The following is a 57671-nucleotide window of genomic DNA, read 5'->3' as shown; positions in this document are numbered from 1 at the left end:
GACCTGGCCGAGCAGCGCGCCGCCGCTGGCCAGCGCACGCTGGCCCAGTTGCAGGAACGCCGTGGCCGGCTGCGCGACGAACATGCCGAACTGGCACTGCCGGCCGCCGGCGAACTGGCCGATGCCGCCGATGCCGCCCGTCAGTCCGCCAGTGCGCTGGATACCGCGCGCCAGGCCGTCGACCACGAGGAAAACCGTCTGGCCGAGCTCGACCGCGAACGGCAGGCGGTCGATCGCGAGCGTGCAAGCCAGCGCGATGCGCTGTCGGCGCTCGACGCCGAGGCCGGCGCCCTGACCAAGCTGCTCGATGCGGCACAGGCCCGCGCCGGCATGGGCGACTGGCTCGCCCGCCAGCAACTGGCCGACGCGCCGCAACTGCTCGATGCGCTGCGCATCGACGCCGGCTGGGAAACCGCGCTGGAAGCCGCCCTCGCCCATACCGCCACGGCGCGCCTGAGCGCAACGCTGCCGAGCGACACCCCGCCGGCGCCGCTGGTGCTGGCACGCGAGGCAGCCGCACTGGCGCTGCCGCCGTCAGCGCTGACGCCGTTGCTGCGCCACATCACGCTGGACGATGCACGCTTTGCGCCACTGCTGGGCGATACGCTGGCTCTGTGTTTCGCCGCCGACTCGCTGGACGCCGCCCTTGCCCTGCGCGACAGCCTGCCGCCGGGCGGTCGCTGCTATACCGTGGACGGGCATGCCGTCAGCCGCCATGGCATCCACTATCACGCCCAGCGCGGGGAAACCTCGATCGTGGCCCGCCGCGCCGAACGTGACGCGCTGCTGGCGCAACGCGACCGGCAACAGCCGCAGCTGCTGGCGCTGGAAGCGCGGCTGACCACGCTGGACAGCGAGCGCGCCGCGACCCGCGACGCCATTGCCGCCGCCCGCGATGCGCAGGCCGCGGCCCAGCAGGCGGACACCGACGCACGCCTGACCCTGTCGGCCATCGAGCAGAAGAAACATCAGGGCGAGGCACGTGCCCAGGCCATCGCCGACGAGTTGCAGCGGCTGGACGACGATGATGCCAGCGAACGTCTGCAGATCGAGGAAGCACAGTTGAGTGCGGAGGAAGCCCAGCTGTCGCTGGACGAAGTCGCCGCCGCGCTGGAACAGGCACGCGTGGCGCGACTGGACGCCGAGACCGGTCTGGCGCTGGCGCGCGACAAGGCGCGCGAACTGGAGCGGCAGGGACAGGAAACCCGCTTTGCGCTGGCCAGCAGCCAGCAGCGGGTCAGCGAGCTGGAACGCCGCCGGGGCGAACTGAACGAACGGCTGGATATCCTGGCCGAGAAACTCGAAGCGCTGGCGATCGAACGCGAAACCTTCGACGACGACGATCTGGCCGACCGGCTGCATGAAGCGCTGTATGCCCGCGAACAGGCCCAGGACGCCGTCACCGCCGCGCGCGAGACATCGCAGGCGGCCGAGCAGCGACTGCGCGAGCTGACCCGCGCCCGGCACGATGCCGACAGCGGGCTGGCGCCGGTACGCGACGCGATCAGCCAGATGCTGCTGAAAGCGCAGGAAGCCAAGCTGGCGTTCGAGCGCTATGACGAGGAACTGCGCGAGGCCAAGGCTGACGAAGATGCGCTGGTGGCGCGGCTGAGCGAGGGCCGGAAGGCCGCGACGCTGACCGCGGATATCGGCAAGCTGGCCCAGGCGCTGAATGCGCTTGGCGCGGTCAACCTGGCCGCGCTGGACGAACTGAGCGGGGCACGCGAGCGCGAAACCTATCTGCTGGCGCAGCACGAGGATCTGGTTGCGGCCATGGCGACGCTGGAGCAGGCGATCACCCGCATCGACGGCGAAACCCGAGAACAGTTGCGCAGCACCTTCGAGGCGGTCAATGCCTCGATGATGGAACTGTTCCCGCTGCTGTTCGGTGGCGGCCAGGCGCGACTGGTCCTGACCGGCGAGGATCTGCTCGATGCCGGCATCCAGATCATCGCCCAGCCGCCGGGCAAGAAGAACAGCACCATCCACCTGCTGTCCGGCGGCGAAAAGGCGCTGACGGCGATGAGTCTGGTGTTTTCGCTGTTCCAGCTCAATCCGGCGCCGTTCTGCCTGCTGGACGAGGTCGATGCGCCCCTGGACGACGCCAATACCGGCCGTTTCTGCGAGCTGGTGAAGAAAATGGCCGACAAAACCCAGTTTCTCTATATCAGCCATAACCGGCTGACCATGGAAATGGCCGAACAGCTGGTCGGCGTGACCATGCAGGAACAGGGGGTCTCGCGCATCGTCGCGGTCGATATCGTCGAGGCGCTGCGCATGCGGGAAGCGATGTAGCAAGGACGGTCTGCAGCTAAATTGTCCGTAGCGGGTCGTCAAGTGGCGTGCCGCCGCTATAATCGTCGGAATATCGCTTTTGCAACGGAAACCGCACTCATGACCGATCTGCACTATGCCCTCATTGCACTCGCTGTCGCCGTGATCGCAGTGGTGTACGGCTACAACGTCTGGCAGGAACAGCGCTTCCGCAGAAAAACCGCTGAGTCGTTCCGCCAGAATCAGTCCGACCCGCTACTGGACACGCCGAACCACCAGGTTCGCGACGGCAGCGCCGAGCGGCTGGAACCGAGCCTGCTGGCCGATGACGACGCGCCGCGCGAGTCGCTGACCGCCTTCAGTGCCACCGATGCCGAGCCGGTCGCAGCCCCGCGCGACAGCCTGCCCGATGACGATGCACCGCTGCCGGAGCTGGACGAGGCGTCCGAGCCGCGTCTGGCACAGCAGCCGGCCGTCCCGCAGACTGAAGAGGTGGAATCGCCGTTGCCGGACCTGGCCGACGAGCCGGCCCCCCTGGTCGCGGAAGACCCGCAGGAACCGTCGTTCGATGCCGAGCCGGTCGTCAGCGCCATCAACGGTGCCGACCGCCAGGCCCTGATCGTGTCGATGCTGGAACCGACACTCGACTTTATCGCCGAGGTGGCCTTCTCCCCGGCGGCGACGCTGCAGGCCTGGCCGCGCATCGACGCCCAGCGCCGCATTCAGGTCATTGCCCGCAGTGCCCAGGGTGAATGGCTGGTCGCCAATGGTGCCCCGCCGGCCACGCCGGTCAGCCACGTCCATATCGGCCTGCAACTGGTCGATCGCGGCGGCGCGGTCAGCGAAGCCGAGATCGGCCAGTTCGTTGATCAGGTCGAAGACTTTGCCGCCCACCATGGCGGTCTGGTCACCCTGCCGCAGAGCCAGCCGACGCTGGCGGCCGCGCGCGAACTCGACCGCTTCTGCGCCGATGTCGACGTGCTGATCAACCTGAACCTGATCGCGCACAAGCCGTTCTACGGCACCAAGCTGCGCAGCCTGGCCGAAGCCCACGGCATGCATCTGGAGGCCGACGGCCGCTTCCACTACCTGTCCGAGTCCGGCAACAGCCTGTACTGCCTGTCCAGCGGCGACGACCGCCCGTTCTCGCTGCAGGACCTGCTGGAAAAGCGCTACAGCCGCATTTCGCTGGTTTTCGACGTGCCGCGCGTGGCCGGCAGTGCCGACGTGTTCGAGCGTGCAGTCGCCTTCTCGCGCCAGCTGGCGCAGCTGCTCGATGCCGAGCTGGTCGACGACGCCCGTCGCCCGCTTTCCGATGCCAGCCTGGCGGTCATCCGCCAGCAGCTGGCCCAGATCCACTCCCGCATGGATGACCGCGGCATCGCCCCCGGCTCCATTGCCGCCCTACGCCTGTTCGCATGACCCTCTCCGCATCACCTGCCGCGCGCGCAGCCCAGCTGCGCGCGCTTTTGCATCGTTACAATCACGAGTATTACGTGCTCGACACGCCCAGCGTGCCCGACGCCGAATACGATCTGCGCTTCCGCGAACTGTGCGAGCTGGAACGCGCGCACCCCGAACTGCGCAGTGCCGACTCGCCCAGTCAGCGTGTCGGCGGCCTGCCGCTGGCCGCGTTCGGCGAAGTCCGCCATGCAGTACCGATGCTGTCGCTGAACAACGTCTTTTCCGATATGCAGGCCGACGACCCGGCTCAGCGCCATGCCGAGCTGCTGGCCTTCGACGCCCGCGTGCGCGAAGGCCTCGGCCGCGAGCGGGTCGAATACGCAGTCGAACCGAAATTCGACGGTCTGGCCGTCAGCCTGGTGTATGAGGACGGTGTGTTCGTGCAGGGCGCGACCCGTGGTGACGGCAGCACCGGCGAGAACGTGACCGAGAACCTGCGCACCGTGCAGTCGATCCCGCTGCGGCTGACACCCCCGCCGGCGACCGACCTGTTTGCCACACCGTTGCCGGCACGACTGGAAGTGCGCGGCGAAGTGCTGATGCTGAAGCGCGACTTCGAGCGGCTGAACGCCGACCAGGCCGCCGCCGGCCTCAAGGTCTTCGTCAATCCGCGCAATGCCGCCGCCGGCAGCCTGCGCCAGCTCGATTCCCGCATCACGGCCAGCCGCCGGCTGGCTTTCTTCGCCTACTCGCTGGTCGAACCGGACGGCGCCGACGCGCCGCCGTCCCATTCCGCCACCATGGACTGGCTGCAGCAGCTGGGCTTCCCGGTCTGCCGCGAGCGTACGGTGGTGTGCGGGGTCGAGGCGCTGATCCACGAGTACGAGTCCATTCTCGAACGGCGCGCCACGCTGCCGTTCGATATCGATGGCGTGGTGTACAAGGTCAATGCCGTCGCCGACCAGCATCAGCTCGGCTTTGTGTCGCGCGCACCGCGCTTTGCCATCGCGCACAAGTTTCCGGCCGAGGAAGCACTGACCGTGGTCGAGGCGATCACGGTCCAGGTCGGCCGCACCGGCGCCGTGACCCCGGTCGCCCGCCTGCAGCCGGTGTTCGTCGGCGGCGTGACCGTGACCAATGCCACGCTGCACAATGAAGACGAGGTCCGGCGCAAGGACATCCGCATCGGCGACACCGTGATCGTCCGCCGCGCCGGCGACGTGATCCCGGAAGTCGTGGCCGCCGTCGCCGACCGCCGGCCGGCCGATGCCGCTGAATTCGTCATGCCGACGCAATGCCCGGTCTGCGGCTCGCATATCGTCCGCGCCGAGGACGAAGCCATCGCGCGCTGTTCTGGCGGACTGTACTGCTCGGCCCAGCGCAAGCAGGCGCTGCAGCACTTCGCCAGCCGGCGGGCACTGGATATCGAGGGCCTGGGCGAAAAACTGGTCGACCAGCTGGTGGAAAAGCAGTGGGTGACCACGCCGGCCGATCTGTTCCGGCTGCAGGCCGATCAGCTGGCCGGCCTCGATCGCATGGGCGACAAGAGCGCGCAGAACCTGGTACAGGCGATCGACGTCGCCCGCCATACCCGTTTCGAGCGCTTTATCTACGCGCTCGGCATCCGCAATGTCGGCGAATCGACCGCGCGCGATCTCGCGCGCCACTTCGGCACCCTGGATGCGCTGATGGCCGCCGACGAGACCGCGCTGGTCGCGGTGCCGGATGTCGGCCCGATCGTCGCGCGCTCGATCGTCGACTTCTTCGCCGAGTCGCATAACCGCGACGTCGTCACCGACCTGTGCGCGCTTGGCGTCGACTGGCCGCAGGTCGCAGCCACCACGGACAGCTACGTCGACGGCGTGGCCGGCAAGACCTTCGTGCTGACCGGCACCCTGCCCACCCTGACCCGCGATGACGCCAAGGCACGCATCGAGGCCGCCGGCGGCAAGGTGGCCGGCAGCGTGTCGAAAAAGACCGACTATGTGGTCGCCGGCGACGCGGCGGGCAGCAAGCTGGACAAGGCACAGGCGCTCGGCGTGGCCATTCTCGACCAGGACGGGCTGCTGGCACTGCTTGGGTCATAGGACGCTTTTCCGTCTCCGGCCCCCTCAAAAACACCTGCAAGACATATCTTGCAGGCGTTTTTATTTGCCTCGCCTATCTGGCCAGCATGACGGTTGCGGCAATGCGACCCCTGATTACCATTCGTGGCCAGACCGGGGTTTCCTTGATGTGACCCAGCAAATGCGACGACCCGCTCCGTAATATCAATGGCAATGCAGTGTCACTGCCTGCGTACCCGCTTTTATCAAACCTTCATGGGAGTCATCATGGATCGTCGCACTTTGCTCAAGTCGTCCGGTTTGCTGGTCGGCCTCGCCGCCCTGGGGTCGCGAGCCGTGGCGCAGACCCCGGCAACGGCGGCCCCGGCCGCCAATGACAGCCCGGCGGTATTCATTCCGTCGGCCGACACGCCGCTGCGACTGAATTTCAACGAGAACTCGCTGGGCATGTCGCCGCGCGCCAAACAGGCGCTGGCGGCCGTGCTGCCCGGCCAGTCATGCCGCTATCCGGACGACGCGCGCGAAGCGCTGGTCGCCACCATTGCCCGCCTCAACGGGCTGAGCGACAAGCAGGTGATCCTCGGCAACGGCTCGTCCGAACTGATCCACACCGCCGTCCTGAACGCAGCGCTGACGCCGAATGCCCAGTTGGTGGTCGCCGATCCGACCTTCAACAACGCCGAGGTCCACGCCAAAGCCATGGGTCTGAAAACGGTCAAGGTCGGCCTGACCCGCGATCATGTGCTCGACATTGCCGGCATGCGTGCCGCCGCCGATGCCCACCCGGGCCCGAGCACCATCTATCTGTGCAATCCGAACAACCCGACCGCCACCATCACCCCGGCGGCCGTGATCGACAAGTGGATCGCCAGCGCGCCGGATCGCGTGACCTTCATCGTCGACGAGGCCTACCACGAGTACGTGACCGACCCGCGTTACCAGAGCGCGATCAAGTGGGTCAAACAGGGCAGGAAAAACGTGATCGTGCTGCGCACCTGCTCCAAGGTCTTCGGTCTGGCCGGGGTCCGCGTCGGCTATGCCTTCGCCCATCCGGACACCATCGCCCAGTACGATGCGCACATCTCGATCGACAATATCAACCTGGCCGGCGCCGCCACCGCCCGCGCCTCGCTGGAAGATGCGGCATGGATCCGGCACAGCCTGGCCTCGACCGCGCAGGGTCGGGCCATCGCCGTCGACGCCTTCAAGCGCCTGCACCTCGACTACATGCCGTCGCAGGCCAACTTCATCATGCACCGGATCAAGGGCAGCACCACCGCCTATCAGGCCGAGATGAAAAAGCGCCACGTTCTGGTCGGACGGCTGTTCGACCATACCGATGGCTGGAACCGCCTGACCATCGGCACCCCGGAGGAAATGCGCGCCTTCGTCAAGGTACTGGACGGCATGCGGCGCGACGGGCTGGTCTGAGCGTCTGACTGCAGCAGAAAAAATCGGAGCCTGGTGCAAGCACCGGCTCCGATTTGCTTTATGGCACTGGTACTATGTCGACCGATCCCGCCTTGCGCCGGGAAACGCTGCACTGCATCCCACCATACGAAGACTTTTCATGAAACCGATCCGTAAAGCCGTATTCCCCGTCGCCGGCATGGGCACCCGTTTTCTGCCCGCCACCAAGGCCAGCCCGAAAGAAATGCTGCCAGTGGTGGACAAGCCCCTGATCCAGTATGCCGTCGAGGAAGCGGTCGCCGCAGGCATTACCGAGCTGGTGTTCATTACCGGGCGCAACAAGCGCGCCATCGAGGACCATTTCGACAAGGCCTACGAGCTGGAAAACGAACTGGAGCTGCGCAACAAGCATGTGCTGCTCGACACGGTGCAGGACATCCTGCCGAAGAATGTATCCTGCGTGTATATCCGCCAGGCCGAAGCGCTGGGGCTCGGTCACGCCGTGCTGTGCGCACGACCGGCGGTCGGCGACGAGCCGTTCGCGGTCATCCTGGCCGACGACCTGATCGACATGCCGAATGGCGCCATGGCAGAAATGATTTCCTGCTACCAGACCACCGGCAGCTCAGTGCTGGGCGTCGAGCGCGTACCGCGCAGCGAAACCGGCTCCTACGGCATCGTCGAAGTACGCGACGAGAACGGCCTGCAGCGCGTGACCAGCATCGTCGAGAAGCCGAAGCCGCAGGATGCGCCGTCCGATCTGGCCGTGGTCGGCCGCTATATCCTGACCCCGGCCATTTTCGACAAGCTGCGGGCGATCAAGCCCGGCGCCGGCGGCGAGATCCAGCTGACCGACGGCATCGACCTGCTGATGCGCGACGAGCCGGTACACGCACTGGCGCTGAGCGGCGTCCGCTATGACTGCGGCTCCAAGCTCGGCTATCTGAAAGCGACGGTGGATTTCGCACTCAAGCACCCGGAAGTCGGCGCCGCGTTCGACAACTGGCTGGCCGGGCGCAAATAACGCTAGAATCGCGTCCGACCGGCGGGGAACCGTCATCGACCAGGCCGCTTCCTTCGCGAAGCGGCTTCGCCGTTTCCGTTCCCTTGCCCTACCCCATATTGTTCAAGGAACCGATCATGCCCAATGTTGCCGCTGCCCGTGGCTTGCTCAATAGCGCCGACGTGCTGTTCACGGCGGAAGAAGTCAGCGTCGCCGTCGACCGCATGGCGACCGAAATCACCGCGCTGCTGGGCGACGAATACCCGCTGGTGCTGTCCGTGATGGGTGGCGCCGTGGTGTTTACCGGCCAGCTGCTGCCGCGTCTGCAATTCCCGCTCGACTTCGACTATGTGCACGTCAGCCGTTACGGCGACAAGACCCAGGGCGGCGCCATCACCTGGCGCACCGCGCCGAAGGAAGACGTGCGCGACCGGGTGGTGCTGGTGCTGGACGACATCCTCGACGAAGGCGAAACCATGGCCGCCATCCGCGAAAAAGTGATGGAAATGGGTGCAAAGGCGTTCTACAGCGGCGTGTTCGCCAACAAGCTGATCGACAAGCCGAAGCCGATCAAGGCCGATTTTGTCGGTATCGACGTGCCGAACCGCTATGTGTTCGGTTACGGCATGGACGTCCGCGGCGCCTGGCGCAACCTGCCGGCCATTTATGCGCTGAAATAACCGGGGGCACCGACGGCCTGAGTGGCGTCGGTACAGGCCCGACTGATTGCAGCTCCCGGAGGGCGACAGCCCTCCGCGGCGGCTGTCATGCCGGGTCGAGCAGGTGTCCCATCCGGGTGCGCTTGGTCTGCAGATAGGCCCGGTTGTCGGCGTGCTGCGGCACGGCGTGCAGCAGCAGTTCGGTCACCGGGATGCCGGCCGCTTCGAGGGCGACCTTCTTGTCCGGGTTGTTGCTCATCAGCCGTACCGATCGCACGCCCAGCAGGCGCAGTATGTCGGCGGCAAAATCGTAGCGTCGCGCGTCGACCGGCAGGCCGAGCGCCACATTGGCCGCCACGGTATCCAGCCCGCTGTCCTGCAGCGCATAGGCCTGGATCTTGTGCCCGATGCCGATCCCGCGCCCTTCCTGGCCGCGCAGGTACAGCAATACACCGCACCCCTGTTCGGCAATGCGCTGCAGCGCCAGATCCAGTTGCTCGCCGCAATCGCAGCGGCGCGAACCGAGCACGTCCCCGGTCAGGCACTCCGAGTGCATCCGCGCCAGCACGCCGTCGCCGGAGGGCGACCCCATGGTCAGCGCAAGGTGTTCGATGCCGCTGCTGCGGTCCCGGAACGCGTGCGCAACGAACTCCCCGTGTGCAGTCGGCAGCCTGGCGCTGCCAACCGCCTCGACCCGCAACGCGCGGGTCCCGGGCGCAACGGCGGAGTCGGGTGGCATCAATGACATGTTGTTTCTTCCTTACTGTAACGCGGCATGCGAGCCGCGCATCATCCATCAGCAACGGGCGTGACGGCAATCCTCCACCGCCCGCGGGGTGGATCGGGTTCCCAGTGTACACGTCGTTTTAGTCGTGATTAGAACGAAAATATCGATCGATATCATCAGACTGGCTGTGCTTTCACGAATTGTATTGCTCAAAATTATATTTTGCACAATACAATTTAACGACCTATGATAAAGGCCATCACATCCCGTGTTTCCCTTCCCGACCTGAACAGGAGTCTCACCATGGCCACCGTTACGCTTCGCGGCACCCCGATCGACGTCACCGGCACGCTGCCGGCCCCGGGCAGCACGGCCCCGGCTTTCACGCTGGTCGGCGCCGATCTGGCCGATGTGCCGTTGAGCCAGTTCGCCGGCAAGCGCAAGATCCTGAACATTTTCCCGAGTGTCGACACCCCGACCTGCGCCATGTCGGTCCGCAAGTTCAATGAAAAAGCGGCCGCACTGAACAACACGGTGGTGCTGTGCATCTCGGCCGACCTGCCGTTCGCGCAGAAACGCTTCTGCGGCGCCGAAGGCATCGACAATGTGGTCACACTGTCGACACTGCGTGGCGGCGAGTTCCTCGCTCACTACGGCGTGCTGCAGTCGTCCGGGCCGCTGGCCAGCCTGGCAGCGCGTGCGGTCGTGGTCCTCGACGAGCATGACAAGGTACTGCATGCCGAACTGGTGGCCGAAATCGGCCAGGAACCGGATTACAGCGCCGCCCTCGCCGTGTTGTAATCCCGTGCCATTCCGGCCGCAGCCCCCGCTGTGGCCGGAACGCCCCAATGAAGAGACCGATGACCGACCCGCTCAGACTGGACCAGCAACTGTGCTTCCCGCTGTACGCCGCCAGCAATCTGCTGACGCGGCGCTACCGTCCGTTGCTGGAAGCGCTCGGGCTGACTTATCCACAGTATCTGGTCATGCTGGTGCTGTGGGAAGACGCGCCCAGAACCGTCGGTGAACTGGGTCGTCTGCTGTATCTGGACAGTGGCACGCTGACGCCGCTGCTGAAACGGCTGGCGGCGCAGGGGCTGATTGCCCGCCAGCGCGCCGAGGAAGACGAGCGGCGGGTGATGATCTCCCTGACAAAGGCCGGCTGGGCGCTGAAGCAGCGCGCCGTGTCGGTTCCGGAGGCCATGCTGTGCCAGCTGTCGATGACGCCGGCGGAGTTCACGACGCTTCGTGCGCAATTGCAGGCGCTACTGGCTACGCTGGCCGCCCCGCCGGGGTGAGCGTGGCCGGCGCTTCTGCTACCCTTCGCGCCTTCTCCGTCATTTGATACTGCCCATGCCCCGCCCCAAAGCCCTGTTTCTTGTCGGCCCGACCGCCAGCGGCAAGACCGGTCTCGCCATCTCGCTGCAGGCACGGTTTCCGCTGGAACTGATCAGCGTCGACTCGGCGCTGATCTACCGGGACATGGATATCGGCACTGCCAAGCCGACCGCCGACGAACTGCGCCAGGCCCCGCATCATCTGATCGACATCCTGTCACCGCTGGACAGCTATTCGGCAGCCCGGTTTGCCAGCGATGCGCGCGCGCTGATGGACGATATCGTCGCGCGCGGCCGCATTCCGCTGCTGGTCGGCGGCACCATGCTGTATTACCGCGCGCTGAGTGCCGGCCTGTCCGACCTGCCGCAGGCTGATGCCGCGATCCGCGCCGAAATCGACCATCAGGCGGCATTGCACGGCTGGCCGGCCATCCACGCCGAACTGGCGGCCGTCGACCCGGTCACGGCCGCACGACTGGCGCCGAACGACAGCCAGCGCCTGCAGCGTGCGCTGGAGGTCTGGCGCATCAGCGGTACGCCGATGTCGGCCTTCCATCAGCAAAGCCAGGGCGAAGCGCTGCCGTACGATGTGCTGAAACTGGCACTGTGGCCGCAGGAGCGCGCCTGGCTGCACGAGCGCATCGAGCGGCGTTTTCAGATGATGCTGGAAGCGGGTTTTCTCGACGAGGTGCGCGCACTGCGGAGCAAGTATCCGGGCCTGCATGCCGATCTGCCGTCGATCCGCTGCGTCGGCTACCGCCAGGCCTGGTCGCTGCTCGACGGCCAGTGCGACCAGCGCACCTTTGTCGAGCAGGGCGTGGCCGCCACCCGCCAGCTGGCCAAGCGCCAGCTGACCTGGATGCGCTCGATGCCCGACCTGCTCCGGCTGGATTGCCAGCAGCCGCTGCTCGAACCGGCCAGCGCGGCGGTCGCCCGCTTCCTCGCAGAATGAACAACGCCCCGGCCGCGAAGCCGCGGCCGGGGCGTTTGCGCCATCCCGCAGATCAGCGCTGCTGGGCGCGCAGGCGTTCGAGTACGGCGTAGATCGGGTTCAGCATCGCCTCGCCGAGGCGCAGGCTGCGCTGACCGTTCCAGCCATAATCGTCATCCGGCAGGTTGGCGTTGTCCTTGAACGGCATTTCCAGCGTATAGGCCAGGCAGTCGAAAGTATGGCCGACCCAGGCTGTCGCCATCGACAGATTGGCTTCGCCCGGCTTGTCCTTGTCGTAGCCCTGCTCGTCCTGGAAGTCCGGGCTGGCCAGTTCCAGATGGTGCTTGAAGGCGGATTCCAGCTCGGCGATGCGCTCGCTGTAGCCCGGCACGCCCTCGGTGCCGGCGACGAACACGTACGGTATCGCCTCGTCACCATGGATGTCGAGGAACAGGTCGACGCCGGTTTCGCGCATCTTGGCCTGTACGCAGTACACCTCGGGGCTGCGTTCCAGGCTGGGCGACAGCCACTCGCGATTCAGGTTGGCACCGGCGGCATTGGTGCGCAGATTGCCGCGCACCGAGCCGTCCGGGTTCATGTTCGGAACGATGTAGAAGGTGGCATGTTCGAGCAGGATGCGCGAAATCGGATCCTGCCAGTCGAGCAGACGGCGCAGCAGGCCTTCGGCAAACCATTCGGCCATGGTTTCGCCCGGGTGCTGGCGGGCGATGACCCAGATCTTCAGGTCGGACGACACCTCATGCCCGACCGTCAGCAGGTTGATGTCGCGGCCATCGATGGTGGTGCCGAGGTCGGTAACCTGGCAGAGGCCGGAACCCTGCGCCTCGCCGATCAGGTCGAGGTGGCGTTCCCAGCCATACGGCTCGAAGTAGGCGTAGTACACGCTGTTGGCCAGCGGTGTGTGCTCGACGGTCATGATGTTGCCGTCGTAGCTGGCCGGCACGCGGAACCAGTTGACGCGGTCGTACGACGCGCACAGGTTGTAGTCTTCCCAGCCGGCCGGATAGGCGGTTTCCCCGGTATTGAGGAAGCGCATCACACAGGGCTGGTAGGCCGCACCCTGCAGACGAAAGTGGAACCACTGAGTGAATTCCGATGCATTGTCGGCGCGAATCTTGAGCTGAATATCGTCAAAGCGCTCCGCGCTGACGACTTCGATACTGCCGGAGTCGAACTGTGTGCTGATTTTCATGGCGTCGTGCGATAGGTCGGCTGGAAGACTGAAGCCGCCATTGTAGCCCTGCCGGCACGCAACCAAAACCCTGAGAGCCGACAAGGAATTGCCCCGGCCGGCCGGCAGGGGCAATTCTTCAATGCGGTGAGGCGTTAACTGCCGTCAGGCGGTCAGACCTGGCTGCTGGTCGCCTTCTTGGCATTGCTCTTGACGGCGTCGGCGGTCGCGGTGGTCGCTGCCTTGACGCTGGAACCGGCAAAATCGGAAACCTGCTGCGCGGCCTTGGTCAGGCTGTTGACGGCGGCGGCCGAGGCGGCGATGCCGGACTTGACGGCATTGATGGCGCTGTCACTGCCGGCCGGGGCGTTCTTGGCCAGCGTGTCGATGGTGCTGATCAGCGACTTGTTGTACTGGCCGATCTGCTCTTCGGTCAGGCGGGCGACTTCGGTCTGGACTTCCGACACCACTTCGTACAGGTTGCGCGAGTGGTTGACCACCTGCTCGACGGCCGATGCCGTCACCTTGTTCAGTTGCTGGGCAGCCTGCTGCGGGTCGGTGGTCTGGCTCAGTTCGCGAACCAGCTTGCCGTTTTCTTCCAGCGACTGGCGCGAAGCATCCAGTTGCAGACGAACGATGCGTTCGACGCCGGCCAGCGAGATATGAGCGAGGCGCAGCAGCGATTCAAACTGGTTGAAGTGGGCTTTGCTGAGTTCTTCCTGATTGAACATTTACATTTCTCCTAATGTAGAGTGCGCGTAAAGGGGGGGCGGCACTCAATTGTGCTCTGCAACATGCAGGGGAATTCTAGAAGTCGAATTTGGCATAGTCAACAAATCAGATTGTTGGACATCAATAATTATCTTTTTATGATGAAGAACTTGCGCTCCACCCCCTCCGGCGGAGATTTCTGTTTCATTCATCCGCAATGCGAAAAAAATATCTCGTCGGATGGCGCATCGCGGCAAAAACCTACCGCCAACGTGGTCGCGCCGCTATGATGGCGTCGGACGAGACAACGAGCGCCTGTCCCAGCCGCCGGGCAAGGCGACAAAAACCCAATAACAGCCGGAGATAAACCATGAGCAGCGAGAAACGGGTTATCAAGAAGTACCCGAACCGCCGTCTGTACGACACCGCGACCAGTTCCTACATCACGCTCGAGGACGTCAAGCAACTGGTTGTCGAGAACGTTGACGTGCAGGTGATCGACGCCAAGTCCCAGGACGACATCACCCGCAGTGTGCTGCTGCAGATCATCCTCGAAGAGGAATCGTCCGGCGCGCCGCTGTTCACCTACGATGTGCTGACCCGGCTGATCCGCTTCTACGGCAACGCGATGCAGGGGCTGATGGGCGGTTACCTGGAAAAGAACCTGGAGCTGTTCTCGCAGATGCAGGGCAAGCTGCAGGACCAGACCCGGCAGATGATGAGCGACAGCCCGATGACGCAGAGCAAGAACCTGTGGGCCGATTTCATGAAGTTCCAGGGCCCGGCGGCGCAGAACATGATGACCAATTATCTGGAACAGAGCACCAATCTGTTCGTCGAAATGCAGAACCAGATGCAGGAACGCACCAAGCAGCTGTTCACCGGTTTCAGCTTCCCGGCCTACCCGGCCGATGGAGACAAGCCGGCCGAGGGAGCACCGGCCGATACCCGGCCCGACAGCGGCAGCAAGGAAAGCAGCAAGTAGCCCGTCCTCGACGCGAAACGGACCGGGCCGGAAAGGCCCGATGCCGCACAGACCAGCAGGACATCACCCCTCGATGCAGGGGTTTTTCTTCGCCTGCGTCACCACGGCCGGATAATGGATTGCGCGCAGTCAAAAACAATGACACTGTTATCAAATGACCCAGCAAGACTTGTATAATTTGTTGCTTGATCCATCGTTATCACTCGAGGTGACCACCATCGACGCCCAGCGCACCATCGGCAAGATAGTCACGCCGGAACTGCTCACCTGTCGACCGGAAACCACCATCGCCGAAGCGGCCAGACGCATGCGCGAAGCGGTCTGCGGATCCATCCTGGTGACGAACGAAAATGGTGAAGCGGTCGGCATCTGGACGGAAGCCGATGTATTGCGCCTCGACCTGCTGGATCCCCATGCCCTGTCCCACCCGATCTCGTCGGTCATGTCGAGCCCGGTCAAGACCCTGCCGCACAACATCACCTTCAGCGAAGCCGCCGTCTACTTCCGTCATCACAATATCCGCCACTATCTGGTGATCGACGATGACAACCGCTACCGCGGCGTGCTGTCGCAAACCGATGTGGTACTGAACCAGGGAGCCGAATTCTTTCTGCAGCTGAAGGAAATCGGCACCATCCCGCTGCGCCCGCCGCTGCGGGTCGCCCATTCCCTGCCACTGGCCGAAGTGGCCAGGCAGATGCGCCAGGAGCGCCAGGACGCGGTGATCGTCGACTACGACGATGGCGGCGAGCCGGGCATCCTGACCCAGCGTGACGTGCTCCGGCTGGTGATCAAGGAACAGGCACAGACCGCCGCCGGCGAGCTGGCCAGCCGCCCGCTGCAAACCCTCCGCCAGCACACCAGCCTGTACTCGGCACGCAAGATGATGTCCGAGCACCGGGTTCGCCACCTCGGCGTCCTCGACGACAACGAGCAACTGCGCGGACTGGTCGGTTTTGCCGACATCCTGGCGCAGATCGAACACGAATACATGCAGGAGCTGCACTCGGCGCTGAAGGAACGCGACGAAGCGCTGAATGCCTCGCGCCAGAACCAGCGCCTTGCGCACAAGGTGTTCGAGTCGACGCTGGAAGGCATCCTGATCACCAACGCCGCCGGCATCATCGAGTCGGTCAACCCGGCCTTTTCCCGCATTACCGGCTGGACCCAGGACGATGTGGTCGGCAAGACGCCGAAGGTGCTCAGTTCCGGCCGGCAATCGGACTCGTTCTATCGTCACATGTGGACCAGCCTGCAGGAAAACGGCTTCTGGCAGGGCGAGATCGTCAACCGCCGCAAGGATGGCAGGAATTACCACGAGCACCTGACCATCACCGGCATCAGCAACGAACAGGGTGTCTACACCCATTTTGCCGGCATTTTCACCGACATTACCCAGCGCAAGCTGAATGAAGAACGGCTGCACTACCTGGCCAACCACGACTCGCTGACCGGGCTGCCGAACCGCACGCTGTTCATGGAACGGCTCAGTGCCTCGATCACCAGCACCCGGCGCAACCAGAAGCAGATGGCGCTGATGTTTCTCGACCTGGACCGGTTCAAGATCATCAACGACACCCTCGGCCACCAGGCGGGTGACCGCCTGCTGTGCGCCGTGGCCGAGCGGCTGACCGCCACGCTGCGCGAGAGCGACACCGTCGCCCGGCTCGGCGGTGACGAATTCACCGTCATTGTCGAGGACGTGCAGGACGTGCGCCATGTTGCCCGGGTCGCCCAGAAACTGGTCGACGCACTGATCAGTCCGCTGGAGCTGGAAAACCAGGAAATTTTCGCCACCACGTCGATCGGCATCGCCATCTATCCCAGCGACGGCGAAGACGCCGACGTGCTGCTGATGAACGCCGATACCGCGATGTACCGGGCCAAGGAAAGCGGCAAGAACACTTTCGAGTTCTTTACCACCGACATGAACGCGGAGACGGTATCGCGCATGCAGATAGAGTCCGGTCTGCACCGCGCGATCGAGCGGCAGGAACTCAGCCTGTTCTACCAGCCCAAATACCGGCTCGATACCGAGACGCTGTGCGGCATGGAAGTCCTGCTGCGCTGGAACAATGCCGAACTGGGTGCCGTGCCGCCGACCCGTTTCATTCCGGTGGCCGAAGACAGCAACCAGATTCTGGCCATCGGCGAATGGGTACTGGCCAATGCCTGCCAGCAGGCGCAGACCTGGCTGGCGCAGGGCCTGCTGCCCGGCCCGATCGCGGTCAACCTGTCCGGCAAGCAGATCCGCCAGCCGAATATCGTCGAGACAGTGCGCAATATCCTCGAAACCAGCAACCTGCCCGCCTCGTGGCTCGAACTCGAGATCACCGAATCGGTGGCCATGGACAATACCCATGAAGTGGGACGCACGCTGGCCAGCCTGAAAGCGCTGGGGGTACGGCTCGCCATCGACGATTTCGGTACCGGCTACTCGTCGCTTGCCTACCTGAAACGGCTGCCAATCGACGTACTGAAGATCGACCGCGCCTTTATCCAGAACCTGCACGAGGACCCGGACGACGCGGCCATCGTCGTCGCCATCACGTCAATGGCGCACACGCTCGGTCTGGAGCCGATCGCCGAAGGCATCGAGCACGAGGAGCAGTTCCGTTTCCTGCGCGAGAACGGCTGCACCTACGGTCAGGGTTTCCTGTTCAGCCGGCCGGTCCCGGTGCAGGAGATGGACGATCTGCTGGTCGAGAGCCAGGCGCTGCGCGCCTGGGGCAACCCGGATGCACCGCACCACCACCACGGTTAAGCGCTGCCAATGAAAACGGCCGGTGCTGTCGACAACACCGGCTGTTTTTTCGCCTGGCAATTACGCTTGCGGTTCGAGCTTTTCCAGCCCGCGCAGGTACGGCCGCAGCGCGACCGGCACCGTGACCGATCCGTCGGCGTTCTGGTAGTTTTCCAGCACCGCGACCAGCGTCCGGCCAACGGCCAGGCCGGAACCGTTCAGCGTGTGCACGAACTGGTTCTTGCCGTTCTCGTCCTTGAACCGGGTCTGCATGCGACGCGCCTGGAAATCCCACATGTTCGAGCAGCTGGAGATTTCGCGGTAGGTGTTCTGCGCCGGCAGCCACACTTCGATGTCATAGGTCTTGCAGCTGCTGAAACCGGTGTCGCCGGTGCACAGCGTGATGACGCGGTACGGCAGTTCCAGCGCCTTGAGAATCTCCTCGGCGTGACCGGTCAGCTGCTCCAGCGCCTGCATCGAGGTTTCCGGGCGGACGATCTGCACCATCTCTACCTTGTCGAACTGGTGCTGACGGATCATGCCGCGCGTATCGCGGCCATAGCTGCCGGCCTCGCTGCGGAAACACGGCGTATGGGCGGCAAAGCGCAGCGGCAGGTCCGAGGCCTTCAGCAGGTCGCCACGGACCATATTGGTCACCGGCACTTCGGCGGTCGGGATCAGGTAGAAGTTTTCATCGCCGCGCGGAATGCGGAACAGGTCTTCCTCGAACTTCGGCAACTGGCCGGTGCCCTGCAGACTGTCGGCATTGACCATGTACGGCGTGTAGACCTCGGTATAGCCATGGCGTTCGGTATGCGTGTCCAGCATGAACTGGGCCAGCGCCCGGTGCAGCCGGGCCATCTGTCCCTTCAGCACGGCAAAGCGCGCGCCGGACAGCTTGGCGGCGGTCTCGAAGTCGAGGCCGAGCGCCGCGCCGACGTCGACATGGTCCTTGACCTCGAAGTCGAAGGTGCGCGGCACGCCAACCCGGCGCATCTCGACGTTCTCGCTTTCGTCGCGGCCGACCGGCACCGAGGCATCCGGCAGGTTGGGGATGCCGAGCAGCAGGGTCTGCAGCTTGCCCTGCAGCGCTTCCAGCGCTGTTTCATTCGCCTTGAGCTCGTCGCCCAGCCCGGCCACTTCGGCCAGCACGGCGCTGGCGTCGGCGCCATTGCGCTTGGCTTCGCCGACCTGCTTGGACAGCGCGTTGCGGCGCGCCTGCAGATCCTGGGTGCGGGTCTGCAGCGACTTGCGCTCGTTTTCCAGCGCGGTGAAGGCGGCGGCGTCGAATTCGAAACCGCGCGTCGCCAGCCGCGCGGCCACGTCGTCGGTGTTGTTTCGGAGTAACTGGATATCGAGCATGAGAATCGGATCCGGATAGGGGGCACACGCCCCAATGGGTTTCAAATGTCTGGTGCGGACCCACGGCGGCCCGCCACGCGGGCGCCATCGGGGAAAAACATCCGACCGGTTTTCGGTCGTTCAGGGGGAATTCTAACAGGACGCGGGCGTTGCAGCCGCTCAGTGCGCGGCCAGCGCCTTGCGCGCGGCACGGCGGCGCTCGGCGGCGGCCCAGCGTGCGCGCTCCTCGTCGTTGTCCGGCGTGAACGGTTCGATGGTGACCGGATGGCCATCGGCATCGACTGCAACCATGCTGAAATAACAGCTGTTGGTATGGCGCACCACCCGGCTGTGGATATTCTCGGCCACGACCTTGATGCCGATTTCCATCGACGTGCGGCCGACGAAATTCACCGAGGCCAGAAACGACACCAGCTCACCGACATGGATCGGCTGCTTGAACGTCACCTGGTCAACCGACAGCGTCACCACATACTGCCCGGCATAACGCGCCGAGCAGGCGTAAGCGACCTGGTCGAGCAGCTTCAGGATCGTGCCGCCATGCACATTGCCGGAAAAATTGGCCATGTCCGGCGTCATCAGCACGGTCATCGAGAGTTTGCGGTTGTCTTCGTTCATGTTCGGCGCCAGGAGGGAGAATCAGGGCAGTCTGCCCGTTTTCTGCCGTTTGCCCAATACCGCCGTCAGGCGACAGGGGTTCTCGCCCGCAGCTGACGCTTCAGCCGGCGCTCGTTGAACATGGTCACCGCTGCCAGCACCGCCAGTGCGCAGGCGATCAGCCCCATGCCGATGGACTCGGCAAAATCGGGCACCTCACCGAGCTGCAGCCAGGCCAGGAACACCGCCACACCGGGAATGGCCAGGATGTTCAGGCTGGCCGTCCCGGCTGACAGCCGGCCCAGCAGCAGCGCCCACACCAGCCAGCCCAGGCCGCCGCCCAGCACGCCGAGGAACAGCAGCGCCATCAGCAGCGGCATGCCCCAGTCGACCGGCCGGTTCGGCACCAGCAGCCACAGCACGACCAGCGGCAGCGTGCCCCATACCATCTGCCAGAAGGTCAGATTGATCGGATCGGCGCCCGGATGGCGGGCGCGGAAGCGCTTGAGCAGGATCACGCTGACCGCCCAGCTCATGCCGGCGGCTATCGCCAGCCAGTTGGACACGCTGTCCGCCTCCAGTGCCCATGGCTCGAGAATGCAGATCAGCCCGGACAGCGCCAGCATGACCCCGATCCACTGCAGCCCCCGCACCTGCTCGCCAAGGAACACCCGGGCGAACAGCAGGGTCCAGAACGGCATGGTGTAGCACAGCACCGAGACCTTGCCGGCGCCGCCGGCCAGCAGCGCCAGGTTGGACAGTGCATAGAAACCGGTGTTCTGGGTCAGGCCGATGGCCAGCATGTCGCGAAATGGTGGAGGCGTCAGCGAACGTCGCGTCAGCAGCAGGACCACCAGCAGCGAGGCCAGCGCAAACAGCGAACGCCCGACGGCCAGCCCCATCGGGCTGATATGCATCAGCCCGGTCTTGGTCATGATCCACGAGTAGCCCCACACCAGCCACAGCCCGAGCAGCAGGGCCAGCTGGGCGGCGCGGCCCGACAGGATGCCGTTCATGACCGTCCTCCGGCATGACAATGACGGGGAACAGGACAGAACGGGCACGGCGGAGTCGGTGGCATTTGCAGGGCAACAGGATAGCGAACGGCCTGCAACGCAGCAGGCCGTTCGTTCGTGAATGGAGGGGGACCGGCACAGGCTACGCCGTCGCCCGGGCCAGCGTCAACGCCGGTTCAGTCGAGTTGTGACGTGCAGCAAGGGCAGCGGGTCGCCTTCAGCGGCACGGCGGACAGGCAGTATCTGCATTCCTTGGTCGTCGGCGCTTCCGCTGCCGGCCCGGCCTGTTCGCGCTTCAGCTTGTTCAGTGCCTTGACCAGCATGAACACGGCAAAGGCCACGATGGTGAAGCTGACCACCGCATTGATGAACAACCCGGCGTTCAGCGTGACGGCACCGGCGGCCTTGGCGGCAGCAACGCTGGCATACGGCCCCGGCGTGGCGCCTTCCTTCAGCGTGATGAACAGGTTGGCAAAATCGACCTTGCCGACCAGCAGGCCGATCGGCGGCATGATCACATCGTCGACCAGCGACTTGACGATGGAACCGAACGCACCACCGATCACCACACCGACGGCCAGGTCGATGACATTGCCACGCATGGCAAATTCCTTGAATTCCTTCAGCATCCCTGATTCCCGTATCTGTTTGATGTCGTGTTTTTAGCAGACCAGTGACATGGTACGTCAATTCAGAAAAACTGAATGAAACACTCAGAACATACCACTATGAACTTGCGCTGCAGCTCGTAGAATCCTGACTGTCAACCGAATCCCCCGAGGAGAAACGATCATGAACGTCCTGAAGATCACCAGCAGTGCCCGCGGCCAGGTCAGCGAATCCACCCGTCTTGCCGACAATTACATCACTGCCCTGCGCGCCGTGCAGCCGGAGCTGAAGGTCGTCACCCGCGATCTCGCCACCGACGCCCTGCCGCACATCGATGGCAACGTGCTGGGTGCCTTCTTCACACCGGCTGAACAACGCACGGCGGAACAGCAGGCGCTGATCGCCCGTTCGGATGCACTGGTCGCCGAACTCCAGGCCGCTGACGCCATCGTGCTGGCGGTGCCGATGTACAACTTCGGCATTCCGTCGACGCTGAAGGCGTATTTCGACTGGATCGCCCGTGCCGGCGTAACCTTCAAGTACACCCCGACCGGCCCGGTCGGCCTGCTCGCCGACAAGCCGGTGACCGTGTTCGCGGCCCGTGGCGGCCTGTATCAGGGCACGCCGCACGACACCCAGACCGGCTACCTGAAGGATTTCCTCGGCTTTATCGGTCTGAAGTCGGTGGAATTCGTTTACGCCGAAGGCCTGAACATGGGTGACGAGCTGCGCGCCAAGGCCGAAGCCGAAGCCGCCAGCCGCATTGCCGAGCTGGTTGCCGACTGATACCGCCGCGCCCGGCCAGTCAGAACCCTGCCGATCGGCAGGGTTTTTCATTTTTCGCTCCCGCCCGGATCGCATATATAAATTTAATATATGAAGATGATTTAATATAATTTCTTCATCTGAGTCTGGTGGCAGTAGGATGAGCGCCATGACATCCCGATGCCGTCCCGCCGCAGATCACGACGATGGCCGGCACGCAGGCATGTCAACCCGCACAACACCTGTTTCCGGGCTACGGCTACCGCCGTGAGCCCAGCCGCTCAAGGGGATTTGAAGATGAAAAGCCGCATTCTGCTGCTGGCCGCTGCACTGGCCGCGCTGGCCGGGCATGCCCAGGCCGACAAACTCGACGACATCAAGAAGGCCGGTGTGCTGAAGGTTGGCGTGTTCGACAGCAACCCGCCGTTCGGTTCCATTGATGCCAAGACCCGCCAGATCGTCGGCCTCGATGTCGACGTCGCCCAGGCCCTGGCGCAAAAGCTCGGCGTCAAGCTGGAGCTGCGCCCGACCAACCCGGCCAACCGCATTCCGCTGCTGACGTCGAACAAGGTCGACCTGATCGCCGCCAACTTCACCATTACCGACGAGCGCAGCAAGCAGGTCGACTTCAGCATCCCGTACTTTGCCACCGGCCAGAAGTTCATCGCCAGAAAGGGCGTGCTGAAGCAGCCCGACGATATCAAGAAGGTCCGCGTCGGCGCCGACAAGGGCACGGTGCAGGAAATCACCCTGCGGGAAAAGTACCCGACGGTGAAGGTGGTTTCGTATGACGACACCCCGCTGGCCTTCGCCGCCCTGCGCCAGGGCAATGTCCAGGCCATCACCCAGGATGACGCCAAGCTGATCGGCCTGCTGGCCAATACGCCGGCACAGATCAAGTCGCAGTTCGAGGTGTCGCCGTTCGCACTGACCCGCGAATACCAGGGCATCGGCATCCCGAAGGGCGAAGACCGTCTGGTCAAGGTCGTCAACGATACGCTGCTCGATCTGGAAAAATCCGGCAAGGCGACGAAGATCTACGACAAGTGGTTCGGCCCGAAAAGCCCGGCCTACCTGCCGCGCGGCGACTTCAAGATCGGCAGCAAGGTCTGATCGCCAGTCCCCGGCCTGCTGAAACGCAGCCCGGTCGACTGCCCTCACCCGTTCCGTCCCGACTGGCCGACATGGCCGGTCGGGCTTTTTTGCTTGGTACTCTGCGGTTTTTCCATCATGCAATCGTCCCTGCTTCATATCGACTGGCTGGAACCCCATTACTTCGGCTGGCTGGCCCAGGGCGTCGCTGTCACCCTGTGGCTGTCGCTGCTGGTGGTCATCGCCGCCACCGCACTCGGCCTGGTGCTCGCCGCGCTGCGCGCCAGCCCGCTGTGGCTGCTGCGGCTGCCTGCCATCGCCTGGCTGACCCTGTTCCGCAATACCCCGCTGCTGGTGCAACTGCTGTTCTGGTATTTCGGTGCCGCCAGCCTGCTGCCGGAAGCGGCAATGAACTGGCTCAACAGCCCGCATGTGCTGGCGCAACTGGGCACGCTGTCGCTGGGCTGGCCATCGTTCGAATTTCTCGCCGGTCTGCTCGGCCTGACGCTGTATTCGTCAGCGTTCATCGCCGAGGAACTCCGCGCCGGCATCCGCGGCGTGGCGCGCGGCCAGTTCGAGGCCGCCACCGCGCAGGGCCTGAAACCGTGGCAGGTATGGCGCTTCGTCATCCTGCCGCAGGCGCTGCGCATCGCCCAGCCGCCGCTGTTCGGCCAGTACATGAATGTGGTGAAAAACAGCTCGCTGACCATGGCCATCGGTCTGGCCGAGCTGTCGTACGCGTCGCGCCAGGTCGAAACCGAAACGCTGAAGACCTTCCAGGCCTTCGGTGTGGCGACGCTGTTCTACATCGGCATCATCGCCGTGCTTGAGGTGCTGTCGCGCGAGCTGCGCAACCGCAACCGTCGCCTGACCGGAGAACTGCGATGAACTGGGCCGTGATTGGCGATCACTTCGACTATCTGCTGTGGGGCAATTTCCCGGATGGCCCGCTGGGCGGCATGGCGCTGACCCTGCTGCTCAGCGCGTATGCCGGGGTGGCGGCATCGCTGCTCGGCATCGCCGGCGGCATTGTGCTGGCCATGAGCCGGGGCGGCCTCAATGTGCTGATCAGCACCATCATCGGCTTCTTCCGCGCCATTCCGGTGCTGATGCTGATTTTCTGGGTGTATTTCCTGCTGCCGATCGTGTTCGGCCTCGACGTGCCGGAAATCGGCACCGTGGTGTGCGCGCTGGCACTGATCGGCGGCGCCTATCTCGCCCATGGCGTGCAGGCCGGCATCCATGCCATCCCGCGCGGCCAGTGGGAAGCCGGTCAGTCGTCCGGGCTGACCCGCTGGCAGGTGCTGCGGCTGATCGTGCTGCCGCAGGCGCTGCGCATGATGCTGCCGTCGTTCGTCAACCAGTGGATCTCGCTGATCAAGGATACGTCGCTGGCCTATATCGTCGGCGTCAGCGAGCTGACCTATGTCGCCACCCAGGTCAACAACCAGCTGATGGTCTACCCGCTGGAGATTTTCCTGTGCGTCGGGCTGATGTATTTCGTACTGTGCACGGCACTGGATCTGGCCGCCGCCCGGCTGGGCCGTCGCAGCGCCATCTGAGTTGTCCACAGCGGCCGGCAGGCTGTGGACATCCCCAATCCAGGTGGATTCCCCTGTCGGCAAGCTGTGGACAACTCAGACAAGTCGCTGTTTCATAACGCCATCGATCCGGCGGTGCAAAATTTAGGCAACAAGCTTGCCGGGATTCATCACGCCGTTGGGATCGAATGCGGCCTTGACCCGCCGCATCAGCGCAATCTCGGCCTCGCTGCGGCTGATGTCCAGGTACTGCCGTTTCAGCAGCCCGACGCCATGCTCGGCCGACATGCTGCCCCGGTAACGCTGCAGTAGCCCGAATACCCGGGTATTGACCTGCTCGCAGGCGGACTTGAACGCGGCAATGTCCATGTCCAGCGGGCGCAGCACATTGATGTGCAGGTTGCCGTCACCGATATGCCCGAACCAGACCACCTCGAAATCCGGGTACTCCCGGGCCAGCAGCGCATCGAGTTCAGCCACGAACGCCGGCACCTGCGACGGGCGCACGGCAATGTCGTTCTTGTACGGCGTGCGCGGCGTGATCGACTCGCTGATGTCCTCACGCAGGCGCCACAGCTGTGCGGCCTGGGTTTCCGACTGCGCCAGCACGCCATCGGTGACGAAACCGTTTTCCAGCAGTGACTCGAATGCGTCCAGTGCCATGGTTTCCGCACTGTCGGCAATCCGCTCGAACTCCAGCACCACGTAGTAGTTCTCGCGCTCGGCAAACGGGCTGGCCACCAGCCCGCGTGCCTCGACATGACGCAGCGCCTGGTCGGAGAAAAACTCGAATGCGGACAGGTCGATATCGCGACGGAACCGGTTGAAGACCTCCATCACATCGCTGAGCTGCGGTACGGCCAGCAGCATCACCGCCAGCTCCTTTGGCCGCCGCGCCAGCTTCAGCGTGGCATCGACGACAAAGCCCAGTGTGCCTTCACTGCCGACGAACAGATGGCGGAAGTCATAGCCGGTATTGTTCTTTTCCAGTCCGTGGTTCAGTTCCAGCACTTCGCCGGCACCGGTGACCACGGTCAGTCCGGCGACCCAGTCGCGGAACATGCCGTAGCGCACCACCTTGATGCCGCCGGCATTGGTGGCGATATTGCCGCCGATCCGGCTCGAACCGCGCGAGGCGAAATCGACCGGGAAGTACAGCTCCCGTTCCAGCGCGTGCTGCTGCAGCACCTCGGTCACCATGCCGGCCTCGACCGTGATCAGCCGGTCGGTCTGGTTGAAATCGAGCAGCCGGTCCATCTTTTCCATCGAGACCACCACCTCGCCCGCCGTGGCGCATGCGCCGCCTGACAGGCCGGTCCGGCCGCCGGACGGCACCAGGGCCAGCCGGTCGCGATTGGCCAGTTTCACCAGCTCGACCAGTTCATCGCGCGAGGTCGGGAACACCACCGCCGACGCGGCCGGCTCGGTATAGCGGGTCCAGTCCCGGCCGTATTCGGTCAGGGTATCGGCATCGGTCCGGCATCGGTCGCCAAACAGGGCGGTCAGGGCGGCAGGGGCAGTCATGGCGAAGCTCGCTGAGGGTGAAGGGTTTGGCTGGTGATCATGGCACGGGACGCGCGTGGAGAAAACGCCCAAACAAACAGACCCTGCCTTGTGGCAGGGTCTGTTCGATCGGCTTACACGGTCAACCTGCCTTGCGGCGGGTCCGTGAGCGCGGCGGCTTGGCTGCCGGCTCGGCCGGTGCGGCATCGGCCGGCGGCGTGGCCGGTTGGGCCGTACGCGTGCGCGGCGCCCGTGCAGGCCTGGCTGGCGGCGTCTCCGTCGCCGGAGCGGCGGCAGGCGGCGTGGCCGGCTTGCGACTGCGTGGTGCCGGCTTTGCGGCGTCGGCAGCGGCCGGCGTTTCCGGACGGGCAGGCTCGCCCGTCGACGGCACCACCGGGGCCGACAGCAAGGCCGCGCGCTGGCCGGTGCCACCACGCTTGGCACGGGTAGCGGTCGGTGCAGCGTCAGCTGCCCTGGTCCTGACCGGCGCTGCGGCCGGCGTGGCCTTGACTGCTGGCTTGGCAACAGCCGGCTTCGGCGTGACCGGTGCCGGCGCGGGCTTCGCCGCTGGCGTGGCCTGCCGGGCCGGTCTGGCCGCGGGAGCTGGCGCAGCCTTGGCCGGTGTCACTGGCGCAGCCTTGGCCTGAGTCACCGGCGCAGCCTTGGCGGGGGCCGGTGGCACCGGAGCGGGCCTGGACACGGGGGCCGGTTTCGCCGCCATCTGTTTCTGCTTGCCCTGGCGCTCACGCCCAGGCTTGCCGGTAGCGGGCTCACGCGCGACGACCGGCGCAGCCTTGGCCGGCGGCGTGTCACCCCTGGACGGCTTGCCATTGCCGTTTCCATTGCCGTTGCGTTCCTGGGGTGCCAGCACGAAGTCGATCTGCGCACTTTCCAGATCGGCACGCGCCACCTTCACCGTGATCGGATCGCCGAGCGCATAGCGCACGCCGCTCTTCTCGCCGACGATGGACTGGATGTCCTGCCGGTAGTGGAAGTAATCACGCCCCAGTTCGGAGATGTGCAGCAGGCCTTCGACGTAAACGTCCTTCAGCAGCACGAAGATGCCGAACGCGGTCACCGCGCTGATGGTGCCGGTAAACACGCTGCCGACCTTGTCGCGCATGTAGTAGCACTTCAGCCAGCTCTCGACGTCGCGGGTCGCCTCGTCGGCACGCCGCTCGGTGGTCGAGCAATGCTGGCCGAGAATCGCCCACTTCTGCACCGGCTTGTACTTCTTGTCCTGCAGCACGGCCTTGATCGAACGATGAACCAGCAGGTCGGGGTAACGACGGATCGGACTGGTGAAGTGGGTATAGGCCTCGAATGCCAGACCGAAGTGACCCAGGTTGTCCGGCGTATAGACCGCCTGCTGCAGGCTGCGCAGCAGCATGGTCTGCAGCACCGGGCTGTCCGGGCGTCCCTTGATCTGTTCGGCCAGCAGCGCATAATCCTTGGCGCCCGGCTTGTCGCCGCCGCCCAGGCTCAGCCCGGACAGGCGCAGGAAGTTGCGCAGGTTCTCCAGCTTCTCCGGCGTCGGCCCTTCATGCACGCGGTACAGGCACGGCTGCTTGTGCTTGAGCAGGAAGTCGGCCGAGCAGACGTTGGCCGCCAGCATGCATTCCTCGATCAGCTTGTGCGCCTCGTTGCGGACCACCGGCACGATGCGGTCGATCTTGCCGTCATCGTTGAACACCATCTGCGTTTCGACCGTGTCAAAGTCGATCGCGCCGCGCTGCGCACGCGTATCACGGAATGCCTGGAACAGGGCATACAGCGTATCGATCTGCTTTTTCAGCGGATGCTCGACACCGCTTTCGATCCAGTCCCAGACCTGGTTGTAGGTCAGGCGGGCCTTGGACTGCATGACCGCCGGATAGAACTGGTAGCGCTTGACCTCGCCCTTCGGCGTTACCTGCATGTCGCACACCATGCACAGGCGCTCGACATCCGGGTTCAGCGAGCAGATGCCGTTGCTGAGCGCTTCCGGCAGCATCGGAATCACCCGGCGCGGGAAATAGACCGAGTTGCCGCGCTCATAGGCGGACACGTCCAGCGCATCGCCGGGCTCGACATAGTGGCTGACGTCGGCAATCGCCACGATCAGCCGCCAGCCCTTGCCGGCCTTCTCTGCATAGACCGCATCGTCGAAGTCGCGTGCGGTTTCCCCGTCGATGGTTACCAGCGGCAGGTCACGCAGGTCGACCCGGTCCTTGTGGTCTTTTTTGCGGACTTTCTTCGGCGTGTCCTTGGCCTGGGCCACGGCCTCATCGGGGAAGCGATACGGCAGCGCATGCTTGCGCAGCGCAATCTCGATCTCCATGCCCGGGTCGGCATAGTTGCCGAGGATCTCGCGCACGCGGCCGATCGGCTGCGCGTAGCGGGTCGGCGGCACCACGATCTCGGCCACCACCACCTGGCCCGGCTCGGCGCCGGCATCGCCATCCTGCTCGATCAGCAGGTCCTGGTTGATGCGCCGGTCCTCGGGCACGACCAGCAGCACGCCGCGTTCGCGGTGCAGGCGGCCGACCAGGGTGGTGTTCACCCGGTCGATCACTTCGACGATGGTGCCCTCGCGGCGGCCACGACGGTCGGTCCCGCTCTCGCGCACCATGACCCGGTCGCCATGCAGCGCCTTGCGCATCTCGCGTTCCGACAGGAACAGATCGGAACCGCCATCTTCGGGCCGGGCAAAACCGAAGCCGTCACGATGGCCGATCAGCGTCGCCCGGATCAGATCCAGCTTGTCCGCAATGCAGACCGCGCCCTTGCGATTGACGACAACTTCGCCTTCGCGCTCCATCGCACGCAGGCGACGGGTGAAGAATGTCCATTCATCGTCACGAATATCGAGCAGACGCCCCAATTCTTCTGCAGTCATGGGCGCCCCCTCTTTCTGGAGGATTTCGAGCAAAAACTCCCTACTGGGCAACGGGTTATCGTACTTCTGCTTTTCCCGATCCAGGTGCGGATCCTGCTCGCGCAGTGATGATTTGATAATTTTTTTCTTTCGTACCATTGACAGCCTCTGAGAGGTGCTTATAATTCGCGTCTCATTCGGAGCGACACCAAGTCGCAAAGAAGCGCGGGCCCAGGTGGCGGAATTGGTAGACGCACTAGGTTCAGGTCCTAGCGGTGGCAACACTGTGGAAGTTCGAGTCTTCTCCTGGGCACCAGCTAAATACCCGCGCTTGCCGTGATTCTAACGAGTCACAGCAAAAAAATCCCGAATGAAATTGCCCAGGTGGCGGAATTGGTAGACGCACTAGGTTCAGGTCCTAGCGGTGGCAACACTGTGGAAGTTCGAGTCTTCTCCTGGGCACCAAATCCGCGAAAGAAGCCAACCGATGATTCGGTTGGCTTTTTTCGTTTCTGCCGCCGGTCGCTCCCCTCTCGCCGCCCTGCCCGCCTTCTTTGGGCAATATCAAAAAAATGTCATTTGAATCGCTGGCGCGCATTGCAAATAGCCCGGCCACAGCGCACACTTTTGACGGACAGCCGATGACAAAACCATAGAGGAGACGGCCTTGTTCGACTGGCTTAAGCAAAAGTTTGCGCCAGGGCTCACCGCCTATGTCTCGCACAACGACTGCATGCAGCACAACGTTGGCGAAGGACACCCCGAATGCCCTGCCCGTCTGGTGGCGATTCGCGATCAACTGATCGCGTCGCAACTGTTCGATTTCCTGACTGAAGTCGAAGCGCCGGTCGTAAGCGATGAACAGCTCGCGCGCGTGCATGCGCCGCGCTACCTTGAATACCTGGAGATGAGCCTGCCGCTGGCCGGCACGTTCCGGCTGGACTCCGACACCGCCATGTCGCCCGGCACGCTGATCGCCGCCAAGCGTGCGGCCGGCGCCGTGGTGCGTGCCGTGGACCTGGTCTGCAGCCACCAGGCGCCCAATGCGTTCTGCGCCATCCGCCCGCCCGGCCACCATGCCGAGTCGGCAAAGGCCATGGGCTTCTGTTACTACAACAATCTCGCCGTCGGCGTCCGCCACGCCCAGTTCCGTCACGGACTGGAGCGCATTGCCATCATCGATTTCGACGTGCATCACGGCAACGGCACCGAGGAAATCTTCCGCGACGATCCGCACGTGCTGATGTGCTCGATCTTCCAGCACCCGTTCTTCCCGTACTGTGGCGATGCGCCGCTGGGCGAGAACATGGTCAATGTGCCGATGAAGGCCGGCAGCAGCGGCGCCGACTTCCGCAAGGTGGTCCAGGAGCAGTGGTGGCCACGGCTGACTGCGTTCGATCCGCAGATGATCTTCATCTCGGCCGGCTTCGATGCCCACCGCGAGGACGACATGGGTTCGATGGGGCTGGTGGAGGCCGACTACGAGTGGGTCACGCGCGAGCTGATGCGCTTTGCCGCCGAACATTGCGAAGGGCGCATCGTGTCGGTGCTGGAAGGCGGCTACGAGCTGTCGCCGCTCGGTCGCAGCGTCGCCGCGCATATCCGTGCGCTGAGTGATGGCTGACACCGGCGCGGGGTCCGCTAGGTGAATGGCGTGAAGGTACGGAACGGCTGGTGATACAGGTCGAAGAAATGCAGCGTCCGGTGATGGGTACCCATTCCCTTCATCCCGAACAGGGCGCGCCCCAGGGTATTTCCTGAATCCCAGCCGACCGAAACCACGTTTCTGGCTGCAATGACATTCCTGTCCAGCACACTGGACAGTATCTGGGCATTGGCCAGCCCGGAGGCTGGCTGCCGGCCGGCATGGCAGGCCATCAGATACAGCGGCCCGCTGCGATTGCTCGACTGGTACAACAGACTCGAGCGCAGCTGCAGCCCCCATTTGCGGGCGGGCAGCCACCCCTGACCCGGCCCGTACAGCATCCCTTCCCGGCTTCCGTGCATGGCGAGCAATGAGCCATTGCGATAGCGCTCGGCGAACAGGAATTCCGGACGGCCCCGCCGGTCGAAAACGACGGCGCTCTTGCCGCTGATGGATCCACTGATAAATCCACGCGAGGCCAGCCGCTGCCACAGCACGACCCCCACGCCGAAAACGGCGATGACTGCGCCGGCCATGCTCAGCCAGTTGGCCACGTCCCCCATCTTGCGTGCCAGCACCGGTTCGTGGTTTTCCATCAGCGCGGCAGCAATGCCGAGCGCGCTCCCCGTCATCGACACCACACAGGACAATCCGCTGATGGCACCAGTCACCAGCCCGAAAGCGGGTAGCGCCACGCCCAGTGACACCAGCGACAGCATGATGCCAAGCGCGCCCAGCAGGATGGTCCAGCCCCCCAGCTGACTGACATAACCGGACGGATCACTGCGATTGACCGGGTCGCCGAGGCAAAAGGCATAGGGATTGTCGCCGCCACCGGCAAACGGGCTGTACGGGTCCATGCTGACAAAACGCTGGCTGACCGGGTTGAAACTGCGCGCGCCGTGGCCCAGATGGTAGTACGGCGTTGAGTCATCGAGCCAGTCGAGCAGCTGCCCGTGCAGCCCCACGCAGGGCTTGCCGACAATCCGGGACGGCAGACGGGCAGCGCGAGAGGGGCTGACCATGGCACGCTCCTTCCGGCACGACAATCCCTGACCACCATGACCGGATTATAGGAACCGGGCGCCGGGGACGGGCGTCATCGACCAGTGCAGCGATCCGCCACGAGCGGCTCAGAACAGCAACGCAATGCCCAGCGCGCCGATCATCGCCAGCGCCGCACCGATCTTGGCCGCCGTACCGATCACCAGCCCGACCAGCGTCGCCAGCCCGACCTTGCCGGCCTGATAGGCGTCACGGCGCGCCAGCCATTCGCCGATGGCCGCCCCCAGCAGCGGCCCGAGCAGCAGCCCGGGCAGGCCGAAGAACAGCCCGATCATGCTGCCAAGCAGCGCACCCCAGACCGCCTTGCCGCTGGCACCGAACGCCCGGGCGCCGAGGGTGCCGGCCAGGAAGTCGGCCATCATGCCCAGTGCGGCCAGCACGGCGGTCACGATCAGCGTGGTCGAGCCGATCTGCCGGAAATCGCCGGCCCAGGCAATGGCCAGCCCGCCAAGGAACACCAGCGGCAGACCGGGCAGCGCCGGCAGCAGACAGCCGGCTAGTCCCAGCCCGATCAGGACCAGACCGGCCAGCCAGCCGAGCCAGAGCATCTCCATCAGCGCTTGATGGCCCGGCTGGCGACCGTCAGCTCCGCCAGCAGTGATTCCTGGGCGATGCGCGGCTGGCCGCGCGTGGTGCGATGGCGATAGCTGCCGTCCGCACTCATTTCCCAGGCATTGCCGTTGTCGGCCAGATAGGGCTTCAGGCCTTCGCGGATGATGCGCTGCTTGATCTTCTTGTCGAGGATCGGCACGCAGGTCTCGATGCGACGGAAGAAGTTGCGTCCCATCCAGTCGGCGCTGGAAATGAACAGGTCTTCGTTGCCACCGTTCAGGTAATAGAACACCCGGCTGTGCTCGAGGAAGCGGCCGATGATGGAACGCACGGTGATGTTTTCCGACAGCCCGGGCACGCCGGGCTTCAGCGCGCAGACGCCGCGCACGATCAGCTGGATCTTCACCCCGGCCTGACTGGCCGCGTACAGCTCGCCGATGATCTCGCCTTCCAGCAGCGCATTCATCTTGGCAATGATGCGCGCCGGCTTGCCGGCCTTTGCGTGCTCGGCCTCGGCGCGGATGCGCTCGACCATGCCCGGCAGCAGCGTGAAGGGCGAACTCAGCAGATGCTTGAGCTTGCTGGCGCGCCCCAGGCCGGTAATCTGCACGAACAGGTCGTTGACGTCGCTGGCGATGTCGTCGTTGCAGGTCAGCAGGCCGAAGTCGGTATACATGCGCGCGGTGCGCGGATGGTAGTTGCCGGTGCCGAGATGCACATAGCGCCGCAGCTGCCCCTCCTCGCGGCGCACGACCATCAGCATCTTGGCGTGCACCTTGTAGCCGTAGACGCCGTAGACCACGTGCGCCCCGGCATCTTCCAGCCGCTGCGCCCAGCTGATGTTGGCTTCTTCGTCGAAGCGGGCCATCAGCTCGACAATGACCGTCACCTGCTTGCCGGCACGGGCGGCGGCAATCAGCGACTCCATCAGCACCGAATCGGTACCGGTACGGTAGACGGTCATCTTGATGGCGACCACCTGCGGATCGGTGGCCCCGAGATTCAGCAGGTCGATCACCGGCTGGAACGACTGGAACGGATGGTGCAGCAGGATGTCCTGCTTGCGCATGGCTTCGAACAGCGTCGCCTTCTTCGCCAGCAGTGACGGCAAGGCCGGCACGAACGGACGGAATTTCAGCGCCGGCACGTCAACCATGTCCGGTACCTGCATCAGCCGTACCAGATTGACCGGGCCGTCGACGCGGAACACGTCGTCGCGCTGCAGCGTGAACTGCGCCAGCAGGTAATCTTCCATGTGCGCAGGGCAGTTGTCGGCGATCTCCAGCCGGACGGCATCGCCATACTGGCGCTGACGCAATTCGCCCTGCAGCGCAGTGCGCAGGTTCTTGAGTTCTTCTTCCTCAACCGTCAGTTCGCTGTTGCGGGTCACGCGGAACTGGTAGAAGCCCTTGACCGTCATGCCGGCAAACAGCTCGTCGATATGCTCGTGCACGATCGACGACAGGAAAACGAACTGGTGCGGGCCGGAAATCACTTCCGGCAGCTTGATGACCCGCGGCAGGATGCGCGGTGCCTGAACAATGGCAATGCCGGAATTGCGGCCGAACGCGTCGCGCCCTTCCAGCTCGATGGCAAAGTTCAGACTCTTGTTCAGCAGTTTCGGAAACGGGTGTGACGGATCGAGCCCGATCGGTGTCAGCACCGGCAGCACTTCGCGCAGGAAATAGTCGCGAATCCACGCGCGCTGCTCGACGCTCCATTCGGCGCGACGCAGAAACACCACGCCGGCACTGCGCAGGGCCGGCAGCACATTGGCGCGCAGCACATCGTACTGGCGACGGATCAGCTCGCGGGCGGCAGTCGCCACCTTGGCCAGCGCCTGTCCCGGCGTCGAACCGTCCGCCAGGATCCGGTTCGGGTTGTGCTGGACGTTGTCCTTCAGCCAGGCCACCCGGACCTCGAAGAACTCGTCCAGATTGGACGATACGATACAGAGGAACTTCAGCCGCTCCAGCAGCGGGAGCGTTTCATCCTCCGCTTGCGCCAGCACACGGCGGTTGAATTCGATGAGTCCGAGTTCCCGGTTGAGTAGCGTATCGGCTGTGGCGCCCATTCTTGTTCCTGTTCACAATCGTATTCGTCGTGACGGCGGGACCCTCCGGCCGGCCGCCGTCACTCTCCGGCACACGTGTTCACGCAGTCGCCTCCGCCCGGTCCGGGCGGAAGACGCCGGTCAGGCGCTCGGCGGCACGAAGCCGTTCGGCATGTCCGCACCGGCGCCGAAGAAGTAATTCTGCAGTTGCTGGGTCAGATACTGACGCGCACGCGGATCGGCGAGACTCAGGCGATTCTCGTTGATCAGCATGGTCTGGTGCTTGAGCCAGGCCTGCCAGGCTTCTTTGGAGACCTGCTCGTAGATTTTCTTGCCCAGTTCGCCGGGCAGCGGCGGAAACTCGAGTCCTTCAGCTTCGCGACCGAGTTTGATGCAATGAATCATGCGTGCCATGACTTTCCTTTACGCACGGTAATACCGTTGTGTGACAAAAATGCGGTCAGGGAGGAATTACCTCGCCGCGGGACACCCTCCCGTGCGCTACGCACACCCGGACGGGATCCCGCCACCATTATGCCTTCAATTGGCCCGTCCTTGCGCAGCAGGGCCGGGCCGGCAGAGAGCCGGCGGCAGAAGAAACGGCGTGAAAGGGGCGGTGTATCCGTGTTCAGACGATGACGGTCGGCTCGTTGCGGCCGTCGTAATCATGCTTGTGCGGGGGGCGGAACGTCAGCGAGGCCTGCATGGTGGCACCGTCGAAGATTCGCCAGCATCCATTCTCGTCATCCTTCTTGGCGTCATACATCGCGGCATCGGCGGCGGCGACCAGTTCGTCGGCCGTGGCGGCATGATCGGGGAAGATCGCGATGCCGATCGACGCCGAGACCCGCCGCTCGATACCGGAAAAATCGAAGGCGATCTCGCGGATATGCTGGTCAATGCGACCGGCCAGCATGCTGGCATCGAACACATCGGCTTCCGGCAGCAGGACGGCGAACTCGTCGCCCCCCAGCCGGCAGAACAGCTCGCTCTGGCGGATGGTGCGATTGATCACCCGGGCGATGTCGATCAGCACCATGTCGCCGGCAGCATGGCCGTGGTTGTCGTTGACCAGCTTGAAGTCGTTGAGGTCGAAGGTCAGCAGCGCCATGGAGCGCTGGCTGCGTTCCGACTGCTTGACCATGCGCTCGATTTCCAGCTGGAAGCGGCGGCGGTTGAAAATGCCGGTCAGGGTATCGCGCTCGGCAAGGAACACGAGTTGCTCGGCACTGGCCCGGGCCGCCGTCACGTCTTCGCACAGCAGCAGACTGCCACTGTCTCCATCGCCTTCGATCGGTGACAGGCGGACCAGCACGATGCGACCATCGTCAAGCTTCAGTTCGACCTCGCCACTGTGACCGTGCAGCAGCTCGGCCAGCGATGGCAGGAACTCCTCCAGCACATGCCCGGCCAGTTCATCCAGCTGCGGCAGGCCCCAGAACTGGGAGAACAGCGGATTCGCGTACAGCACCCGCCGTTCACCATCGACGAACACCAGACCGATGTACAGCGAGGCCAGCAGCGTATCCAGCATGGCCCGCTCGCGCTGGGCATCGCGCAGATGCTGGCTTGCCCGCAACTGCTCGACACGCAGCCGGCTGACCGCCTGTTCGAGGGCGCGGCGGTTTTCCAGGCTTTCGGTACAGTCCAGCAGGCTGACGCGGATGCCGAGATACTGGCCCTCGGCGGCAAAGATCGGCGTCCAGCTGGCCAGCACCCACAGATTGGCGCCGCTCTTGTGCCGGACCCGGAACTGGAAGCCCTGGCCCGGCTTGCGATCGGCCAGCGAGGTGCGCAGCGCACAGGACACCCGGTCGCGGTCGATGTCACTGACCATGTCCAGCAGATAGCGTTCCGATTGCAGGCACTGCTCGACGGTATGCCCGGTAATGCGCTCGACCGACGGATTGACCCACACTACCCTGCCCTGCGGGTCGAACCACAGCTCCCATGCATAGGTATGGTCGGCGATGGCATTCAGCGTGTCCTGCTGGATGCGCATGCTGGCCATGCGCTCGTCCAGTGACTCGCGCATCTGGGCAAAGCTCTCGCTCAGCGCCATCACTTCCGGTGGCCCGCTGCGCGGCAGCAGGCCGCCACTCTCTCCGCGTGCCATCCGCTTTGCCGCCAGCACAAGGCCTTCGATCGGCTCGCTGATCCAGCAGCGCAGCAGATGCTGCAGCAGCAGCAGGCCGACCACGCCCAGGCTGGAGATGGCCAGGCAGCGCAGCAGCAGCCCGTAAAATGTGGTGCGGATATCCTCCAGCGGCAGGCCGAACTGCACGCTGCCCACCTTGCGACCGTCGTAGTGGATGTCGCGGTTCAGCGCCAGCACCGGCCCGGCCTGCCACAGCTTGTACAGGGTATCCGGCACCGGCATCGGCGCCAGCTGCGCACTGCGATCGTCGGGAGCGGTATGAACGAGGACATGGCCGGCGGCATCGCGCACGACCAGGAAAGAGATGGACCGGCTTTCCACCCCGGATTCGGCAAAGCGATAAATGCCGAAGTGATCGCCTTTCGCCAGCAGGGCGGCAAGCCCGCTGTCCAGCAGGCCGCTGATTGCATCGCCGCGCGCGTGCAAGTCTTGCTGCAGCAGGGATTGCCAGGACAGCAGCGCCACGGCGGTCAGCATACCGGCCAGTGTCAGGTTGACCATCAGACCGAGTACGACCAGGCGTGTGCGCAGCGAGGCCCGAAGCCAGGAAACACGCATAGGATCCTCAGGAGGCTTGTATGATCAACAAAGCGGGGAATCAGGCACAAGCCGGCAGAAACAAGGCCGGCAATGGCCGGCTCAAGGGTTTTTAGTGCTTTATCGCCAGCGGCGCAATCCGTATTTCTACTGATCCGGAATGCCGAACGGCATGGAATTCCGTGCCGCATCAAATGGATGGCATGCCTCCGGCAAGCGACACCAACAGACAAAATTTCACCCCGCCCCGCAGGCGACGCAACGCTCGTGTCTTGATGCGCCGCAAAAAAAATGCCATACCGGCTTGTCCCCCGGGGCCTCCCCGCGCAGACTTACACTATCGAGGGTATTCGCCCTGCCAGTATTGAGCCGCTTGGGGTCGCATTCCATCAAGGCGTTGGACAGACACACTTGAGTCCCAGGCGGCTCAATACCGGCAGGGCGTTTTTCGTCCGGATGCCCGCAAACGCCAGAAACGCGAAAGCCGCCTGAACGGCGGCTTTTTCAATGGAACGAAACCGGATCAATGACCGGTCGATGTTCCGCTTGGCTTCGGTGGCAGGAAAGTCGATTGCGGCGCCACGACGGCGACCTTGACCTTCTTGGGTTTCTTGGCTTCCTTGTTACCGTGCTTCTGACCTTTTGCCATGATATTTTCCTCGTGGGCGCCGCCAGGCAGGGCCGGTCCCACTATGACACTGTTGCAGGTGCGTCCCTGCGATCATTGCCATGGCCCGATGTGCATGGCGGGCAACGATGTGTGGACAGCATAGGCGCTTTTGCGGCGGAGCGTCATTTTTTCGCGATATGCGGGAATCGCCCGCCCTCGCCCCGGCCACTGGCCGCCATGGAAAAGCCTGGCGCGCGGGTAAACCGGGAGCAGGACCCGGACTGACCGCCGGGACTGATCGGGAACCCAAAACAAAAAGGCCAGCCCGAAGGCTGGCCCTGCTGTTTGAAGCAACTGCAAATTCGTTGGTCGGGGCGGCGGGATTCGAACTCGCGACCCCTTGCACCCCATGCAAGTGCGCTACCAGGCTGCGCCACGCCCCGACTCAGGGTGCGAACTATACCAATGCCGGGGTCACTCGTCAAAGTCCAATGACAGCGTCTCGCGGATCCGGGTCAGCTCGGTGCGCAGCTCGTCGACCGACAGCGGCTGCGGTGCATCCAGCGCCCGCGCGGCCGCCAGTCCGGCGTCACCGCCGCGCAGGGCCTGCGCCCGCAGCCGGGCATGGATCTGCCTGGCCGCCAGTACTTCCTCGCGCCGGTAGTGCCGGCGCTGGACGGCGCTCGGCAGCGCCGACGCAAACTCGGCTTCCCAGCTGCGCAGCACGTGCGGTGCGACGCCGACCAGGCGCGCGGCCTCGTCGACACTGAAATAACGCGCGGTCGGCAGCGCCGGCATGTCAGAGGCTGCGTACGGCATAGTGCGCCTCGACCATCCCCTTGAGCTTCTGGCTGGCGTGGAAGGTGACGACGCGGCGGGCGGTAATCGGGATTTCCTCGCCGGTCTTGGGGTTGCGCCCCGGGCGTTGCGGCTTGTCACGCAACTGGAAATTGCCGAAGCCGGACAGCTTGACCGAGTCGCCCTCTTCCAGCGCGCCACGGATTTCCTCAAAGAAGGATTCAACCATGTCCTTGGACTCCCGCTTGCTGAGGCCCACCCTGTCGAACAGCAAATCGGCAAGCTCTGCCTTGGTCAGCGTCATGACATCCCCTTAACGACTCTTGACTTGATTTTTATTTATTCACGATAACTGAAGACGCCGCGGGTTACGCGGCGTCATGACCTGACATCAACGACTGGCTCCGGCCTCAGAGACGAAGCTTTGCATTCAGCCCGGCGCTAACGGCTTCCACCATCCGCCTGATCGCCGATTCAACGTCTTCATCGGTTAATGTGCGGCTAGTATCCTGCATTAACACCTTGAATGCAAGGCTCTTTTTCCCGTCCTCGATGCCCTTGCCACGGTAGATGTCGAACAGCGACACCGCGTAAACGGCCTCAGGCGCAGCAGCCAGCAGCGCGTCGCGGAGCGCATCGTGCGACACGGCTTCGTCGACCACCAGCGCCAGGTCGCGGCGCACCGGCTGGAACTTGCTGACCGGCCGGGCTTCGATGCCGCTGCGTGTGGCCAGGGTGTCGAAATCGAGCTCGAACAGCACCGGCGCGGCCGGCAGGTCGTACTTGTGAACCCAGGCCGGGTGCAGCTCGCCGATCACGCCGACCCGCTTGCCGTCGATCAGGATGTCCGCCGTGCGGCCCGGATGCAGTGCCGGATGCTGGCCGGCACGGTATACCGCCGCGCGCGGCGCCAGCAGCGCCTCCACGTCAGCCTTCACGTCATGGAAATCAACCCGCTCGCCACTGACGCCCCACTGTTCCGGGTAGCGCGAACCGAAGGCCAGACCGGCCAGCCGTTCCGGCTGCTGCACGCTGCCGTCCGCCTGCTTCAGGAACACCCGGGCGATCTCGAACACCCGCACCCGCGACTGCTTGCGGTTCAGGTTCGAGACCAGGGTGTCGATCAGCCCGCCGAACAGCGTCGAACGCATGACGCTCATCTGGCTGGCGATCGGATTGATCAGCGTCACCGGATTGGCATTGCCGCCCAGGTCGGCTTCCCACTGCGCATCGACAAACGCGTAGCTGACGATTTCCTGGTAGTCGCGGCAGGCGACACGGCGGCGCAGCTCATGGCGCGGCGTGGCGGTTTCCGGCAGCGGCAGCATGGCCAGCCGGGCACGCGGCGCATCGGCCGGCACGTTCTCGTAGCCATGGACGCGGGCGATTTCCTCGATCAGGTCTTCCTCGATCTCGATATCGAAGCGGAAGCTCGGCGGGGTCACACTGAACCCCGCGTCGACTTCGACCGTCTCAAAGCCGAGTCCGGTCAGGATCGCACCAATCTCCTGCTGCGACAGCGTGATGCCGAGCACCTTGTTGACCCGGGCCGTCCGCACCTGCACCGCCGGCTTGACCGGCAGGGTGGACACGGCCTCGCCCAGCGGGCCGGCCTGACCACCGCAGATCGACAGGATCAGCGCCGAGGCGCGTTCGATCGCATCGCGCTGCAGCGCATAGTCGACACCGCGCTCGTAGCGGAACGACGCATCGGAGTTCAGCGTCAGCTTGCGCGCGCGGCCGGCAATGGCTTCGGGCGAGAAGAATGCCGATTCGAGGAACACGTCGACAGTGGTGTCATCCACTTCGCTGTTGGCGCCGCCCATGATCCCGGCCAGCGCAACGGCCTTGTCGCCGCTGGTGATCACCAGCATGTCCGGGTCGAGATCGATGGTCTTGCCGTTCAGCAGTGCCAGCGTTTCACCAGGCTGCGCCATGCGCACATGGATGTTGCCGGCAAGTTTGCCAAGGTCGAAGGCATGCAGCGGCTGGCCGAGTTCGAGCAACACATAGTTGGTCACGTCGACCACGGCGGAGATACTGCGCAGCCCAGCCCGTTCCAGACGCTGGCGCATCCAGGCCGGCGTGGCGGCGCGGGCGTCGACACCGCGGATCACGCGACCGATGTAACGCGGGCAGGCCGCGGTGGCATCCACCGTCACCGGCAGCGTGTCGTCGATCGCCGGCGCAACGGCAGTGATCGTCGGCTCGTTCAGTGCAGCGCGGGTCAGCGCGGCGACTTCACGTGCAATGCCGCGCAGGCTCAGGCAGTCGGCCCGGTTCGGGGTGATCTTCAGTTCGAAGGTGGCATCGTCAAGTTGCAGGTAATCGCGGATATCCGCCCCCACCGGCGCATCGGCCGGCAGGACCAGCAGGCCGTCGACGTCGTCGGGCACGCCAAGTTCCTTGCCCGAGCACAGCATGCCGTTCGACTCGACGCCACGCATTTTGGTCGGCTTGATGCGGAAATCACCCGGCAGCACGGCACCGGACAGCGCGCACGGCACCTTCAGGCCTTCGGCCACATTCGGCGCGCCGCAGACGATCTGCACCCGTTCGCCGTTGCCGACGTCGACTTCGGTCACCCGCAGGCGATCGGCATTCTCGTGCTTGCGCACGCTCTTGACCTCGGCGACCACGACGCCGGAGAAACGCGGCGCGGCCGGCTCGACGCTTTCGACCTCGAGACCGGCCATGGTCAGCAGATGGCTCAGTTGTTCCGTATCCAGCGCCGGGTTGACCCAGTCGCGCAGCCAGATTTCAGAGAATTTCATGTTCAGGCTCCGCTGCGATCAGTTGAACTGCTTGAGGAAATTGAGATCGTTCTCGAAGAAGAGCCGCAGGTCGGTCACGCCGTAGCGCAACATGGCAAAACGGTCCAGCCCGATGCCGAAGGCAAAGCCGGTGTACTTTTCCGCGTCGATATTGACGTTTTTCAGCACGTTCGGATGCACCATCCCGCAGCCGCCCACCTCCAGCCAGCCATTCTTGCCCAGCACGTCGATCTCGGCCGACGGTTCGGTGAACGGGAAAAAGCTTGGACGGAAGCGCACCTGCAAGTCGTCGCTCTCGAAGAAGCGGCGCAGGAAGTCGGTCATGGTCGCCTTCAGGTCGGCAAAGCTGACGCCCTCGTCGACCCACAGACCTTCCATCTGGTGGAACATCGGCGAGTGGGTGGCATCGGAGTCGACGCGATAGACCCGGCCCGGCGCGATGATCTTGATCGGCGGCGCGTTGTTCAGCATGAAGCGGGCCTGGATCGGCGAGGTATGCGTGCGCAGCACGTCACCGCCCTCGACGTAGAAGGTATCCGCCATGGCCCGCGCCGGATGGTTTTCCGGAATGTTCAGCGCCTGGAAGTTGTAGAAGTCGGTTTCGATCTCCGGGCCGTCGGCAATCTCGAAGCCCATCGAGCGGAACAGGGTCGCGATGCGTTCCAGCGTCAGCGTGACCGGGTGCAGGCCGCCCAGGCCGGCGCCGCGCCCCGGCAGCGTCACGTCGAGTGCTTCGGCGGCCAGCTGCTGTGCGAGCCGGGCCGCGTTCAGTTCGTCGCGGCGCTGGTTGTGCGCGGCCTCGAACTGCTGCTTGCCGGCATTGATGGCCGCACCCGCGGTTTTCTTTTCTTCCGGCGACATCTGGCCCAGTTGCTTCAGCAACGCGGTGATTTCGCCGCTCTTGCCGAGATAGCGGGCCTTGACCAGCTCGAGCTCGTTGAGGTCCTGCACCGCGGCCAGCGCGACCAGGCCCTCGGCCAGCAGAGTCTGAATGGTATTCATGGCTATTTCCGTATACGAACGGTTGGCGAAAGCCCCGATTGCGACGCTTTCGCCAGCCGCCCGCCTGTTCAATGTCGTTCCCGTACCGGGTCAGGATAAAAAAAAGGAGGCAAGATGCCTCCTTCTTAATGTCCCGACGCTTAGGCTACGAGGCTTGCCTTCGCCTTTTCGACCAGCTGTGCAAACACAGCCTTGTCGAACACGGCGAGGTCGGCCAGCACCTTGCGGTCGATCTCGATGGCGGCCCGCTTCAGGCCGTTCATGAACTTGCTGTAGCTCAGACCGCATTCACGCGCAGCGGCGTTGATACGGGCGATCCACAGGGCGCGGAACTGGCGTTTGCGTTGACGACGGTCACGGTAAGCGTATTGACCGGCCTTCATCACCGCCTGCTTGGCAACGCGGTATACGTTCTTGCGGCGGCCGCGATAGCCCTTGGCTAGCGCGAGAACTTTTTTATGACGGGCGCGAGCGGTTACACCGCGTTTGACACGAGGCATCTCTTAACTCCTTAGGCGTAGGGCAGCATGGCGCGAACAGAGGCCATATTCGTTTCGTGGACCATGACGGTACCGCGCAACTGGCGCTTGTTCTTGGTGGTCTTCTTGGTAAGGATGTGACGCTTGAAAGCCATCGAGCGTTTCACACCACCGTTGCCCAGGACCTTGAGACGCTTTTTCGCGCTCGACTTGGTTTTCATCTTCGGCATGGAAGTGACTCCTGCGAGTTTTTTAGATTCGACACAGGGTGGCCTTGCGGCACTTGTACACCGTTGTGTCACGCTTTTGTACGGCTTGCGCCGCCTTTCAACGAGATGCGGCGGGCATGCCCGCCGCACTCGGAAACCTGCTGACGCCGGTCCTACTTCTTCTTCGGACCGATCATCATGACCATCTGACGGCCTTCCAGCCGCGGGAACTGTTCGACAATCCCCACTTCGGCCAGATCCGCCTCGACGCGTTTGAGCAGCGCCAGGCCAATATCCTGGTGAGCCATTTCACGGCCGCGGAAGCGCAGCGTGATCTTGGCCTTGTCACCTTCGGTCAGGAAGCGGATCAGGTTGCGCAGTTTGACGTTGTAGTCACCGTCATCCGTGCCCGGCCTGAACTTGATTTCCTTGACCTGGATCTGTTTCTGCTTCTGCTTCTGCTCGTGTTTGCGCTTGGCTTCCTGATACTTGAACTTGCCGTAGTCCATGATCTTGCACACCGGCGGTTGCGCGGTGGGCGCGATCTCGACCAGGTCGAGTTCAAGTTCTTCTGCCTTCGCGAATGCTTCGCGGAGGCTGAGAATGCCAAGCTGTTCCCCTTCGGGCCCTTGCAGGCGGATCTCACGGGCCGTAATTTCGCCGTTGATCCGCGGTTCGCGTTCCTGAGCTATTGCCGTCACTCCAAAAAATACATGACCCGCCGCGCGTCAAAATCAGTGCAGCAGTTCCGACTTGAGTCGTTCGATGAACTGGAAGAGCGGGAGCTGGCCGAGGTCTTCGCCAGTCCGCGCACGCACGGCTACCAGAGCGCCTGCCTTTTCCTTGTCACCGACGATGATCTGATACGGCAACTTTTGCAGGCTGTGTTCGCGGATTTTATAGCTGATCTTCTCGTTTCTCAAGTCAAGATCGACGCGGAAGCCCTGTTTCCTCAGCGATTCGGCAATTTCCGTTGCATATTCGGCCTGTGCTTCGGTGATATTCATCACCACCAGCTGGGTCGGAGCCAGCCACAGCGGCATCGCGCCGGCGTGATGCTCGATCAGGATGCCGATGAAGCGTTCGAGCGAGCCGAGGATCGCCCGGTGCAGCATGACCGGGTGTTTGCGGGTGTTGTCCTCGTCCACGTACTCGGCGCCCAGCCGTTCCGGCAGGTTGAAGTCCAGCTGCAGCGTCCCGCACTGCCAGACGCGGCCCAGGCTGTCCTTCAGCGAGAATTCGATCTTCGGACCGTAGAAGGCCCCTTCGCCCGGCTGCAACTCGTAGGCCAGACCCTTGACGTCCAGCGCGGTGGCCAGCGCGGCTTCGGCCTGGTCCCACAGCGCATCGGCGCCGACGCGCTTTTCCGGGCGCGTGGACAGCTTGATCAGGATCTCTTCGAAACCGAAGTCCTTGTACACGCTCTGCAGCAGGTCGATAAAGCGGATCGCCTCATCCTGCATCTGGGCGTCGGTGCAGAAAATGTGCGCATCGTCCTGGACGAAGTTGCGCACGCGCATGATGCCGTGCAGCGAGCCGGACGGCTCGTTGCGGTGGCAGGAGCCGAATTCGGCCATGCGGTACGGCAGCTCGCGGTAGCTCTTGATCCCCATGTTGAAGATCTGGATGTGGCACGGGCAGTTCATCGGCTTGACCGCGTAGTCGCGCTTTTCCGACTCGGTGGTAAACATCAGCTCCGAGTACATGTCCCAGTGGCCGGATTTTTCCCATAGCGAGCGGTCGACGATCTGCGGCGTGCGCACTTCCTGGTAGCCGTTCTCGAGGATGGTGCGGCGCATGTACTGTTCGACCTGCTGCCACAGCGTCCAGCCCTTCGGGTGCCAGAACACCATGCCCGGCGCTTCTTCCTGGATATGGAACAGGTCGAGCTGGCGGCCCAGCTTGCGGTGGTCGCGCTTTTCCGCCTCTTCCAGCATGTGCAGGTACTGCTCGAGGTCTTCCTTCTTCGCCCAGGCGGTGCCGTAGATGCGCTGCAGCATCTCGTTGCGGCTGTCGCCACGCCAGTAGGCGCCGGCCAGCTTCATCAGCTTGAACACCTTGAGCTTGCCGGTCGACGGGACGTGCGGGCCACGACAGAGGTCGGTGAAATCACCCTCGCGATACAGCGACAGCACTTCGCCCTGCGGAATCGACTCGATGATTTCCGCCTTGTAGTTCTCGCCGATCGACTTGAAGTAGGCCACGGCATCGTCACGCGACATTTCCATGCGCTCGACCGGAATGTCCTTCTTCGCCAGCTCGGCCATCTTCTTCTCGATGGCGATCAGGTCTTCCGGCGTAAACGGACGCTTGTAGCTGAAGTCGTAGTAGAAGCCGTTTTCGATCGCCGGTCCGATGGTGACCTGCGCATCAGGGAACAGCGTCTTGACCGCATAGGCCAGCAGGTGGGCCGTCGAGTGGCGAAGGATGTCGACACCGTCGGCGTCCTTGTCGGTCACGATCGCCAGGTCGGCGTCGTGGTCGATGACAAAGCGGGTATCGACCAGCTTGCCGTCGACCCGCCCCGCCAGCGCGGCGCGCGCAAGGCCGGCGCCGATCGACGCGGCGACATCATGGACGGAAACGGGATGTTCGAATTGGCGGACGGAACCGTCCGGCAGGCGAATGGCAGGCATGTGTGATCCCCTGGCTTGAAGCCACAAAAACCGGCACGCGATTCCCGCCGCCGGGAAAAAAAGCAAAAAAAAAGTGCGGTCTGAGCCGCACTTTTTAGTATCAGAAGTTCTCTAGATGGCCCGACCAAACAGTAATGGCTGTCCGGTGTTTTCAGTTCGGGCGTTCATCTGGATTACTCCGATTAGGAATGTGTTGGTAGGCACGATTGGACTCGAACCAACGACCCCCGCCTTATCAAGACGATGCTCTAACCAGCTGAGCTACGTGCCTGCCGAGGAACCGAACTATACCGACACTCTTTTCCTGACGCAAGCCCCTTTTCGGAGAAATCTTCGCCAGCATCCAAGTGCGTTATACTAGCGCCCTGATTTTACACTCTTTCCCGCGATTTCATGCTCGAATTCAAATTGCTAAAACAAAGCGGCGCCGCGCGCCGCGGCGAGCTGACGCTCAATCACGGTGTGGTCCAGACCCCGGTTTTCATGCCGGTAGGCACTTATGGATCGGTCAAGGCAATGACGCCGGACAATCTGCACGACATCGGCGCGCAGATCATCCTCGGCAACACCTTTCACCTGTGGTTGCGTCCCGGCCTGGATATCGTCGGCAAGTTCGGCGGCCTGCACGACTTCATCGGCTGGCAGAAACCGATCCTGACCGACTCGGGCGGCTTCCAGGTATTCAGCCTCGGCCAGTTGCGCAAGATCACCGAGGAAGGCGTGACCTTCCAGAGCCCGATCAATGGCGACAAGCTGTTCCTGTCGCCGGAGGTGTCGATGCAGATCCAGACGGTACTGAACTCCGACATCGTCATGCAGCTGGACGAGTGCACGCCAGGCCAGGTCGACCACCGCACCGCCGGCGAGTCGATGCGCATGAGCCTGCGCTGGGCCGAGCGCAGCCGCAACGCATTCAATGACCTGAAGAATCCGAATGCGCTGTTCGGCATCGTCCAGGGCAACCTGTATACCGACCTGCGCCAGGAATCACTGGAAGGGCTGATGAAGATCGGCTTCGACGGCATCGCCATCGGCGGGCTGTCGGTCGGCGAGCCGAAACCGGAGATGTACCGGATGATGCGCGAGCTGCAGCCGATGCTGCCGGCAGACAAACCGCACTACCTTATGGGTGTCGGTACGCCGGAAGATCTGGTCCATGGCGTCGCCAACGGCATCGACATGTTCGACTGCGTGATGCCGACCCGCAATGCGCGCAATGGCTGGCTGTTCACCCAGTGGGGCGACATCAAGATCAAGAATGCCCGTCATCGCGACGACAAGCGCCCGCTGGACGAGCAGTGCGACTGCTATGCCTGCCGCCATTTCAGCCGCGCCTACCTGCATCACCTGCATCGTGCCGGCGAGATTCTCGGTGCCCAGCTCAATACCATCCACAACCTGCATTATTACCAGCAGTTGATGGCTGAAATGCGCCAGGCGATCGAAGACGACCGCTTCGCCGATTATGAGGCCGGCTTCCACGAACGGCGCGCCCGCGGGGCCTGATTCCCGCGCCACAAACCGGCATAAGGTGCAGCCAAGCGCCTTTCCGTTACAATGTGCCGTTTCATTTCATTCCCATCCGGAGATTCACCAAGATGAACGAACAACTGATGTCGTTCCTGCCGATGATTGTCATCTTCATCCTGTTCTGGTTCCTGCTGGTTCGCCCGCAGCAGAAGAAGATGAAGGAACAGAAGGCCATGCTCGAAGCGCTGCAAAAGGGCGACGAAGTGCTGACCCAGGCCGGCATGATCGGCCGCATCACCAAGCTCGACGGCAACGATGTGACGGTCGAGGTTGCCAAGGGTATAGAAATCCAGTTCCAGCGTGCCGCAATCGGCAACAAACTGGAAAAAGGCAGCTACAAGGGATAAATTCCCGCCTGCCATGCCGCGCCGCGTGATCCCACGCGGCGCGAATCGTTTTCATCTGCCCCCAAGTCACCATGAACCGCTACCCCCTCTGGAAGTACCTGATCATTGCGGTGGCGCTGGTCGTGAGTGCGATCTACACGCTGCCGAATTTCTACGGTGAAAGCCCGGCGGTGCAGGTCTCCAGCACTCGCAGCGCTTATCCGGTCGACGCCACGCTGATGGATCGCGTCGAGACCCTGCTGAAGGACAAGCACCTTTCGCCCGTCGGCGCCTATCTGGACAACGGCAGCCTGAAGGTCCGCTTCCAGACGCCGGACGAACAACTGAAGGCGCGCGATGCCATCCAGTCGCAACTCGGCGACAACTACATCGTCGCGCTGAACCTGCTGTCGTCGTCGCCGGACTGGCTGGCCAATATCAAGGCCCACCCGATGTTCCTCGGTCTCGACCTGCGCGGCGGCGTTCACTTCCTGCTCGAAGTGGACATGAAGGCTGCCGTCGACAAGACGCTCGAACGCTACTCCGGCGATATCCGCCGCGAGCTGAAGGCGCAGAAGATCCGTTACGGCCAGATCCGCCGCAATGGTGACTCGCTGTCGATCAGCGCGCGCGATGGCGAGACGCTGAACCTCATCTCCGACGTCATCGCCCGCCAGATCCCGAACCTGACACTGAAGACCGACGACGCCAGCAACACGATCACCGCCTCGCTGTCGCAGGCCGAACTGCAGAAAGTGCAGACCGACGCCGTCAAGCAGAACATCACCACCCTGCACAACCGGGTGAACGAGCTCGGCGTGGCCGAACCGATCATCCAGCAGTCCGGCCCGAACCGGATCGTGGTGCAGCTGCCGGGGGTGCAGGACACGGCCAAGGCCAAGGACATTCTCGGTCGCACCGCGACGCTGGAAGTGCGCCTGGTCGAGGACGACAGCCAGAAGCTGGCAGACGCCGTCAACGGCATGACGCCGGCCGGCTACGACCTGATGAATGAAGTCGGTTCCGGCGGCGAGCCGCGGCCGATCCTGGTGCGCAAGGATGTCGAGCTGACCGGCGACAACATCAATGACGCGCAGCCGGGCTTCGACGAAAACGGCGGTGCCGCCGTGCTGATCAACCTCGACAGCACCGGCGCCAGCATCTTCCGCCAGGTCACGGCCGAGAACATCAACCGCCGCATGGCGATGATCCTGGTCGAAAAGGGCAAGGGCGAAGTGGTGACCGCACCGGTCATCCGCGGTGAAATCGGCGGCGGTCGCGTGCAGATTTCCGGCTCGATGAACCCGGCCGAGGCCAATGACGTCGCGCTGCTGCTGCGCGCCGGTTCGCTGGCCGCACCGATGAACATCATCGAGGAACGCACGGTCGGCCCGTCGCTGGGTGCCGAGAACATCAGGAAGGGCTTCGACTCCACGCTGTACGGCTTCGCCGCCATGGCGATCTTCATGATTCTCTACTACCGCGTGTTCGGCGTGATTTCGGCGCTGTCGCTGGCCGCCAACGTGCTGATGCTGATCGCCCTGCTGTCGATGCTGCAGGCTACGCTGACGCTGCCGGGCATTGCCGCCATCGCGCTGGCGCTGGGTATGGCCATTGACGCGAACGTGCTGATCAACGAGCGGATACGGGAGGAGCTGCGCAATGGAGTGACGCCGCAGGCGGCGATCAAGGCCGGCTACGAGCATGCGTGGCATACCATCCTCGACTCGAACATCACCACGCTGATCGCCGGTGTCGCCCTGCTGATCTTCGGCTCCGGCCCGGTGCGCGGCTTTGCCGTCGTGCACTGCCTCGGCATCATGACCTCGATGTTCACCGCGGTGCTGGTCTCGCGCGGTATCGTCAACCTGGCCTACGGTTCGCGCCGTCGCCTGACGAGCCTGCCGATCTGATGCACGGCACGCCCGGGAGCAACCCCGGGCAGGCGCAAAAAAGGGCACCCATCCGGGTGCCCTTTTACATGTACTTGACCGATTGCAACGACGGCGAGCGGGCCTGCCGGCTACTCGCTGAAGCCACAGAAGACTTCGCGCATCATCTTCAACACTTCCAGTGTACGCAGATCGCCAACCCGGTAATAAACGCGGTTGGCGTCCTTGCGCGTACGCAATACTCCCTTGTCCCGCATGATGGCCAGATGCTGGGAAATATTCGACTGGGAGGTACCGACCTTGTCGACAATATCCTGTACGCTGACCTCCCGGTCGCCCAGCACCGAGATGATCTTCAAACGCAGAGGATGTGACATCGCCTTCATGGCGCGGGATGTCTGTTCGATGTGATCATCAGAGAAAAGCAAGGTAAGTGCTCCCGAACATCAGGCGGACATGGCGCCCAAGCAATTTCAATCGTTAAAATACTAACTTGAAACGTCCCAATCATCAAGAAGTTCTAATATACACATTGATTAAAATTCACAAATTGCCATTATGAAAAACGTCACTCCGGTCCTTCTTCTGATCCTTGACGGCTTCGGCCACCGCGCAGAAGGCGACGACAACGCCATCCTGCACGCCCGCAAGCCCAACCTCGACCGGCTGATGGCCACGCATGCCTGCGGCACCATAGACGCGTCCGAGCGCGCCGTGGGTCTGCCAACCGGACAATTCGGCAATTCCGAGGTCGGTCACCTAAACATAGGCGCAGGCCGCGTCGTTACCCAGGACATCAGCCGTATCGACCTCGACATCGAGGAAAACCTGTTCGACCGCAACCCGGCCTTCCTGCAGGCTTTCGCCGCCGCCCGCGGTCATGCGCTGCACCTGTTCGGCCTGCTGTCCGACGGCGGCGTCCACAGCCATGAAAACCATATCCACGCGCTGATCCGTGCCGCACAGGCGGCCGGGGTCGCCGACATCCGCCTGCACGCCTTTCTCGATGGCCGCGATACGCCACCGCGCAGCGCCGATACCTATCTGCGCCGACTCGACGCCGTGCTGGCCGAATGCCCGAATGCCCGTCTGGCCTCGGTCTGCGGCCGTTTCTTCGCCATGGACCGCGACAAGCGCTGGGACCGCGTGGCCCAGGCCTGCCGGCTGGTGGTTGACGGCGAGGCACCGTACCAGGCCGAGACCGGTGTGGCCGCGCTTGCCGCCGCCTATGCACGCGACGAGAACGACGAATTCGTCAAACCGACCGTAATCGGTGCCCCCGGCCGCATCGAAGACGGCGACGCGGTCCTGTTCATGAATTTCCGCGCCGACCGGGCGCGCGAACTGACCAGCGCGCTGACCGACCCGGCCTTCGACGGTTTCCCGGTCCGCCAGCCGCGACTGGGTTTCTTCGGCACGCTGACCCGCTACGGCGCCGACTATGCGCACCATGTCATCGCCTACCAGCCACAACAGATTCATAACGGCTTCGGCGAATATGTCGCCGCGCTGGGGCTGAATCAGCTCCGCATCGCCGAAACCGAGAAATATCCGCACGTGACGTACTTCTTCAATGGCGGCGAGGAGAAGGTCTATCCGGGCGAAGACCGCATCCTGGTACCGTCACCGAAGGTCGAAACCTACGATCTGCAGCCGGAAATGAGCGCTCCCGAAGTCACCGCCAACATCCTGGCCGCCATCGCCAGCGGCAAGTACCAGGCCATCATCTGCAACTTCGCCAACGGCGACATGGTCGGCCATACCGGCAACTTCGACGCGGCAGTCAGGGCGGTCGAAGCCCTGGACGACTGCGTCGGCCGCTGCGTCGATGCCATGCTGGCCGCCGGCGGCGAGGTGCTGATCACCGCCGACCACGGCAACTGCGAGCAGATGGACGACAAGATTCACCATCAGCCCCACACCCAGCATACGACCAACGTGGTACCGTTCTGCTACGTAAGCCCCCGCTCGGCGACCATCGCCACAGGGGGGGCGCTGAAGGATGTCGCCCCCACCCTGTTGGCCATGATGGGCGTTCCGGTTCCGGCCGAGATGACTGGCCATTCCCTGATCCAGTACCAGTGACACATAGACTCTCGCTACTCGCCCTGTTGCTGTCCGGCGCCGCCATTGCGGCCCCGGCCGGCAATGCGCCGTTGACCACGGCACCGGTCCAGCAGGATCTGAAAGAAATCCGCAGTCAGATCAGTACGCTGAAGAAAGACATCAAGGAAAAGGAATCCGACCGCGCCGAAGCCAGTGACGCGCTGAAGCAGTCCGCCAGCGCCATCGCCGCCGCCAACCAGCTGCTGCAGGACCTGAATCTCAAGCAGTCCAGCAGCGAGCGGGAAATCCAGCGGGTCGAAAACCAGATTGCCGAGACGCAGAAGCAGATCGACGGTACGCGCACGCGCGTCGGTCACATCCTGAAAGCACAGTACGAGCACCGGCAGTCCGCCGACGCCCTCGCCGTGCTGCTCAAGCAGCAGGACCCGAACCAGGCAGCCCGCGACCTGCAGTACTACGGTTATCTGTCGCGCGCCCAGCAAAAGCAGTTCACCCAGTTGAAGCAGCAGGTCGGCGAGCTGGAACAGCTGTCCGCCCAGTTGCAGCAGGAAAAGAACAAGCTCAGTTCGCTGAGTTCGGAGCGGCAGCGCAAGAAGCAGGACCTGCTGAAGCAGCAGGATGCGCATGCCACGCTGGTGTCGCAGCTGTCGCGCGAAATTGCCAGCAAGCAGACGCAGATGACCAAGCTGCAGGAAGACCAGAAACGCCTGACCAGCCTGATTGCCCAGATCCAGCAGCAGATCGCCGAGCGCAAGCGCGAAGCCGCGCGTCAGCGCGCCGAGGCGCGCCGCAAGGCGCAGCTCGAAGCCAAACGCGAGGCTCAGCGTGAAGACCAGCGCCGGGCGCAGGAAGCCCGCAAGGCCGGCAAACCGGCGCCGGCACCGGTGGCCGTGCGGCAGATTCCCGAGGAGCGCGTCGACGAAGCCGCCGACAGCTCGGCCGCCGGCCGCAGCTTCGTATCGCTGAAAGGCCGCATGCGGCTGCCGGTCGCCGGCAGCATTGCCGGTCATTTCGGCGAGCGCCGCAGTGAGGGCACCACCTGGCGCGGCCTGTTCATCAAGGCCGCCCCTGGCCAGGCCGTCCATGCCGTTGCCGATGGCCGCGTTGTCTATGCAGACAGCTTGCGCGGTTTCGGCAACATGCTAATCATTGACCATGGCGGCAGTTACATGAGCATCTACGGTGGCGGCGACAGTTTGACCAAAGCAGTCGGCACACAGATACGCGCAGGTGATACTGTTGCCACTACCGGCAGTACAGGCAATTTGGGCGATAGCGGCATTTATTTCGAGATCCGCCACCAGGGCCAGCCACTCAACCCGACAAGCTGGGCACGCTGATCGCCCGCACCCGCATAGTCATCAGGAGAATTACATGCAAAACCGGCGGCAAAAATTCGCACTCGTCAGCGCCGGCGCCATTGCCGGTGCCGTGCTGACGCTGTCGATCACGGCCGCGGCCGACAAGGACACGCTGGCCCCCCTGCCGCTCAACGAGCTGAGGACGTTTGCCGAAGTCTACGGACGCATCAAGTCCGATTATGTCGAGCCGGTCGACGACAAGAAGCTGATTACCGAGGCCATCAACGGCATGGTATCGGGCCTCGATCCGCACTCCAGCTATCTGGATCCGGAAGCATTCAAGGAACTTCGTGAGGGTACGCAGGGCGAGTTCGGCGGTCTGGGCATCGAAATCGGCATGGAAGACGGTCTGGTGAAGATCGTGTCGCCGATCGAGGATACCCCCGCCGCCAAGGCCGGGCTGAAGAGCGGCGACCTGATCATCAAGATCGACGATACGCCGGTGCGTGGCCTGTCCAGCACCGATGCGGTCAAGCGCATGCGCGGCAAGCCGGGCACCAGGGTCACGCTGACCATCGCCCGCAAGAGCGAGGCCAAGTCGTTCAACGTGCAACTGACCCGCGCGATCATCAAGACCAAGAGCGTCAAGTTCAAGCTGCTGGAACCGGATATCGGCTATGTCCGCATCACCCAGTTCCAGGAGCACACGGTCGAGAACCTGGCCCAGGCACTCGCCACGCTGTACAAGGACAACAAGCGCCCGCTGAAGGGCCTGCTGCTCGACCTGCGTGACGATCCGGGTGGTTTGCTGAACGCCGCAGTCGGCGTGTCGGCGGCCTTCCTGCCGCAGAACAAGCTGGTGGTCTACACCGAAGGGCGCACCCCGGACGCGAAGATGCAGCTGACGACCGACCCGGCCAACTATCCGCGCGACCCGCGCAGCAAGGATGACCCGCTGAAGGGGCTGCCGGCCGAAGCCAAGAACGTGCCGATGGTCGTGCTGGTCAATGCCGGCACTGCGAGCGCGTCCGAAATCGTCACCGGTGCGCTGCAGGACTACAAGCGCGCGGTAGTGGTCGGTACGCAGACCTTCGGCAAGGGCTCGGTGCAGTCGATCCTGCCGCTGGGCAGTGCCGGCGGCATCAAGCTGACCACGGCGCGGTATTTCACGCCGAAGGGCACCTCGATCCAGGCCAAGGGCATTACCCCGGACGTCACGGTCGAAGCCATCCAGCCGGACAGCGACAAGAAGCAGGTGGCGCTGCCGATCATCCGCGTGCGCGAAGCCGATCTGAACCATCACCTGTCCAATCCGAACGGGGACAGCAAGGGCAAGGCCACTCCGCAACCGGAAGTACCGGCGGCGCCGGAAACGACCGAACCGTCGCGCGTCGACCCGCGTGACCCGGATCCGAAGACCGACAACCAGCTGGCCCAGGCCTTGAACATCCTCAAGGTCCAGCAAATACTGGACAAGAAGAACTGATGTCCATGCCGCCGGCAGTTGCCGGCGGCGCTTCTTCCGGAGAACAGCCCATGCCGGACCGGGAACTGAGCAAGTGCCGCGACATTGTCGTGCTCGCAGAGCCGGATGCGGCCGCGGCGCTGCTCGGTCGCCTGCCCGGCGTGTCGGCACAGGCGTTTCCGGACCAGCAGCGGGTCACGGTGCGCTATGACGTCGACCAGCATCAGTACCAGCAGCTCAGGGCATTGCTGCTGCAGTGCGGCTTCCCGCTCGAGGACAGCCACTACGCAAGGATGCGCGATGCGCTGATCGACTACAGCGAATCAGTCCAGCTGCACAATCTCGGCGTCCCGGCCACAGCCCTGAAATCGCGTGAAGCCTATATGCACGTGTATGAACAGCACATGCATGGCGATCACGACGCCACACCGGAAGAACTGCGCCGCGAGCTGTAAGCTGTTCATGCTCGCAGGCAATACGTCTGTACGCCTGTCACGATGCAGCGCACAATCCACTGACATCGTCATTCTTTCCGTCCCACCTCCAACATACTCCCGTCATGACTAGCCACGAATTTGTCCAGTGCCTGCGTGAAGCCGCCCCGTATATCCATACCTTTCGCGGCAAGACCTTTGTTATCGGTTTCGGTGGAGAGGTGGTCGACCAGCGACGATTCGCCTCGCTGTCGCACGATATCAACCTGCTGGTCAGCCTTGGCGTCCGCGTTATCCTGGTCCATGGCGCCCGCCCGCAGGTCGAGGCCCAGCTCAAGTTCCGTGGCATTGCCCGCCGTTTCCATCAGGACTACCGGCTGACCGACCTGGCCAGTCTGGAAGTGGTCAAGCAGGCCATCGGCTATACCCGTGCCGAAATCGAGGCCCAGCTGTCGGTCGCCATGCCCGATTCGCCAATGGCCGGTGCCAATCTGCGCGTCGCCTGCGGCAACTTCATCATTGCCCGTCCGCTCGGTGTCATCGACGGGATCGACATGCAGTACAGCGGCCAGATCCGCAAGCTGGAAACCGCTGCCATCAAGGCCCGGCTCGATGCCGGTGACCTGGTGCTGCTGTCACCGCTCGGCTACTCGCCGACTGGCGAGATCTTCAATCTGCGCATGGAAGACGTCGCGACCCAGGCCGCCATCTCGCTGAAGGCGGACAAGCTGATGTTCCTGGTCGACAGCCCGTCCGGTGTCGTCGACGCGGATGGCCAGCGCATGAAGGAGTTTATCGTTCGCGAGGCGGAAACCTGGCTGCAGACTGAAGCCAGCCACCTCAGCGACGAGGTCCGCCGCTCGATGAACGCCGCCGTGCTCGCCAGCCGGCACGGTATCAAGCGGGCGCATCTGGTCGCCCAGAGCGACGGCGCGCTGCTGCAGGAGCTGTTCACCCATGATGGCAGCGGCACCATGATCGCGCCCGAAGCCCTGCTGGTCATGCGCCGGGCCGATATCGACGACGTCGGCAGCATCCTCGGCCTGATCGAACCGCTGGAGCGCGACGGTCTGCTGGTCAAGCGGGGACGAGAGCTGATCGAGATGGAGATTGGCTATTACTCGGTCATCGAACACGACAACAAGATCACCGGCTGCGTGGCGCTGTACCCGTTCCCGGAAAGCCAGATGGGTGAACTGGCCTGTCTGGCCGTGTCCCAGCAGTGGCAGAGCCGCGGTCATGGCGATGCACTGCTGCGGCATACCGAGCAGCGTGCGCGCCAGCTTGGCCTGGAACGCCTGTTCGTGCTGACGACCCAGACTGCACACTGGTTTGTCGAACGCGGCTTTGTCGAGGCGGAACTGTCCGAACTGCCACTGCGCAAACAGGAACTGTACAACTACCAGCGTCGTTCCAAGGCTTTCGTCAAGATGCTCTGATTCACCATCGCACCAGAAGGCGGTCATGTGGCCGCCTTCCGGCTTATTTCTTCACCGCCGGTTTCGGTGGCGGTTTCGTCCCGAGCTGCAGCTCGGGCTTCATCTTCTCCAGTGATTTCGGCCCGATCCCGTCAACCCTGCTCAGATCGTCCAGCGATTTGAACGGGCCGTTGCGGCTCCGGTAATCGACGATGGCCCGTGCCTTGGCCGGGCCGATGCCTTTGACCGCCTCCAGTTGCTGTGCGCTGGCACTGTTGACATCCACCGCGGCAAGGACCGGCACACTCCACGCCAGGGCCAGCCATACCCACACCCATTGCCTGATCACGATGCACTCCCGTTGACTGTCGGAGCCCACACCGTACGCCGGCAGTGCTGCCTGCCCCAAATCGGGTGACAAGCAGCGTGGCAAGAATGTCACAGGACAGGCGGCACTCGCCGCTATACGACATGCCGGACACGGTTGACGAACCGGACCGGCTGGCCGAGGCGGGAATCGAAAAGCAGATAGTGGCGATGGCTGCGGGTGTACATCATCCTGGAAACAGGAGCATCGAAAGCAATCACATCCCGGCGCAGCATGCTGGAAATAATGGCCGCATTGGAATTCCTTCCGTTCCGGGTTGCGTAGCAGGACAGCAGATACAGCGGGCCGCTGCGGTCGCTGTCACGATAAGCCTTGAGGTAGCGACCCACGATAATGCTCCAGTCCAGCGCCGACAGTCTGGAACCGGCAGGACCGTACAGCGCGGCATCCCGGCTGCCATGCGTGGCAATCAGCGAACCATCCCGGAAGCGCGACTGGAACAGGAACAGATTGCCATTCTCGAGAGAAAGAAAATCGGGCTTCCGGGCCGAACCAACCAGCAAGCGGCCCGAGGCTTTGGCATAGAGGCCGGCCGAAGGCAGCAGCGCCCCGAATACCGTTGCCGCAATGCCCAGGCCCAGTGAAGCCCAGCCCAGCGCGCGCGAGGCCTCGGGGTGCGTCTCCTCCAGCACGGAGGACAGGATCCCGGTCACGTTGGCGCCAACCCCGAGCACTGCCGGCGTCATGAGCAGCCAGGACACCAGGCTGGTCAGCGGCAAGGCCACCGCCCCGAAAGTCAGTGCAGTCAGGAAGATACCCAGTATGCCGAATGCCAGCCCGATGCCTGCCTGAATGCTCATGGCAGCATAGCCGGACGGATCGGTGCGATTGACCGGATCGGCCTCGCAGAAAGCGTACGGATTCCTGCCACCTGCCGAGAACGGGCTGAACGGGTCCATGCGCAGGAAACGCTGCGCAGTGGGATCATAGCTGCGTGCACCATTGCCGAGGTGATACAGCGGCGCTCTCTGCCCAACCCAGTCGACCAGTTCGCCATGCATGCCAATGCGCAGTCGCGCACCGGCCGTCATGGCCGCTGAAGCCAGCCCCGCCCTTCCTGCCAGCATCTGCGTCCCCTTTTCACTCCGTTTCTGGTGCTATAGGCGATGCCGGAGGCCGGCACAGCAGCCTGCCGACGGGCGGAGAATGGCCGTAAAAAAGCCCCCCGGGCATGGCACGGGGGGCGGCTTTGCGCATTCAGTCGCACCAATGAAAGAAGCCCTCGTACAGGGTACGAGGGCTTCAGTATAGGACCTGGCGGTGACCTACTTTCGCATGGGCAAGTGCCACACTATCATCGGCGCAAAGCAGTTTCACGGTCCTGTTCGGGATGGGAAGGGGTGGTTCCCGCTCGCTATGGCCGCCAGGGTAAAAGGTTGGTCGCCGGGACTTATCCCAACAACCAGAAACAGAAGAAGCAACAACTTCAAGTCAGATTTTGCGTATCGCTCGCTCACACAGCCGAATGTCTCGACTTATAGGATCAAGCCGCACGGGCAATTAGTATCGGTTAGCTTAACGCATTACTGCGCTTCCACACCCGACCTA

The 57671-nt window shown here is 63.7% G+C and carries 49 protein-coding genes, 4 tRNA genes, 1 rRNA gene and 1 pseudogene (1 of these 55 running past the window's edge); 26 read left to right on the top strand and 29 right to left on the bottom strand.

What is annotated here, in order from left to right; all coding sequences use genetic code 11:
• The 6 genes from smc to Q352_RS0114890 all read left to right on the top strand — a co-directional run.
• On the top strand, positions 1-2295 hold the 3' portion of the coding sequence (gene smc / locus Q352_RS0114915) for a chromosome segregation protein SMC (RefSeq protein WP_028500034.1). The gene continues 1194 nt to the left of window position 1, outside the view; only the last 2295 of its 3489 coding nucleotides appear in the window; the start codon falls outside the window, past its left edge; the stop codon is at positions 2293-2295.
• A 99-nt stretch (positions 2296-2394) separates the two neighbouring features.
• Positions 2395-3696, top strand: coding sequence for a cell division protein ZipA C-terminal FtsZ-binding domain-containing protein (locus tag Q352_RS0114910; protein WP_028500033.1), 1302 nt, complete (start codon positions 2395-2397; stop codon positions 3694-3696).
• Positions 3693-5765 carry an NAD-dependent DNA ligase LigA gene (ligA, locus tag Q352_RS0114905; protein WP_028500032.1) on the top strand — a complete coding sequence of 691 codons (2073 nt, stop codon included), beginning with the start codon at positions 3693-3695 and terminating at the stop codon, positions 5763-5765. Before Q352_RS0114910 ends, ligA begins: the two co-directional genes overlap by 4 nt.
• 246 nt (positions 5766-6011) lie before the next feature.
• Positions 6012-7175, top strand: a complete 1164-nt coding sequence (locus Q352_RS0114900) for a pyridoxal phosphate-dependent aminotransferase (RefSeq protein WP_028500031.1) — start codon at positions 6012-6014, stop codon at positions 7173-7175.
• Positions 7176-7314: 139 nt separating this feature from the next.
• Complete coding sequence (galU, locus tag Q352_RS0114895) at positions 7315-8178, top strand: UTP--glucose-1-phosphate uridylyltransferase GalU (protein ID WP_028500030.1); 864 nt, start codon at positions 7315-7317, stop codon at positions 8176-8178.
• Positions 8179-8294: 116 nt separating this feature from the next.
• Entirely contained in the window at positions 8295-8837 is a 543-nt protein-coding gene (locus Q352_RS0114890; RefSeq protein WP_028500029.1) for a hypoxanthine-guanine phosphoribosyltransferase, read from the top strand.
• A gap of 85 nt (positions 8838-8922) precedes the next feature.
• Here the strand turns inward: Q352_RS0114890 and ribA are convergent, their stop codons facing one another.
• A complete protein-coding gene (gene ribA / locus Q352_RS0114885) occupies positions 8923-9564 on the bottom strand; it encodes a GTP cyclohydrolase II (RefSeq protein ID WP_084300239.1) in 642 nt (213 codons plus the stop codon).
• A 282-nt stretch (positions 9565-9846) separates the two neighbouring features.
• On the opposite strand from ribA, the gene tpx reads away from it, so the two are divergent.
• Genes tpx through miaA form a run of 3 tightly spaced genes read left to right on the top strand, consistent with a single transcriptional unit; the run spans position 9847 to position 11832 of the window.
• Positions 9847-10344 carry a thiol peroxidase gene (tpx, locus tag Q352_RS0114880; protein ID WP_028500027.1) on the top strand — a complete coding sequence of 166 codons (498 nt, stop codon included), beginning with the start codon at positions 9847-9849 and terminating at the stop codon, positions 10342-10344.
• A 59-nt stretch (positions 10345-10403) separates the two neighbouring features.
• Positions 10404-10841, top strand: coding sequence for a MarR family winged helix-turn-helix transcriptional regulator (locus tag Q352_RS0114875; RefSeq protein ID WP_028500026.1), 438 nt, complete (start codon positions 10404-10406; stop codon positions 10839-10841).
• Positions 10842-10896: 55 nt separating this feature from the next.
• On the top strand, positions 10897-11832 hold the full coding sequence (miaA, locus tag Q352_RS0114870) for a tRNA (adenosine(37)-N6)-dimethylallyltransferase MiaA (RefSeq protein WP_028500025.1): 936 nt from the start codon (positions 10897-10899) through the stop codon (positions 11830-11832).
• Between the two features lie 52 nt (positions 11833-11884).
• Here miaA and Q352_RS0114865 read toward each other — a convergent pair whose 3' ends face one another.
• A complete protein-coding gene (locus tag Q352_RS0114865) occupies positions 11885-13024 on the bottom strand; it encodes a M14 family metallopeptidase (RefSeq protein WP_028500024.1) in 1140 nt (379 codons plus the stop codon).
• Positions 13025-13176: 152 nt separating this feature from the next.
• Positions 13177-13734, bottom strand: a complete 558-nt coding sequence (locus tag Q352_RS0114860) for a phasin family protein (RefSeq protein WP_028500023.1) — start codon at positions 13732-13734, stop codon at positions 13177-13179.
• A 350-nt stretch (positions 13735-14084) separates the two neighbouring features.
• On the opposite strand from Q352_RS0114860, the gene phaR reads away from it, so the two are divergent.
• Positions 14085-14699, top strand: a complete 615-nt coding sequence (gene phaR, locus Q352_RS0114855) for a polyhydroxyalkanoate synthesis repressor PhaR (RefSeq protein WP_028500022.1) — start codon at positions 14085-14087, stop codon at positions 14697-14699.
• Positions 14700-14907: 208 nt separating this feature from the next.
• Positions 14908-17463, top strand: a complete 2556-nt coding sequence (locus tag Q352_RS0114850) for an EAL domain-containing protein (protein WP_028500021.1) — start codon at positions 14908-14910, stop codon at positions 17461-17463.
• A gap of 60 nt (positions 17464-17523) precedes the next feature.
• Here Q352_RS0114850 and serS read toward each other — a convergent pair whose 3' ends face one another.
• The 4 genes from serS to mscL all read right to left on the bottom strand — a co-directional run bounded on the left by serS (position 17524) and on the right by mscL (position 21046).
• The gene (serS, locus tag Q352_RS0114845; RefSeq protein ID WP_028500020.1) at positions 17524-18804 is read right to left on the bottom strand and encodes a serine--tRNA ligase; all 1281 of its coding nucleotides are present in this window, start codon (positions 18802-18804) and stop codon (positions 17524-17526) included.
• Positions 18805-18963: 159 nt separating this feature from the next.
• Positions 18964-19422, bottom strand: coding sequence for an acyl-CoA thioesterase (locus Q352_RS0114840; protein WP_028500019.1), 459 nt, complete (start codon positions 19420-19422; stop codon positions 18964-18966).
• A 65-nt stretch (positions 19423-19487) separates the two neighbouring features.
• The gene (locus Q352_RS0114835) at positions 19488-20417 is read right to left on the bottom strand and encodes a DMT family transporter (protein ID WP_028500018.1); all 930 of its coding nucleotides are present in this window, start codon (positions 20415-20417) and stop codon (positions 19488-19490) included.
• Between the two features lie 176 nt (positions 20418-20593).
• On the bottom strand, positions 20594-21046 hold the full coding sequence (gene mscL / locus Q352_RS0114825) for a large-conductance mechanosensitive channel protein MscL (protein ID WP_028500017.1): 453 nt from the start codon (positions 21044-21046) through the stop codon (positions 20594-20596).
• Positions 21047-21209: 163 nt separating this feature from the next.
• Here mscL and Q352_RS0114820 point away from each other — a divergent pair, with 163 nt between their 5' ends.
• From Q352_RS0114820 to Q352_RS21355, 4 genes are all read left to right on the top strand, one after another.
• Positions 21210-21812 (top strand): FMN-dependent NADH-azoreductase, encoded by a 603-nt coding sequence (locus Q352_RS0114820; RefSeq protein WP_028500016.1) that lies wholly within the window; start codon positions 21210-21212, stop codon positions 21810-21812.
• A gap of 276 nt (positions 21813-22088) precedes the next feature.
• The gene (locus Q352_RS0114815) at positions 22089-22904 is read left to right on the top strand and encodes an ABC transporter substrate-binding protein (RefSeq protein ID WP_028500015.1); all 816 of its coding nucleotides are present in this window, start codon (positions 22089-22091) and stop codon (positions 22902-22904) included.
• A 117-nt stretch (positions 22905-23021) separates the two neighbouring features.
• Complete coding sequence (locus tag Q352_RS0114810; RefSeq protein ID WP_028500014.1) at positions 23022-23771, top strand: amino acid ABC transporter permease; 750 nt, start codon at positions 23022-23024, stop codon at positions 23769-23771.
• Positions 23768-24445, top strand: coding sequence for an amino acid ABC transporter permease (locus Q352_RS21355; RefSeq protein ID WP_051528996.1), 678 nt, complete (start codon positions 23768-23770; stop codon positions 24443-24445). The genes Q352_RS0114810 and Q352_RS21355 overlap by 4 nt, the downstream gene beginning before the upstream one ends.
• 123 nt (positions 24446-24568) lie before the next feature.
• Here the strand turns inward: Q352_RS21355 and Q352_RS0114800 are convergent, their stop codons facing one another.
• Positions 24569-25948 (bottom strand): D-2-hydroxyglutarate dehydrogenase, encoded by a 1380-nt coding sequence (locus Q352_RS0114800; protein ID WP_028500013.1) that lies wholly within the window; start codon positions 25946-25948, stop codon positions 24569-24571.
• Between the two features lie 676 nt (positions 25949-26624).
• Positions 26625-28943: pseudogene (gene rnr / locus Q352_RS21350) on the bottom strand (ribonuclease R); the annotation flags it as partial.
• Between the two features lie 70 nt (positions 28944-29013).
• On the opposite strand from rnr, the gene Q352_RS0114790 reads away from it, so the two are divergent.
• From Q352_RS0114790 to Q352_RS0114780, 3 genes are all read left to right on the top strand, one after another.
• Positions 29014-29100, top strand: a tRNA-Leu gene (locus tag Q352_RS0114790).
• A 62-nt stretch (positions 29101-29162) separates the two neighbouring features.
• A tRNA-Leu gene (locus Q352_RS0114785) sits at positions 29163-29249 on the top strand.
• A 202-nt stretch (positions 29250-29451) separates the two neighbouring features.
• Complete coding sequence (locus Q352_RS0114780) at positions 29452-30408, top strand: histone deacetylase family protein (protein ID WP_028500012.1); 957 nt, start codon at positions 29452-29454, stop codon at positions 30406-30408.
• A 17-nt stretch (positions 30409-30425) separates the two neighbouring features.
• On the opposite strand, the gene Q352_RS0114775 is transcribed toward Q352_RS0114780, so the two are convergent.
• The 16 genes from Q352_RS0114775 to Q352_RS0114700 all read right to left on the bottom strand — a co-directional run bounded on the left by Q352_RS0114775 (position 30426) and on the right by Q352_RS0114700 (position 45573).
• A complete protein-coding gene (locus Q352_RS0114775; RefSeq protein ID WP_028500011.1) occupies positions 30426-31454 on the bottom strand; it encodes an RHS repeat-associated core domain-containing protein in 1029 nt (342 codons plus the stop codon).
• A 108-nt stretch (positions 31455-31562) separates the two neighbouring features.
• Entirely contained in the window at positions 31563-32048 is a 486-nt protein-coding gene (locus Q352_RS0114770; protein WP_373280122.1) for a DUF456 domain-containing protein, read from the bottom strand.
• Entirely contained in the window at positions 32048-34120 is a 2073-nt protein-coding gene (gene ppk1, locus Q352_RS0114765; RefSeq protein ID WP_028500009.1) for a polyphosphate kinase 1, read from the bottom strand. The genes Q352_RS0114770 and ppk1 overlap by 1 nt, the downstream gene beginning before the upstream one ends.
• Positions 34121-34240: 120 nt before the next feature.
• Positions 34241-34513: an oxidative damage protection protein gene (locus Q352_RS0114760; RefSeq protein WP_028500008.1), complete on the bottom strand. Its 273-nt coding sequence runs from the start codon at positions 34511-34513 to the stop codon at positions 34241-34243.
• 214 nt (positions 34514-34727) lie between these two features.
• Positions 34728-36815 carry a sensor domain-containing diguanylate cyclase gene (locus Q352_RS0114755; protein ID WP_028500007.1) on the bottom strand — a complete coding sequence of 696 codons (2088 nt, stop codon included), beginning with the start codon at positions 36813-36815 and terminating at the stop codon, positions 34728-34730.
• Between the two features lie 502 nt (positions 36816-37317).
• On the bottom strand, positions 37318-37443 hold the full coding sequence (locus Q352_RS24340; protein WP_255420246.1) for a hypothetical protein: 126 nt from the start codon (positions 37441-37443) through the stop codon (positions 37318-37320).
• Between the two features lie 327 nt (positions 37444-37770).
• Positions 37771-37847 (bottom strand) — tRNA-Pro (locus tag Q352_RS0114745).
• 31 nt (positions 37848-37878) lie between these two features.
• A complete protein-coding gene (locus Q352_RS22430; RefSeq protein ID WP_051528995.1) occupies positions 37879-38202 on the bottom strand; it encodes a MerR family transcriptional regulator in 324 nt (107 codons plus the stop codon).
• A 1-nt stretch (position 38203) separates the two neighbouring features.
• Positions 38204-38506, bottom strand: coding sequence for an integration host factor subunit alpha (locus tag Q352_RS0114735; RefSeq protein WP_028500005.1), 303 nt, complete (start codon positions 38504-38506; stop codon positions 38204-38206).
• 106 nt (positions 38507-38612) lie between these two features.
• Positions 38613-40976 (bottom strand): phenylalanine--tRNA ligase subunit beta, encoded by a 2364-nt coding sequence (gene pheT, locus Q352_RS0114730; RefSeq protein ID WP_028500004.1) that lies wholly within the window; start codon positions 40974-40976, stop codon positions 38613-38615.
• 18 nt (positions 40977-40994) lie between these two features.
• Positions 40995-41978, bottom strand: a complete 984-nt coding sequence (gene pheS, locus Q352_RS0114725; protein ID WP_028500003.1) for a phenylalanine--tRNA ligase subunit alpha — start codon at positions 41976-41978, stop codon at positions 40995-40997.
• 140 nt (positions 41979-42118) lie between these two features.
• On the bottom strand, positions 42119-42478 hold the full coding sequence (gene rplT, locus Q352_RS0114720; protein ID WP_028500002.1) for a 50S ribosomal protein L20: 360 nt from the start codon (positions 42476-42478) through the stop codon (positions 42119-42121).
• Positions 42479-42489: 11 nt separating this feature from the next.
• Complete coding sequence (rpmI, locus tag Q352_RS0114715; protein WP_028500001.1) at positions 42490-42687, bottom strand: 50S ribosomal protein L35; 198 nt, start codon at positions 42685-42687, stop codon at positions 42490-42492.
• Positions 42688-42839: 152 nt separating this feature from the next.
• Positions 42840-43367 carry a translation initiation factor IF-3 gene (gene infC, locus Q352_RS0114710; protein WP_028500000.1) on the bottom strand — a complete coding sequence of 176 codons (528 nt, stop codon included), beginning with the start codon at positions 43365-43367 and terminating at the stop codon, positions 42840-42842.
• 33 nt (positions 43368-43400) lie between these two features.
• A complete protein-coding gene (gene thrS, locus Q352_RS0114705; protein WP_028499999.1) occupies positions 43401-45302 on the bottom strand; it encodes a threonine--tRNA ligase in 1902 nt (633 codons plus the stop codon).
• Positions 45303-45496: 194 nt separating this feature from the next.
• Positions 45497-45573, bottom strand: a tRNA-Ile gene (locus tag Q352_RS0114700).
• Positions 45574-45695: 122 nt separating this feature from the next.
• On the opposite strand from Q352_RS0114700, the gene tgt reads away from it, so the two are divergent.
• The 3 genes from tgt to secD all read left to right on the top strand — a co-directional run bounded on the left by tgt (position 45696) and on the right by secD (position 49071).
• Positions 45696-46808, top strand: coding sequence for a tRNA guanosine(34) transglycosylase Tgt (gene tgt, locus Q352_RS0114695; protein WP_028499998.1), 1113 nt, complete (start codon positions 45696-45698; stop codon positions 46806-46808).
• 92 nt (positions 46809-46900) lie between these two features.
• Positions 46901-47179 carry a preprotein translocase subunit YajC gene (gene yajC / locus Q352_RS0114690; protein ID WP_156952564.1) on the top strand — a complete coding sequence of 93 codons (279 nt, stop codon included), beginning with the start codon at positions 46901-46903 and terminating at the stop codon, positions 47177-47179.
• Between the two features lie 71 nt (positions 47180-47250).
• Positions 47251-49071, top strand: coding sequence for a protein translocase subunit SecD (secD, locus tag Q352_RS0114685; RefSeq protein WP_028499996.1), 1821 nt, complete (start codon positions 47251-47253; stop codon positions 49069-49071).
• A gap of 110 nt (positions 49072-49181) precedes the next feature.
• Here the strand turns inward: secD and Q352_RS0114680 are convergent, their stop codons facing one another.
• Positions 49182-49436, bottom strand: a complete 255-nt coding sequence (locus tag Q352_RS0114680; RefSeq protein WP_199489878.1) for an ArsR/SmtB family transcription factor — start codon at positions 49434-49436, stop codon at positions 49182-49184.
• A gap of 172 nt (positions 49437-49608) precedes the next feature.
• On the opposite strand from Q352_RS0114680, the gene gpmI reads away from it, so the two are divergent.
• The 5 genes from gpmI (at position 49609) to argA (ending at position 55756) form a co-directional block, all read left to right on the top strand.
• Positions 49609-51135, top strand: coding sequence for a 2,3-bisphosphoglycerate-independent phosphoglycerate mutase (gene gpmI / locus Q352_RS0114675; protein ID WP_028499994.1), 1527 nt, complete (start codon positions 49609-49611; stop codon positions 51133-51135).
• On the top strand, positions 51132-52457 hold the full coding sequence (locus Q352_RS0114670; protein WP_028499993.1) for a murein hydrolase activator EnvC family protein: 1326 nt from the start codon (positions 51132-51134) through the stop codon (positions 52455-52457). Before gpmI ends, Q352_RS0114670 begins: the two co-directional genes overlap by 4 nt.
• Positions 52458-52491: 34 nt before the next feature.
• On the top strand, positions 52492-53904 hold the full coding sequence (locus tag Q352_RS0114665) for a S41 family peptidase (RefSeq protein ID WP_028499992.1): 1413 nt from the start codon (positions 52492-52494) through the stop codon (positions 53902-53904).
• Positions 53905-53954: 50 nt separating this feature from the next.
• Positions 53955-54338 carry a hypothetical protein gene (locus tag Q352_RS21340; RefSeq protein ID WP_051528993.1) on the top strand — a complete coding sequence of 128 codons (384 nt, stop codon included), beginning with the start codon at positions 53955-53957 and terminating at the stop codon, positions 54336-54338.
• Positions 54339-54442: 104 nt separating this feature from the next.
• Entirely contained in the window at positions 54443-55756 is a 1314-nt protein-coding gene (gene argA, locus Q352_RS0114655; protein WP_028499991.1) for an amino-acid N-acetyltransferase, read from the top strand.
• A 43-nt stretch (positions 55757-55799) separates the two neighbouring features.
• Here argA and Q352_RS0114650 read toward each other — a convergent pair whose 3' ends face one another.
• The 3 genes from Q352_RS0114650 to rrf form a co-directional block, all read right to left on the bottom strand.
• Complete coding sequence (locus Q352_RS0114650) at positions 55800-56084, bottom strand: ComEA family DNA-binding protein (protein WP_373280121.1); 285 nt, start codon at positions 56082-56084, stop codon at positions 55800-55802.
• A 113-nt stretch (positions 56085-56197) separates the two neighbouring features.
• Entirely contained in the window at positions 56198-57190 is a 993-nt protein-coding gene (locus tag Q352_RS0114645; protein ID WP_084300233.1) for an RHS repeat-associated core domain-containing protein, read from the bottom strand.
• A gap of 185 nt (positions 57191-57375) precedes the next feature.
• A 5S ribosomal RNA gene (gene rrf / locus Q352_RS0114640) occupies positions 57376-57491 on the bottom strand.
• Positions 57492-57671: the final 180 nt, after the last annotated feature.

This window comes from Microvirgula aerodenitrificans DSM 15089, from assembly GCF_000620105.1.
Classification (GTDB): domain Bacteria; phylum Pseudomonadota; class Gammaproteobacteria; order Burkholderiales; family Aquaspirillaceae; genus Microvirgula; species Microvirgula aerodenitrificans.
Note: the sequence above shows the minus strand (reverse complement) of the source record. Positions and strands in the feature narration are given on the sequence as shown.

What these genes read in the sequence shown, in the direction of transcription:
- serS (WP_028500020.1), bottom strand. Translation starts at nt 18,804, where the DNA reads ATGCTCGATATCCAGTTACTCCGAAACAACACCGACGACGTGGCCGCG.
- Q352_RS0114860 (WP_028500023.1), bottom strand. Translation starts at nt 13,734, where the DNA reads ATGTTCAATCAGGAAGAACTCAGCAAAGCCCACTTCAACCAGTTTGAA.
- gpmI (WP_028499994.1), top strand. Translation starts at nt 49,609, where the DNA reads ATGAAAAACGTCACTCCGGTCCTTCTTCTGATCCTTGACGGCTTCGGC.
- Q352_RS0114835 (WP_028500018.1), bottom strand. Translation starts at nt 20,417, where the DNA reads ATGAACGGCATCCTGTCGGGCCGCGCCGCCCAGCTGGCCCTGCTGCTC.
- miaA (WP_028500025.1), top strand. Translation starts at nt 10,897, where the DNA reads ATGCCCCGCCCCAAAGCCCTGTTTCTTGTCGGCCCGACCGCCAGCGGC.
- ribA (WP_084300239.1), bottom strand. Translation starts at nt 9,564, where the DNA reads ATGTCATTGATGCCACCCGACTCCGCCGTTGCGCCCGGGACCCGCGCG.
- Q352_RS0114735 (WP_028500005.1), bottom strand. Translation starts at nt 38,506, where the DNA reads ATGACGCTGACCAAGGCAGAGCTTGCCGATTTGCTGTTCGACAGGGTG.
- rpmI (WP_028500001.1), bottom strand. Translation starts at nt 42,687, where the DNA reads ATGCCGAAGATGAAAACCAAGTCGAGCGCGAAAAAGCGTCTCAAGGTC.
- Q352_RS0114900 (WP_028500031.1), top strand. Translation starts at nt 6,012, where the DNA reads ATGGATCGTCGCACTTTGCTCAAGTCGTCCGGTTTGCTGGTCGGCCTC.
- ligA (WP_028500032.1), top strand. Translation starts at nt 3,693, where the DNA reads ATGACCCTCTCCGCATCACCTGCCGCGCGCGCAGCCCAGCTGCGCGCG.
- tgt (WP_028499998.1), top strand. Translation starts at nt 45,696, where the DNA reads ATGCTCGAATTCAAATTGCTAAAACAAAGCGGCGCCGCGCGCCGCGGC.
- Q352_RS0114890 (WP_028500029.1), top strand. Translation starts at nt 8,295, where the DNA reads ATGCCCAATGTTGCCGCTGCCCGTGGCTTGCTCAATAGCGCCGACGTG.
- Q352_RS0114775 (WP_028500011.1), bottom strand. Translation starts at nt 31,454, where the DNA reads ATGGTCAGCCCCTCTCGCGCTGCCCGTCTGCCGTCCCGGATTGTCGGC.
- Q352_RS0114645 (WP_084300233.1), bottom strand. Translation starts at nt 57,190, where the DNA reads ATGCTGGCAGGAAGGGCGGGGCTGGCTTCAGCGGCCATGACGGCCGGT.
- Q352_RS0114865 (WP_028500024.1), bottom strand. Translation starts at nt 13,024, where the DNA reads ATGAAAATCAGCACACAGTTCGACTCCGGCAGTATCGAAGTCGTCAGC.
- Q352_RS0114815 (WP_028500015.1), top strand. Translation starts at nt 22,089, where the DNA reads ATGAAAAGCCGCATTCTGCTGCTGGCCGCTGCACTGGCCGCGCTGGCC.
- tpx (WP_028500027.1), top strand. Translation starts at nt 9,847, where the DNA reads ATGGCCACCGTTACGCTTCGCGGCACCCCGATCGACGTCACCGGCACG.
- Q352_RS22430 (WP_051528995.1), bottom strand. Translation starts at nt 38,202, where the DNA reads ATGCCGGCGCTGCCGACCGCGCGTTATTTCAGTGTCGACGAGGCCGCG.
- rplT (WP_028500002.1), bottom strand. Translation starts at nt 42,478, where the DNA reads ATGCCTCGTGTCAAACGCGGTGTAACCGCTCGCGCCCGTCATAAAAAA.
- galU (WP_028500030.1), top strand. Translation starts at nt 7,315, where the DNA reads ATGAAACCGATCCGTAAAGCCGTATTCCCCGTCGCCGGCATGGGCACC.
- Q352_RS0114755 (WP_028500007.1), bottom strand. Translation starts at nt 36,815, where the DNA reads ATGCGTGTTTCCTGGCTTCGGGCCTCGCTGCGCACACGCCTGGTCGTA.
- Q352_RS0114820 (WP_028500016.1), top strand. Translation starts at nt 21,210, where the DNA reads ATGAACGTCCTGAAGATCACCAGCAGTGCCCGCGGCCAGGTCAGCGAA.
- Q352_RS24340 (WP_255420246.1), bottom strand. Translation starts at nt 37,443, where the DNA reads ATGGCAAAAGGTCAGAAGCACGGTAACAAGGAAGCCAAGAAACCCAAG.
- Q352_RS0114875 (WP_028500026.1), top strand. Translation starts at nt 10,404, where the DNA reads ATGACCGACCCGCTCAGACTGGACCAGCAACTGTGCTTCCCGCTGTAC.
- secD (WP_028499996.1), top strand. Translation starts at nt 47,251, where the DNA reads ATGAACCGCTACCCCCTCTGGAAGTACCTGATCATTGCGGTGGCGCTG.
- yajC (WP_156952564.1), top strand. Translation starts at nt 46,901, where the DNA reads ATGAACGAACAACTGATGTCGTTCCTGCCGATGATTGTCATCTTCATC.
- Q352_RS0114840 (WP_028500019.1), bottom strand. Translation starts at nt 19,422, where the DNA reads ATGAACGAAGACAACCGCAAACTCTCGATGACCGTGCTGATGACGCCG.
- Q352_RS0114770 (WP_373280122.1), bottom strand. Translation starts at nt 32,048, where the DNA reads ATGGAGATGCTCTGGCTCGGCTGGCTGGCCGGTCTGGTCCTGATCGGG.
- thrS (WP_028499999.1), bottom strand. Translation starts at nt 45,302, where the DNA reads ATGCCTGCCATTCGCCTGCCGGACGGTTCCGTCCGCCAATTCGAACAT.
- pheT (WP_028500004.1), bottom strand. Translation starts at nt 40,976, where the DNA reads ATGAAATTCTCTGAAATCTGGCTGCGCGACTGGGTCAACCCGGCGCTG.
- ppk1 (WP_028500009.1), bottom strand. Translation starts at nt 34,120, where the DNA reads ATGGGCGCCACAGCCGATACGCTACTCAACCGGGAACTCGGACTCATC.
- Q352_RS0114665 (WP_028499992.1), top strand. Translation starts at nt 52,492, where the DNA reads ATGCAAAACCGGCGGCAAAAATTCGCACTCGTCAGCGCCGGCGCCATT.
- phaR (WP_028500022.1), top strand. Translation starts at nt 14,085, where the DNA reads ATGAGCAGCGAGAAACGGGTTATCAAGAAGTACCCGAACCGCCGTCTG.
- Q352_RS0114910 (WP_028500033.1), top strand. Translation starts at nt 2,395, where the DNA reads ATGACCGATCTGCACTATGCCCTCATTGCACTCGCTGTCGCCGTGATC.
- mscL (WP_028500017.1), bottom strand. Translation starts at nt 21,046, where the DNA reads ATGCTGAAGGAATTCAAGGAATTTGCCATGCGTGGCAATGTCATCGAC.
- pheS (WP_028500003.1), bottom strand. Translation starts at nt 41,978, where the DNA reads ATGAATACCATTCAGACTCTGCTGGCCGAGGGCCTGGTCGCGCTGGCC.
- Q352_RS0114810 (WP_028500014.1), top strand. Translation starts at nt 23,022, where the DNA reads ATGCAATCGTCCCTGCTTCATATCGACTGGCTGGAACCCCATTACTTC.
- Q352_RS0114680 (WP_199489878.1), bottom strand. Translation starts at nt 49,436, where the DNA reads ATGAAGGCGATGTCACATCCTCTGCGTTTGAAGATCATCTCGGTGCTG.
- Q352_RS0114800 (WP_028500013.1), bottom strand. Translation starts at nt 25,948, where the DNA reads ATGACTGCCCCTGCCGCCCTGACCGCCCTGTTTGGCGACCGATGCCGG.
- Q352_RS21340 (WP_051528993.1), top strand. Translation starts at nt 53,955, where the DNA reads ATGCCGGACCGGGAACTGAGCAAGTGCCGCGACATTGTCGTGCTCGCA.
- Q352_RS0114760 (WP_028500008.1), bottom strand. Translation starts at nt 34,513, where the DNA reads ATGGCACGCATGATTCATTGCATCAAACTCGGTCGCGAAGCTGAAGGA.
- Q352_RS21355 (WP_051528996.1), top strand. Translation starts at nt 23,768, where the DNA reads ATGAACTGGGCCGTGATTGGCGATCACTTCGACTATCTGCTGTGGGGC.
- argA (WP_028499991.1), top strand. Translation starts at nt 54,443, where the DNA reads ATGACTAGCCACGAATTTGTCCAGTGCCTGCGTGAAGCCGCCCCGTAT.